Raw genomic sequence first — 56,127 nt, forward strand, 5'->3', positions numbered from 1 at the left:
CTGAAAAGCGCCCGGCACCCCCATCGCCGTCTTAGGGGCGCGGGGAACTGCGCGACCAGCCCCCACCGCCCCGCACCCGACAACGAAAGCCGTCAAACGAAAGCCGCTAGTCGAAAGCCGCTACCCCAGCAACCCCCCCACCAGCCCCGGCTGACCCGAGGAAGTCGACGAGCCCCCCTCCTCAGCCCCACCCCCCGCACCGCCGGAGGCATCCGCGCCGCCGGAAGTCGGCCCCGCACTGGTGCTGGGCGCCTGCTCCACCGGCGCGGGCTGCGGCGGCGGAGCCTGCCCCGCACTGCCCTGGGTCTGGCTCGGCGCACCCGCCGTGGCGCCGCCGGTGCCCGTGTCCCGGGCGGCCGGCGCGCTGTCCGTGCCGGCCGTCGGCGCGGCCTCGGCGGTCGGCGTGCTCTCGGTCGGCGCGGTGGACGCGGCGGGCTCGCTGGACGACGCCCGGTGCGTGCCGGACTCCTCCGGGAGCGGGGAGCCGGGCAACTGGTTGCGCGGCGCCTCGCCGGGACCGGGCACGACCACCCGGTCGGCACTGCGGACGGCACCGCCGAGGAGGGAGCCGACGAGCAGCGTCAGGCCCACGGCGATCGCGGTGACCAGGGCGCCGCGGCGCAGTACGTACCGGCGCAGCTCCCACAGGTCGGCGCGGGGGCCGAGGCGCCGCCAGGCACCGGCGGCGAGCCGGCCGTCGATGGAGTAGACGGGGGCGCCGGCGATGATCAGCGGCGACCAGGCGGCGAGGTAGATGATGTCGGGGGTGTCGTAGACCGGGACGGTCTTCCAGCTGACGGTGACGATGAGCGCCGCCGACAGCAGCGCGCCCACGACGGCCGCGACCCGCTGCCAGCACCCCAGGACCGTGAGGACGCCCACGACGACCTGGAGGAAGGCGATGACGAGCCCGGAGCCGACGGGGTGCTGCAGGGCCAACTGCCGCAGTGGTTCGGCGACTTCCCAGGGGTGCAGGGTGTTGAGCCACTTCACCATGGAGCCGCGCTTGCCGCCGTCGAAGTAGACGGGGTCGCACAGCTTGCCCATGCCGGCGTAGACCGAGATGAAGCCGAGGAAGACGCGGAGCGGGAGGAGGACCACGCCCAGGTTCATCCGGCGGCCGGGGAAGTAGGCGTGCCGTGCGGGGTCGTAGGCCTGCCGCCGGTGGCTGCGCGGCTCGCCGTCCGCCTCCGCGATCGGATCCCCGAAGTCCTCGAACTCGGCGTCGTCGTAGGCGGGTTGGTCGTAGGCGGGTTCGTCGTAGGCGCTGCCCACGGTGCGCATGTTCGGCAGCAGGCGGTTCTCGCCGGCGACCGGGGCGCGCTGGGCGCCGACGACCGGGGTCTCGAGGGTCTGCGCGGCGAGGCCGCCGTCGTAACCGTCCCCGGCGTACCCCCCACCGCCGCCGTAGCCGTCTCCGACGCGGGGGATGACCTGGGTGGCGCCGGCGTCGGCCGGGACCGGTTCGCCGTGGCCCACACTGCCCGCCCGCACCGCCTGGAGCAGACGGTGGGCGCCGGTGTCGTCCGGGGCGGTCTGGCCGCTCCAGACGACCGGCCGGCGGCGGGCACCGGAAGCGGCGCCCGCTCTGCCCGCCGTCCCGACGACGGGGATGCGCGCCGTGTCCTCGGCGGCGCTCGGGTGCCGGGAGATCCGCGGAGACTGGCTGCGCCGCGCCGACGAGCCGAGCCGCACGCGGAAGCTCACGTGATTGACGATGATCTGCGCCGGATCGCTCGGCACCTTCACCATGCTCAGCGCGGGAGCGTCGTCGAATCCGGAATCGAATCCGGAACCGAATCCGGAGTTGAATCCCGACGAGCGGTCCCCCGTGGGTGTGCGGGGTGTTCTGGTGTCCACACTCATCTAACCGAGTGACGTGTGTTTAGGACACTGCTTTGACCCGCCGGATCTGTCCGGGCTCCGTCAAGGTTGCACCACCTGCCACGACCCGCCGCGGTTAACCCGTCGGAGTGACCGTCCGGAAGCCCGTTCAGGCCCGGCGCCGAGCCGCCTCGTACAGCACGATCCCCGCCGCCACACCGGCGTTGAGCGATTCCGCGCCACCCGGCATCGGGATCCGCACGCGGTGGTCGCAGGTCTCGCCGACCAGCCTCGACAGGCCCTTGCCCTCGCTGCCGACGACGATGACGACCGGGCCGTCCAGGGCGTCCAGTTCGCCGATCTCGGCCTCGCCGTCGGCGGCCAGGCCGACCACCGCGATGCCGGCCTTCTTGTAGGCCTCCAGCGCGCGGGTGAGGTTGGTGGCGCGGGCGACGGGCGTACGGGCGGCCGTACCGGCGGACGTCTTCCAGGCACCGGCGGTCATCCCGGCCGCGCGCCGCTCGGGGACGACGACACCGTGGCCGCCGAACGCGGTGACCGAGCGGACGACGGCACCCAGGTTGCGCGGGTCCGTCACCCCGTCGAGGGCGACGATCAGCGGGTCCTCGCCGTGGTCGTGGGCGGCGCCGACCAGGTCCTCGGGGTGCGCGTACTCGTACGGCGGGACCTGGAGGACGAGCCCCTGGTGGTTGAGGCCGTTGGTCATCCGGTCCAGCTCGGGGCGCGGCGCCTCCATGAGGTTGATGCCGCCGCGCTCGGCCGCGAGCTGCAGCGCCTCGCGCACCCGCTCGTCGTTGTCGATGAACTGCTGGACGTAGAGGGTGGAGGCGGGCACACCCTCGCGCAGCGCCTCGACGACCGGGTTGCGGCCCACGACCATCTCGGACGTGCCCTTGCCGCCCCGGCCGCGGACCACCGGACGGCGCTGGACCTGCTTGGCCTTGGCGCCGGCGATGCGGTTCTTCTTGTGCCCCTTGCGCATCTCGGCGGGCGGGGTCGGCCCCTTGCCTTCCAGGCCCCGGCGCCGCTGGCCGCCACTGCCGACCTGCGCGCCCTTCTTGCCGGACATGCGGCGGTTGTTGGCTGCCATGACCTACCTGTTCTCTACGGAGTTTCTACGGAGTCGTTCGTACGTCTATGCAGTGTGCCGCCCGGAAGGCCGGGCGGCACAATCGATCAAGGACCATCCACCGGCGGCTAGCGCGGAGCGAGCGTCCAGCGTGGCCCCTGCGGGCCGTCCTCGATGGTCAGTCCGGACTGGTTGAGCTGGTCACGGATGGCGTCCGCGGTCGCCCAGTCCTTCCGCGCGCGCGCCGCCTCCCGCTGGTCGAGAACCAGACGTACGAGGCTGTCGACGACGCCGTGCAGATCCTCGCCCTTCTCGCCCTCGCCGGCCCAGTGCGGGTCGAGCGGGTCGAGTCCGAGGACGCCGAGCATCGCGCGCACCTCGGCGAGGCGGGCCACCGCGGCTTCCTTGTCGTCGGCGGCGAGCGCGGAGTTGCCCTGCCGTACCGTCGTGTGCACGACGGCGAGCGCCTGCGGGACACCCAGGTCGTCGTCCATCGCCTCGGCGAACGCCGGCGGCACCTCGGCGGCGGGTTCGACAGCACCCCCCGCGAGCTCGACCACACGCTGTGCGAAGCCCTCGATCCGCGCGAACGCCGACTCGGCCTCGCGCAGCGCCTCCTCGCTGTACTCGATCATCGAGCGGTAGTGCGGGGTGCCGAGGTAGTAGCGCAGCACGATCGGCCGCCACTGCTTGACCATCTCGGACACGAGCACCGAGTTCCCGAGCGACTTCGACATCTTCTCGCCGCTCATGGTGACCCAGGCGTTGTGCACCCAGTACGAGGCGAAGTCGTCGCCGTAGGCCTTGGCCTGGGCGATCTCGTTCTCGTGGTGCGGGAAGATCAGGTCGAGGCCGCCGCCGTGGATGTCGAAGGCGGAGCCCAGGTACTTGTGGGCCATCGCCGAGCACTCCAGGTGCCAGCCGGGCCGGCCGCGTCCCCAGGGCGTCTCCCAGTCGGGCTCGCCCGGCTTGGTCGCCTTCCACATGGCGAAGTCGCGGGAGTCGCGCTTGCCGGTGATGCCCTCCTCGGTGGGCTGGCGCAGATCGTCGATGTCCTGGTTGGACAGCGCCAGGTAACCGGGGTAGGAGCGCACGTCGAAGTAGACGCTGCCGTCCGCCTCGTAGGCGTGACCGCGCTCGATGAGACCGCGCATCATCTCGATCATCTCGGGCACGTGCCCGGTGGCACGCGGCTCGTACGTCGGCGGGAGGCAGCCCAGGGCCTGGTAACCGTCGTTGAACGCGCGCTCGTTGTCGTACCCGATGGACCACCAGGGGCGGCCCTGGTCGTACGACTTGACGATGATCTTGTCGTCGATGTCGGTGACGTTGCGGATGAACGTGACGTCGTAGCCGCGGTACTCGAACCAGCGGCGCATGATGTCGAAGTTCAGACCCGAGCGGATGTGTCCGATGTGCGGGGCCGCCTGCACGGTGGCGCCACAGAGGTAGATCGAGACACAACCCGGCGTGAGCGGGATGAAGTCACGGATCTGCCGGGCGCTGGTGTCGTACAGGCGAATAGTCACGACTCCAGGGTAGTGGGCGGTGGGGGTTGTACTCACCCCTGTCTGACCACCAACGCCGTGGCCACCGCCATCAGCCCCTCGCCCCGGCCCGGGAAGCCGAGTCCGTCCGTGGTCGCGCCCGACACGGACACCGGCGCTCCGGCCGCCTCCGACAGCAGCTTCTGCGCCTCGTCCCGCCGCTTCCCGATCTTCGGCCTCGGGCCGACGACCTGTACGGCGATGTTCCCGATGACGAAGCCCGCCTCGCCCACGATCCGCGCCGCCTCCGTCAGCAGCGTCACCCCGGAGGCGCCGGACCACTCGGGACGGCCCGTGCCGAAGTGCTGCCCGAGGTCCCCCAGGCCCGCCGCCGAGAAGAGCGCGTTGCAGGCGGCGTGCGCGACGACGTCCGCGTCGCTGTGGCCGGCCAGGCCCGGGCCCTCGCCCTCCCACCTCAGCCCCGCGCACCACAGCTCACGGCCCTCCTCGAAGGCGTGGATGTCGGTGCCGATGCCGACCTGGGGAAGCACGTAGGGCCCACCCGGCGGCAGCCGGACATCAGACGCTTCAGAAGCCATCGTTGAGCCTCCTGCGGGCCAGGACCGCCTCCGCGAGGACCAGGTCGAGCGGGCGGGTCACCTTGAAGGCCTCCTCGTGGCCGGGGACGACCACCACCGTCAGGCCGAGCTGCTCGACCATGCTCGCGTCGTCGGTGACGTCCTCGGTGACCGTCTCGTGGGCGCGGATCAGGGTCGCGCGGTCGAAGCCCTGCGGGGTCTGTACGGCCCGCAGCCGGGCCCGTACCGGGGTGGCGACGACCGGTTCGGGGTCGCCCGGGGTCGCGGCCGGTTCGACCTCCTTGACCGTGTCGGCGAGCGGCAGCGCCGGGACGACGGCCGGGGCGCCCGCGCGGACGGCCTCGATGACGGCGTCCACCGTGTCCACCGGGACGAGCGGACGGGCGGCGTCGTGCACGAGCACGATGTCGTGGCCGGGCGGCAGCGCGTCCAGGCCCAGCTTCACGGACTCCTGGCGGGTCTCGCTGCCGGGGACGACGACGAAGTCGGTGCGGTCGGGCAGCGCGTACGCGTCGAGCAGCGACTTGACCTCGGCGGCGCCGTCCGGCGGGGCCACGACGACGACCAGGGACACCGCGCGGGAGGCGGCCATCGCGCGCACGGCGTGGATCAGCATGGGGGTCCCGCTCAGCGCGCGGAGCGCCTTGGGGGCGCCCGGACCGAGGCGTACGCCCTTTCCGGCGGCCGGAATCACCGCGGCCGTACGGGAGGGCGCGGTCGGGGGACGCGAATCGTCAGACATCGGTTCCTGTCAGGTTTGTGTGCTCGGCCTACGTGGGTACGGAGACAGCGTGCCGGGCGCGACGCCTTGACCGGACCCTTCCGTGACGCGCCGGTCGAGCCGCTTCCGGGCCCGGCACGCAAAGTATCGGGGTTTCCCCGAAGTGGACGCCCGCTGGGACGTACGTACTCGCTACGTACCCCTACGCGAAGTGGGCGTCGCCACGTGTCACGCAGGGCGCTCGGCATCCGGACGCGAACATGCCGCAGCGCCCGGCGACGAGAAATACGTCATCGGGCACCGCGGCATTTCGGTGTTCTTCTCCGTACGCGCTGCTGAGGTCGGCTCCCGCCGAGGTCAGGACGCCGGCGTCAGGACGCGAGAACCTCGTCGAGCAGAGCCTCGGCCTTGTCCTCGTTGGTGTTCTCCGCGAGGGCGAGTTCGCTCACCAGGATCTGGCGGGCCTTGGCGAGCATGCGCTTCTCACCGGCGGACAGTCCGCGCTCGCGCTCGCGACGCCACAGGTCACGTACGACTTCCGCGACCTTGATGACATCGCCGGAGGCGAGCTTCTCCAGATTTGCCTTGTAACGACGCGACCAGTTCGTGGGCTCCTCGGCGTACGGCGCACGCAGCACCTCGAAGACCCGGTCCAGCCCGTCCTGACCGACCACATCACGCACGCCGACGAACTCCGCATTGTCCGCTGGCACACGTACCGTCAGGTCACCCTGGGCGACCTTCAGCACCAAGTAGGTCTTGTCCACGCCTTTGATCTGGCGAGTTTCGATGGCCTCGATCAGCGCGGCCCCGTGATGGGGATAGACCACGGTGTCGCCAACCTTGAACGTCATGTGACAGGTACCCCTTCCGTGGCTATCCAGAGTAACACGGAAACGGCGGTTCCTGAATGGCGTTTTCGCAGGTCAGGGCATATCTCGGGGCTTGACAACAGCGACAGGAACGTGCTTCGGACGGCTCACGGAAGCAGGTATCCGCAGGTCGGAGCGGCTCTCCAAGGGGAGGGAAACCCGTACGTTACACGCATCCGGAGACCCGCCCAGTCGGCCGAACGTCCACATATGTCCGCTTCCAAGTGTGCGACTTCCGCTACTCCGTTCGGCGTCCCTGGCCGGATACGAGCGGTTTCCGGAATTGATCACGACCGCGCCCGAACCGCCGGTGATCAATTTCAGCACGGCCTCGCATTCCTTCACGGAAAATCCGCGAGCGGAGTCGGGAGGCGGTTTTACGGAATGACGGACGACCGGGAAGACCGATGAGTAGACCGGAAGCGAAGCCAATGTGACTGGTGGGTCACTGGTGAGTGCCGTGAAGGGTGGGAGAGGGGTGGGAGAAGGGTGGCGGTGGCGCCTCTGGAGCCCCCTGGAACGCGCTAGAGGCGGGTCGGGTGCGGCGGCCCGGGAACGGCTCGGTAACCTAAGGCCGCTGACAGACCCTTAGGGCGGCTTTATTCACCAGGCGAGCCGCCCGTGTGCGTTCAAGGAGATGCCGCCGCCGTGAGCAGCAGCCTTCGACGCGGCGCCCTCGCCGCATCCGCCCTAGCGTTCTCGATCGCCACGCTCGCCGCCTGCGGCGCAGGCAACAACAGCCAGACGCTGGAGATCAAGCCGGACAACGCCGCCACCAGCGTCGGCGACATCAAGATCCAGAACGCGATCGTCATCACGCAGCCCGATCCGGCGGGCAGCGGCCCGGTCGCCGTCTCCGCGACCATCTTCAACACCGGTCGTACCGACCAGACGCTGGACTCGATCGACGTCGAGGGCCTCGGCTCCGCGAAGCTCTCGCCCGCCGAGGGCAAGGGCAAGCTGACCGTCCCGGCCGGCGGTTCCGTCGTCATCGGCGGCGACGGCAACGCCTCCGCCGTCCTGGAGCACTCCGGCGAGGACTCCCTCGACGGCAACGCCCAGAAGACCACCTTCACGCTCAGCGACACCGGCGCGGTGACCCTGCGGGCCTTCGTCGTCCCGGCCGACAGCTACTTCTCCAGCTGGGGCCCCACCGACGTCCCGAGCGCTCCGGAGGAGTCCGCCTCCGGCTCCCCCTCGGCCTCGGAGTCCCCCACCGGGGAAGGCTCCGAGTCTGGCAGCCCGACGGACACGGGCTCCCCGTCGGCGACGTCGTCGGACACGGCGACGACCGGCTGAGCGCCGTACACACAGCGCGGAGGAGGGCGGCACCCCACGCGGGGGTACCGCCCTCCTCGCACTCGCACCCAGGAACCCCCGGAAGCCGGCTCACGGCTACGGCTTACGGCTCGAACTTGTAGCCGAGACCGCGCACCGTCACCAGGTAACGCGGCGCCCCCGGATCCGGCTCGATCTTGGCGCGCAGGCGCTTGACGTGAACGTCGAGGGTCTTGGTGTCACCGACGTAGTCGGCGCCCCAGACCCGGTCGATGAGCTGCATACGGGTCAGCACACGGCCGGCGTTGCGCAGCAGCATCTCCAGCAGGTCGAACTCCTTGAGGGGAAGGTCGACCTTGGAGCCGGAGACCGTCACGACGTGGCGGTCGACGTCCATACGGACCGGACCCGCCTCCAGGGCGGCCGGGGTCACCTCCTCCGGCTCACCGCGGCGGCGCAGGACGGCCCGGATACGGGCGACCAGCTCCCGCGAGGAGAACGGCTTGGTGACGTAGTCGTCGGCTCCTATTTCCAGCCCGACGACCTTGTCGATCTCACTGTCCTTGGCGGTCACCATGATCACGGGAACGTTGGAGCGGCCGCGCAGCTGCCGGCACACCTCCGTGCCGGGCAGCCCCGGCAGCATCAGGTCGAGGAGGACGAGGTCGGCGCCGTTGCGCTCGAACTCGTCGAGTCCGTCGGGGCCGGTGGTCGCGACGGCGACCTCGAAGCCCTCCTTGCGGAGCATGTACGACAGGGCGTCGGAGAAGGACTCCTCGTCCTCGACGACGAGCACTCGGGTCACGGAAGGACCTCCGGGGCGGAAAGCGTCTGATACGCGGTCGAATCGGGGGATGAGGCGTGGGATGTGGCGTGGCGGCGGGCGCCGTCGTCCTGCACGTCCTCGTCGTTGAGGTCGCTGAGGTCGTGGGGGTCGTGAGGGTCGTGAGGGTCGTACGTGTTCTCGATGCCGTCGAGGTCCGGATGCTGCTGCGCCCGGTCGCGGTCGCGGGCGGCGCCCGCCTCGGGCAGCCGCAGCGTGAACGTGGAGCCCTGTCCCTCGGCGCTCCACACCGTGACCTCCCCGCCGTGCGAGGCGGCCACGTGCTTGACGATCGCGAGCCCGAGGCCCGTACCGCCGGTGGCCCGGGAGCGGGCCGGGTCGACGCGGTAGAAGCGCTCGAAGATGCGCTCCTTGTCCTTGTCGGAGATGCCGATGCCCTGGTCGGTCACGGCGATCTCGATCAGGTCGCCGCCGGACGCGATCACGCGCTGGGCGGCTATGCCGACGCGGGTGCGGGCGGGCGAGTAGTTGACGGCGTTCTCGACCAGGTTGCCGAGGGCGGCGGCCAGCTGGCCGCGGTTGCCCCAGACACGCAGGTCGGCTGTGCCGCCGGCGGCCATGGTGATCTGCTTGGTGCCGGCCTGGTGCCGGCAGCGGTCGACGGCTTCGGCGACCAGTTCGTCGACGCCGACGGGCTCGGCGTCCTCCAGCGGGTCGTCGTTCTGCACCCGCGAAAGATCGATCAGTTCCTGCACCAGATTCGTCAGCCGGGTGGCCTCGATCTGCATCCGCCCGGCGAACCGCTCCACCGCCTCGGGGTCCTCGGAAGCGTCCATGACGGCCTCGGAGAGGAGGGAGAGCGCGCCGACCGGGGTCTTCAGCTCATGGCTGACGTTCGCCACGAAGTCCCGTCGTACCGCCTCGATACGACGGGCCTCGGTGAGGTCCTCGACGAGGAGGAGGACGAGCCGGGAGCCGAGCGGGGCCACCCGCGCGGAGACCGCGAGGGCTTCCCCGCGTCCGGTCCCGCGCCGGGGCAGATCCAGCTCGACCTGGCGTATCTCGCCGTCGCGGCGGGTGTCCCGGGCCATTTTCAGCATCGGCTCGATGGCCAGTTTTCCGCCACGGACCAGCCCGAGGGCGTACGCCGCCGAGCTGGCCTTGACGACGGCGTCGGCCTCGTCGAGGACGACGGCCGAGGAGCGCAGCACCGAGAGGACCGTGTCCACGCCCGGCGGAAGCATCGGGTCGGTGTGCAGGGAGGTGCGGGTGGGGCGGGCCTGGTCGCGTTCACTCCAGCGGAACGCCAGCATGGCGATGACACCGGTGAGTACCCCGGCGATCGCTGCCGCTGCGGCGACCGCCGCGTTCACGTCCATGCGTCCAGGTTAGGCACGGGATCCGGTCCGGCCACAGCCATCGAGGTGCGACCTCGGACACTCGTCGCTCAGAGTTCACCTTGGAGCCAGGGGTGGTTCATTTGAGGTGGCGGAATCCGACGCGTACGGGGCGGACCGTCTGAGCATGGGGTTCAGGAGAACCCCGAAGAGCTCCTGCAGACGCTCCGATGGCTCGAACGAGCCCTCATGGGCTCCAATAGCTTCAGAACAAAGTACAGAAGTTCGAGACGCACGTGACGGACGAGACGCGACGTGACGACGCACGAAGCGTACGAGACGTACAAGTACGAGAGGGAACCCTGATGCGGGACGCGTACCACGAGGAACTGGACTCGATCGGCGACAGCCTGGTGGAGATGGCCCGGCTGGTTGGGTCGGCGATCGGGCGCGCCACGACCAGCATGCTCGACGCCGATCTGAAGCTTGCCGAGAGCGTCATCGAGAACGACCAGAGGGTCGACGAACTACAGCACGACCTCGAGGCCAAGGCGATAGCCCTGCTGGCCCGGCAGCAGCCGGTCGCCACCGACCTGCGGATCGTCGTCACCTCGCTGCGGATGTCGGCCGACCTGGAGCGCTCCGGCGACCTCGCCCAGCACGTGGCGAAGCTCGCCCGGCTGCGCTTCCCCGGCCGCGCCGTGCCGCATGACCTGCACGCCACGATCCTGGAGATGGGCCAGCTCGCGCAGCGCCTGATGGCGAAGGCGGCGGAGTGCATCATCACCAAGGACGTCGACCTCGCCCTCCAGATGGAGCAGGACGACGACGAGATGGACCTCCTGCACCGCACCCTGTTCCAGCACCTGATCGACGACCGCTGGAAGCACGGCATAGAGACGGCGGTCGACGTCACCCTGCTGGGCCGCTACTACGAGCGCTTCGCCGACCACGCGGTGGCGGTCGCCAAGCGCGTCGTCTTCCTGGTCACCGGCGAACACGCGGACGAACTCCAGCCGGACATCCAGCCCGACATCAAGCCGACAACGGGGCCGGAGGGGGCGTAGGGACCGGGGCGGGGCGGGTCGGGTCGGGTCGGGTCTTGACCGGCAAGCCGGGGTTTGACCGGCGGGTCGCGGCTTGATGGGCGGGTCGCGGGCTTGATGGGCGGATCCGGGCTTGCCCGGCGAGTCCCGGCTCGACGGGCGAGTCCCGGCTTACGGCTTACCGCCTACCGCTTAATCGAGCCTGGGCCCCCACGGCTGACTCGTGGCCACCGGCTCACTCGGGACGACCCCGGCTTGCTCGGAGCTACACCGGTTCACTCGGGACGACCCCGGCTTGCTCGGAGCCGCCACGGCTTGCCCGGAGTCGCCCCGGGTTCTGTCTGAGCCGCCCGGGCTTGTTCGGGGCTGTTCGGGGCGGGCGCAAGCGCCTGTGCGCCGTTGATGCGCCCGACGCAGCGGGCGTGCAATGGGCACAGGCCGTACGGCCCCAAGCCTCCGGGAGGAACCCATGGCCGAGTCCCCGAGCACTCCCCAGCCCGACCCCACCCAGGAACGCCCGACCGAGCAGCGCGCCGAGATCAGAAACCTGACGCTGATCGGCGCCTGCGGCTGCGGCTCGGGCTGCGGCTGCGGCTGCCAGTCGGGCAGCCCGTGTCAGTGCGGCTGAGGACGGCCGTAGCAGGGATACGAGCAGAGACGCGGGACCCCGGCGAAGGCACCGGGATCCCGCCCTCCGCTCACAGCAGTCAGGCTCTCCACCCTTACGGCCGTAGCAGCGCCCGGGACGCAGCCCGAGGGCGGGGCGGCACTGACGCGGGGCCGCCCGCCGTGCTCCACGCCGCATTGTGCAACACGCGGAAACCGCCATCATGGACGTGGATTCCACACGGGTTGGGCACGGGGAGGAACGGACCATGGACAGACCGACGGGCACGGTGGTGACGAGTCCCGAACGGATGATCACGGAGGCACGCAAGGCGTTCTTCGTGATGTTCGGTTTCCTGGCGGTCGTCTGGCTGGTCCAACTGGTCAACTACACCGACGACTACACACCGGCCCGCGAGTACGGCGTGGTCTCCGGCGATCTCGGCTCCCTCCCGCACATCCTCACCGCCCCCTTCCTGCACTGGAGTTGGGCGCACATCGAGAGCAACTCCGGCCCGCTCTTCATCTTCGGCTTCCTGGCCGCGTACCGGGGAGTGGTCCGTTTCCTCGGCCTGAGCCTGCTGGTGGCGGTGACCAGCGGTCTCGCCGTGTGGTTCTTCGAGGGCGCCCACACGGACACGGTCGGCGCGAGCGGTCTGATCTTCGGCTACTTCGGCTACGTCGTCGTCCGCGGCCTCTTCGACCGCCACCTCATAGACACCCTCATCGGCATCGTCATGGCGGCGTCCTTCGCCTACATGCTGACGGTGGCCGTCCCCGGCACCCCGGGCGTCAGCTGGCTGGCCCACCTGGGCGGCCTGGCCGGCGGCCTGCTGGGGGCATGGCTGTTCCGCGAGCGCCGGCGAAAGTCACCCACGGACGACAAGACCCCCACCTCACCCTCCGCCCTCCCCACGAACACCTCCCGGGCGGACCTCCACAAGGAACTGGGCGACCTGGGCCTCCTGTAACCGAAACGGGAAATACGCCTGGCGAACAACCGGAACCGGACCCCACGGGGTGCAGCCACCTACACCATCGACCCGGTAGGGCACCCCATGGTTCCGGCAGCCGGTCGACGGCATCGTTGAACCAACGGATCCCAGAGGTTCGCAGTCGCCGTCCGGAAGGAAAGTCCCATGAAGTCGCCGCTGTCCTCGAAGACGACCACCACCGCCGACGACCGGAGCGAGACCTCGGCCGAGAGCACCCTCGCCCCGCTGCTCGCCGCCTGGGACCTGGCACACCCCACCGTCACCGACCCCGAGTGGCGCCACCTCCTGGACGAGCTCGCCCACCCCCGCACCACCCAGGCCTTCCAGCGCCTCGCCCTGGCCACAGCCTGAGCCCGCCGGCACCGGAGCGGGGCGGACCTCCTCGTGCAGCAAGTCCTCGCCGCCTCGACCTGGACCTGACCGCCCGGACCATGCCGGGCCCGCGCACGCCCGCCGATGACACGGCCGCGGTCTCGGGGTGATGCCCCGTCGCACTGGTGCGGTTGGGGCGTCAGGGGGTGGAGATGTGCTGGGTGAGGAAGAGGGCGGCGCGGTCGAGTGCCTGGTCGGCTTCGTCGAGGGTGCCGCCGGCGAAGGCCTGGAAGACGTGGGGGGCGTCGGCGGTGATGTCGAGGATGACGTCGACTCCGGCGTCGCGTGCGCAGGCGGCGAGGCGGGTGGAATCGTCGAGGAGGATCTCGTTGGTGCCCACCTGGATGAGGAGCGGGGGGAACCCGGTCAGGTCGGCGAAGAGGGCCGGACTGAGCAGGGGCTGCTCGGGGTCCTGGCCGGCGAGGTACATGGCCCCGGTGTGCATCACGGCCTCGCGGGTGAAGATCGGATCGATGCCGTCCTTGGTCGTCATGCTTTCCCCGGTCCGGGTGGCGTCCAGGCCCGGGGAGAAGGTCACGATCACGGCGGGCAGCGGAAGCCCCGCGTCGCGGGCGGCCAGGGCGGTGGTGACCGAGTAGCCGCCGCCGGCGGAGTCCCCGGCGAACGCGATGGCGGACGGGTCCAGGCCGCTGTCGAGGAGGGCGCGGTAAGCGCTCAGGTTGTCTTCCAGACCAGCCGGGAACGGGTGCTCGGGGGCCAGCCGGTAGTCCACCGAGTACGAGTCGAACCCGGTCTTCGAGACGAGCTGCGCGGTCAGCGACAGCGCGGTCTCGGGGGAGCCGAAGACGAAGCCGCCACCGTGGAAGTACAGGATCGTGCCCGGGCGCGCGCCGTTGTCCGGTGTGACGTGCAGGGCGGGTCGGCCGCCGAGCGTGGTCTGAGTGGTACGGACGTCGTCCGGCACGATCATCGTGTCCATGAGTGCCCTGAACCCGGCGCGCAGCTCCTCGACGGAGCGCTGGCCCTCGGGCCGGGGCTGGCGGAGCATCGCTTCGACCTTGGCGAGTTGTTCCTTGCTCATCTGCTTCCTCCTGTGGAATGGCTTCCTCTACACTATATGCCGTGGCATATAAATCGGATGGCATCGCCGACCTCCAGGGATTCTTCGCGGATCTTGTCCGCTGCGAGACGCGCCTGTACAACGCGCTGAACGACCGCCTGCGCGAGCGGCACGGGATCGTGACGTCGCAGTTCGAGTTCCTGCGGTTCCTGCGCGAGCACCCGGGGTCCCGGGTGGCCGACCTCGCCGCGGAATTCGCCATCGGCGCCGGCGCGACCAGCAAGGGCGCCGACCGCCTGGAGAAGCAGGGATGGATCGTCCGCCAGACCAACCCGGCGGACCGCAGATCCTCACTCCTGGCGCTGACCGACGACGGCTCACAGCTCCTCGATGCCGCCGAGACCACTTTCGCCGCGGGCCTGAGCGAGCTGGTCGAAGGCGCCCTCGACCAGTCCACGACGGCAGCCGCCGCCCGGGCCCTCCGCCAGCTGCGCTCCGCACTCGAACGCGACCAGGTCGGCACCCCCACCGGCTGAAAGCGCCAGCCCGGCCAACGACTCGACGCCGAACCGCCGAACCGCCGAACCGCCGACAGAGCCGGTGGCCGGCCGCACCGCCCTGCGACCAGGAACTGCCCAGGAGCTGCCCAGGAACTGCCCACGAACTCCCCGAACAGGAATCCGTGGGTTTCGGAGCCTTGCCGAACTCCGAGCGGCACCCCGACGCTGTCACTGAACGCTTGAGCTCGCCATCGTTTGCCGACAGGTGGGCGGGTGCGGCGCCAAACCCGGCGTCACGCGACGGTCAGAGGCCGGCTCTGCCGTGGCTGAAGTAGCCGCGGAAGGAGATGTCGGACTTGGGAATCTGGCGTTCGCCGACGAGATGCCGCCGGATGCCGGTGGCCAGCGAGGACTCACCCGCGGTCCAGGCGCAGAAGCGGCCGTCGGGAAGCTGGGCCTGCCTCACCGCTTGCGGGGCGAGGACGCCGGGTTTCGCACAGGGGTCGCGGCGGGGCAGCCAGTGGATCGTGGTGCCCGGGGGCACGGTGAAAGGCGTCGTCGTCATCGGGATCGGCGAAGAAGAGGCGGCCGGACTGGTCGTACCCGGACTGCTCCAGGTGCCGGACGTCGTCCCCGCCCAGCGTGATGGACATGAAGTGCGGGCTGATCTGTTCGCTGGCCTGGACGTTCAGCGACAGCATCCGTCGGCTGCGCGGGCGCTGGATTCGGGGCGCCATCGTCAGCGGCTCTCTCGGCTGCGGGCCTGGTTGTCCATACTCATGAGGCAACTGTGGGCTCCACCGGAGCAGCCGAGCCACCGGTAAACTGACGTCTGATGCCGAAAGGCCGCCACGTTTCGACGACGCCCTCGGAGCCAGAAGAAGCGCCGCTTCAAGGTGCTGCCTGGCTGCCGCACGGCTACCACCTCGACCCGCACTCGCACGCCCAAGGCCAGATTGTGTACGCAGCTGCCGGCGCGCTCGCCACCGCGACGGAGCGTGGAACATGGGTCGCCCCGGCCAACCGTGTCACATGGACGCCGCCGCGGTTCGCTCACTCCCACCGCTTCTACGGCGAGACCGACGTCCGCCTCCTCGCCGTCCCGCTCGACCTGTGCGGGGAGCTCGTGGACCACCCCAGCGTCTTCGCGGTGAGCCCACTCCTGCGCGAAGCGCTCCTGGCGCTCACCGACAAGCCGGAGAGACGGCCCGGCGCGCACAAGCGACTGCTCACCGTGATCGTCGATGAACTCGCGGATGCCGCCGAGCAGTCCCTGCATCTGCCCGAAGCCAGTGATGACCGGCTGCGCGCCGCCACCGCTCTCCTACATGAAGATCCTGCCCGGCTCGCCACCCTGGCGGAGCTGGGGCGATCGGTGGGGGCGAGTGAGCGCACCTTGAGCCGCCTGTTCCACGCCCAACTGGGTATGAGCTTCCACCGCTGGCGCACTACCCTGCGCATCCATCACGCCCTGGCGCACCTCACCGACGGCATGTCCGTCACCGAGACCGCGGTGGTGTGCGGCTGGTCCAACCCCTCCAGCTTCATCGACGCCTTCACTGAAATCGTCGGCCAGACCCCCGGCCGATATCAGGCGGGCCTGCACAACGACAGAACGTAGCCGCGCCTTGCCTCAGCGCTCGGTTGCGCTCTCACAGCCGGGCACTCCAAGAGGTTGGCGGCTTTCCGGCATCTGCTGTCCAATCACCGGTGGTCTGCGCATCGGAGGGGTTCCAGAGTGGTGACCGTACGCCGCACCACCCGGGCGGCGCCGTCGTTCGCGCCACCGGCGTGATCGGCCACCGCTTTGAGCATGGAGGCTCGCACACACATGGCTGAGACACGCGAAAACACGGCGGTCGTCATCGTCGGGGCCGGCGTCGCCGGCCTGACACTCGGCAACTTCCTGCTGCGCGACGGCATCGACTGCATCGTGCTGGAAAAGCACCCCCGTGCCTATGTCGAGCAGCGTCAGCGCGCCGGGACCATCGACACCTTCGGGGTGCGCATGTTCCGCGAATGGGGCCTCGAAGAAGTGCTGGCCGGTGACCCCATCCCGCACAGCGAGGGCGGCTTCTACATCGACGGAGAAGCAATGCCGATCGACGTGGACGACGACAACAACGAGAGTCTCTACTGCCCGCAGCAGGTCCTGGTCCGCAACCTCACGGACGTTTTCCTGCGCGACGGCGGAGACCTCCGTTACGAGGCCACCGACGTGTCCCTGGACGACATCACCCGCGATCGCCCCCTTGTCCGCTACCGAGACACCGACGGCACGGCCGAGGCCATCGACTGCGACTTCATCGCCGGCTGCGACGGCTTCCACGGCGTGAGCCGACGCAGCATCCCCGCCTCCGCGCTGACCGAGTACTCCCACGAGTACGGGTACAACTGGCTCAGCGTCCTGGCCGCGGTCCCGACGAACCCGTCCGGCATGGCGATCCATTCGCTCGGTCTCGCCGGCATGATCCCCCGCGGCCCGCACGCCAGCCGCATCTACCTGCAGTGCTCGGTTGACGACACCCCCGAGCAGTGGCCGGACGAGCGCATCTGGAGCGAACTGGAAGCCCGGTTCGGAACTCCCGTGTCGACCGGCGCGATCATCGACAAGCGGATCGTGCCGCTGCGCAGCGTGGTGTTCGACCCGATGAGTTACGGCAAGCTGTACCTCCTCGGAGACGCGGCTCACATCGTCCCGCCGATGAGTGCCAAGGGCATCCATCTCGCCCTCCACGACACCGAGGTCTTCGCCCGCGCTGTCATCCGCCGGGTCAAGGAAGGCGATCCCGGCCTCCTCGACAGCTACTCGGAGACCTGCCTGCCCCACATCTGGAACTACCAGGCGTTCGCGACATGGATCACCGACACCATGCACAACGCCGGCTTCACCGGCTACGAGGGGGAGTTCCGCAAGCAGGTCGCCCGAGCCGAACTGCAGCGCCAGTTCACCTCGGACGCTGCGAACAAGCTCTTCAGTGAACTCACCGCCGGCACCAACTAGCACTGGCGCAGCGTCCCACTATCTCCCCTGGGCGAAGATGCCGTCATCGTCCACGTCCGGTTCTGGCGCGTCCGGGTCGCGCAGCGGGCGCAGACTGCCGCCGCGCGGTCGGCATGGGTGTGGCCGGCCCCAACGCCGAGGCGGCCGCCAACAGTGCACAGCCTGCTCGGCACCGAGATCGGCAACAACGGGTGGATCGCGACCGCCTGGTGCGTCACCCTGACCGTGCTCGGCTACCGCTGGTCGACGGCGCAGTTCAACCGCGACCGAAATGAGCGCCTGGGCTGCTTCCTGCAGCCCGTCCCGCTCCAGGGCGGCGTACTCCGACACCGCGTCGGCGTACGCCGCCCGGTCGGCCTCCTCGACCGGACGGAGGTTGGCAAGATCGTGGCATGCGGTTCGACGATCCTGGCAGCCTGAACGACGTGTGCACACAGCGGCTCGGTGAGAGGGCCGGTCGGCAGTTCGCTGCCATGGCCCGCCGTGGCTTTCAGCTGATCCGCCCAACCGGAAGGGCCGAGGCGACCGGTCTGTGTCGGCTTGGTGGTCCTGCCCTTCTTGAACCGGGGACGCTCTGGCCTGAACAGAACGGTGTTCCGCTGTCCTTGCACGCCGTACTGGACACGGATGCTCTCGCTACCTGGCTGGGTACAGAACTGCCCGTACGGTCCGGCCTGCTCAACTTCTTCTATCCGGATCCAGACCTGCCGTACGAGGATTACCGCAGACTGGACCTGTCCGACTCTCAGGTATGCCGCGTTATTCCCGCTCACCCGGCACAGGCGGTCGTGGTGACAGCCCCCCGACCAGCGAGAAGTTACCCGGCTGTGCCGGTCTACGCGGCCGAGGTAACCATGCTCCCGGATTGCTGGGACGTCGAGGACGACGACGTGGAGTTCGACAAGGACCAGCACTGGGGAGCGGCATCGCTGATTCTCAGCGAGATGGAAGATCTGGACGGAAACACCGCCGGGAGTCACTGTGCCTTCGGTTGGCCGGACACCTCGTACACGCTGAAGGTGTCGTCCCGCGACGCCGACGGCCCGGCCGTCCATCTGCTCCAACTTGCCGAGGACACCGAACTCGGATGGGGCTGGGGTGACGCCGGAACGTTGTACTTCACGATCCCGGCCGAGGCACTCGCGGCCGGCGACTACCGCCAGGTCGTGGCGCAGGCCCTCTGCTGTTGATCCGCTGCTGTTGATCCGCACAGCAGGAGATCGTTGCCGGAGGGCCCATCGCCATCGTCCCTTCTTCGGAACCGTGAATGGTGCGTTCGATGTCGTGTCATGTCGTGCACACAGCCGAGCCGAGATCCACCTCCTGTCTCCCCTGGGCGGGCTCCGCATTGTTCGGAGCTGCTATGGGCTGCGTCGCCTGGTCGCTGACCGTCTGGGCACGCGCATACTGCGACGCGGGTTACGACGCCGGCGGACGCTTCGAACTCAACTTCCTGCTCCCTCTTGTCGTGGGAGCCGAAGCACTGGTCGGGCTCGTGGCCCAGGCCATCGGCCGACGCCTGGTGCTTCGCGCGCCAACAGCGGTCCGCGCCTCACTGCCGACGCTGCTGGTGGTTGTTGCGACGGTGTGGTTGGCATGGTGGTTCTTCGCGACCCGAGGGACGCTGGACGGCTATCCCGGCGACTCTGGCCTCTGCCCCGTGAGTAACGTCCCGCCACCGTGGCCTGACTGGATCCCCGCCTGATCAGCCACACCTGATCACCGCTAGCCGGGACGTGCGGCCGCCCAATCGATCAACTATCGGACGGGGGTGGCTGCTGCGGTTGCGGTGGGCTGGCGGCGCCACCTACGTTGTTCCGTCTGAGCTGAGGCCGCTTGCTCCTGCTGACTTCATTGTGACGCGCTGGCGAGGGATCGCAGTCTCGTCAGGATGTGCTGTGGATGTTGAACTTACTGCTATGCAGGCTGTCCTTATTGCACTGATCGCTGTCGTCGGGACTCTGGGCGGATCCATCGTCACCGGAGTCCTCCAACGCCGCCACACTGACCGCGCCGCTGAACTGGCACGCCAAGAGCGGCAGAGACAGGAGCAGCGAACAGTTCTCTGCGATCTTGCGGAGGCATTGGTCGAGCTTCGCCGCCGGCAGATCTGGCGCTGGTCCACCAGACGTGACTACGGCACAGGCAATGACACATACCGCGAGGCCAAAGACGCTTGCTTTGAGGCACGCACGTTGAGCAGGTCGCGTCTGCTCCGGCTTAGGCTCACCGGCGCTCCAGACGTCGTCGTGGGTCTGGCCACGGTTGCTTTCGATGTATCCATAACCATCGAAGAGGCCGCGAACGTTGAAGAGTTGGACCGAAGATCAGAGGCATCCAGAGCAGCGATGGACTCATTCGTAGCTGCCGCAGCGCGGCATTGCGCCGACATGTAGTCGGGCATGCGAACACGGCTCCGGAGGCCCTTTGAGTCTCAGACAATGCGGCTGGTCAGAGCCGTGCAGGTGCTCGTTCGGCTGGGGCCCGGCCACAGATGGTCCACGAGGACATGCCCATCGCCTTAGAGGACATCTCATTTGGCGCGTTCGATAGCCTGCGGTCGTGGACATCGTGGAGCGTCTGGTGCCGGATGAGTTGTGGGAGTTGTTCGCGCGGGTGGTGCCACCGGCCCCGACACGGCCTCTGTTCGTGGCCACGTCAGGGTGCAGGGCGCCAGCCTCCACGACAGCCAGGCCCCGCAGCCCCTGGTCCGCGGGATCCCGCCGATCCGCTCCCGCCGCAGCCCACGCCGACGCAAGCCCGCCAAGCCGCACGCCGACAAGGGCTACGACTACGACCACCTGCGTCGATGGCTGCGCAAGCGCGGCATCACCCACCGCATCGCACGCAAGGGCATCGAATCTTCCACGCGACCGGGCCGCCACCGCTGGACGATCGAGCGCACCATGGCCTGACTCGCCGGCTGCCGTCGGCTCCACCGCCGCTACGAGCGCAAGGCTGAACACTTCCTGGCCTTCACCGCTATCGCCTGCACCCTCATTTGCTACCGCCGACTCGCCAAATGAGACGACATCTAAGGTCCTCATCACTCCCGGAGGGGTCGCAACAGTGCACGGGGCGCCAGATGCCGGACATCTCCGCAGCTCGTCCTCATCGCCCCTGAAGGGGTCGCAACCCGAGCGTGTTCATGGTGGGCGGCCTGGTGGTCATTGTCCTCATCAACTCCTGGTGGTCCAGCAGGTGCGACTCGTCGGTCACGACCGCGGTGCGTCCGCGTTCGTCGACCTCCGCGGCGGACGCCTGAACTGACGGGCATTCACCTCGCGCGGTTCCTACTAAACCCGTGCGAGGTACCGGTGGAGGTCAGGGAGTACCTGGCGGGTCGGCTGGAGATCGCCGACGCCGGAGCATCACCTGCTGGAACTGGAGCTGGCGGCCGCCGTCGAAGTCCGGCAGACGGCCGCGCAGCCGCTGACTGGGGAACGGCTCACTGGATCAGCTCGATGTGCGGATGGTCCGGGGATACCGGGCAGACGTGCAGCTGCAGATCGTAGCCTCGGGCGAGGTCGAGCATGGTCGGGTTGTGCGGTTCGGGATGGGTGCTGGATGACAGAGAGCGGGCTCGGTCCTCGTCGGGAATCCAGTCGGGATAGTTGGAGTTCCATTCGCCCGAGGCGATGGTCAGCAGCGGATCCATCTCGGTGCCGCATGAGGGGCAAAGCCGGGGTAGGGGATCGGTGAGGCCCCAACGGGTCCATCCACCGACCTTCCAGCCGGGAGCGACGGACATCCTGCCCGTGTAGAGCTCGTTGTAGAAATCCTTCGAGTAGGGCGTGTCAGAGCTGTCCAGCGGGTACGGCGTGTTGTCAAAGCTGTCCAGAGCGGCGCCGGCCGCCTGCCACCTGCGCCAGTCCTCCAGCTGCCGCTGGAGCTCCTTGCCCAGTTCCATGATGTTGGGGTATTCGGTGATCTGCTCCGGCGCGAGCAGGCACGGCTCCGGCAGGTAGCCGGGGAACTGGATCGCGGGCGGCTCGGGGGGTGTGTCGAGGATGTCGGTGACTGTGGCGGCGGACCGCCAGAACAGCGCGGTCTCGGGCTGCGCGGGGTGGTCGAAGGGGCACCACAGCACTTGGAGCAGATCTGCCTCGGCCTGCTTGGGCGGGCGCAGCAAGGGGACGTCGCGTACGTACAACTGGGCCACGGGCAGCATGGCGATCGGGCACTCGGGCCACGGGCGGCCGGCCTTGATCCGCTCCTCGATCGCCAGCTCCTCGGACGTGTACCGGATCCCCGGGGGATCGCCGCCCGGCCGGTTCGCCACCGCTGCCCGCATGCGTCGCCGCTGCCGCACGTCCTCGGGCGAGAGGATCTCGTTCCACCCGTCCCACTCGTGCGGTCCCTCGCAGTGCGGCCACGGCTCGTCGGCGGGCCACAGCAGCGGCCCGCCGACGGAGCTGTCGTACGGCGTGGGCGACCCGGGGCGGGGATGCAGCCGGGTCGCCGTGCGTGCCAGCGGGGACAGTTGCGGGGCGACCGCGGTGACGTCGACCAGCCGCGGCGGGGTGGTACGGATACGGAGTGCGTCGGCAATGCTCATTGCCCGCTCGGCGCACACCGACCGGATCTCGTCCAGCAGCTCGGGGTAGTGCTCGCCGTACGTGTTCAGCGCATGCCACACCGCGTCCAGTGCTGCTATGAGCGGGGCGGGCTTGGCGGCGGCGAGCACGGCGGGAAGAGCGAAGTGCGGCTGTGAGATCCGTCCCGGGGTGCGCGGCGTAACGGCAAGGGGCACCACGACGACCTTGCGCCCTGTGTCCGCGAACGGCGGCGGGACGTACGGCGGCCACTCCGGAGGTATCGCTTCGAGCACCGTCGTGTCCGGTACACGAGGGTCGGAGCGCAGGGCCTCCCGCATCCGGGCCGGGTCGTCGAACGGCGGCGGCAGAGGGCGTCCCTCTGCCGCCGCCGAGAGCGCCTGGGCGACCCACGGCACATCGGTCAGGCCCGCAGCCTCACAGGCCCGCCGCGCGGCCAGCAATGCCACTGCACGTTGGACCTCGGGACCCGCGACATCGAGGGCGTGTACCAGGTCGCTGTCGAAGCGGAGCAGACCGAGGACGTTGCTCTCGCGGGCACCGCGCAGCCTCTCGCTCGGCAGCCGCCCGCCCCACTCCCACTCCTCGTGGTGCAGGCGTCGCCCCTCGGCGGCTTGTTCGGCCCGCTCCTCGGCGGCCCGTTGGAACACCTGGCGAGTCAGGCGTTCGGCCTCGGCGAGCTGCTCGGGCGTACGCGCCGTCGCGCGCGCGTAGCCGTGCAGCTGCCCGGCCATGCGCGAGGTGTGGCGGATCACCTCGTCCGGGCGGGGTGGGGCAGGCCAGAACTGCAGGAGGTAGCTGTCCGCCCGGGATTCCCCGGCCACTCTGGTGGAGAGTTCCCGTCCCTCGTCCATCCCCCGGGCGCAGTAGCGGACCCGGTAGTCGGTTCGGGCGAGATCCAGGTCCCACGCGGCCTCGCCGTCCCCCTGCACCAAACTTGTGCGTTCCGACTCGGGGCGGAAGGACACCTCCATCACGTCATCCCAGACCGGGTCCAGCACAGGGGCTGCGTCGTGGACTTCCACGACAAAGCCGACGTCGCCCGCGTACAGCCCGGTGGACAGGACGATCACACCTGGGACCGCAGCCCCGCACAACCCCCCGATCTGGTACGCGAACGCCTTGGCGAGGTCAGGTCTGGCGCTGTCCGGATCGCTCTCGACGTAGATCTGACGATCGTGAACACGCACCTCGCCTGCGACCGGCCTACGCACAGCACTCCCCTCGTCGAGGACGTCCTCAAAGCCCCTGTCGGGCAGGCCGTCACGTGCCCCGCATCATGCCGCAGGCCACTGACAACACGGCCGACGACGCCGCGAGGCCGACGGTGACATCGATGATGCGGCCACTGACGCAAGAGGGTGTCGGTCACGATGTGCCGTTCGCGGCCCGGCACCTTCTTGCCGCCGTCGTAACCGCGTGAGGCTGCCGACACCGTCGCGGCGGCCCGCACCGACTGCGCGTCGATGCCCCCGCCGTGGGCCCTGCCTCGCGGCCCTCCCGTTCACGGACTTCCCGCGCAGCCGGTCGTGGAAGTCTGTGATCAGCCCGCGCTCGCGCCAGCGGCGGAAGAAGGCGCGGACCCGACCCCAGCCGGAGAAGTCCGCGGGCATCGCCCGCCCCGAGATCCCGCCCGTGACCAGGTGACGGATCACGTCCAGCAGCTGCCGGTGACAGTGACCCTCGGGCGATCCGCCCCTCCCCCAAAGCCAGGCCGGCACCGGCGGCAGAGGCCGGACGGCCGCCCATTCCGCGTCCGACATGTCGGAAGGGATACCGGCGTTCCCGGTCCCGGTGGCCGACCGCGTTGCCGTACGCGTGCGCGAGGTGATCACACGATCGTGCAGCCGCGTTGGACGGGAGGCGTTCGGAGGCGCACAACCCATCTGACCCGAGCGTCAGCCTGACTCTGCTGAGTCCGACGAACCCACCCAAGCACGCCTGGCGGCCATCGCCCTTGCTTGGGCAGACGGTAACTTACCGCGCATCAGTGACCATAATGGATGAAAATGGTCGAAATATATGCCGAAACCGCGGAGGCGTGGCGATGCGCGGCAACGCCGAGAACGACGAGGGCTCCGTCGAGGACTACGACGACGAACACGGTGACGAACTCGACGCCGAGCACAGTGACGAGTACGCCAATCCCGAGGCTTACGACGAGGAGTCGGCATCGCTCGAAGAGGAGCCGGCGTCCTACGACGAGGAGGACGCAGCCGGTGCGAGCCCTGACGTCTTCCTCGACGTTCCGATCCTGAAGGTCGACGAGATCGACCTGGACGTCGAGGATCTGCGGGCGCATGTCTCGCTGCAGGCCGAGGTGCTGGATCTGCTCAAACTGAATGTGGGCGCCGACGTCTCTCTCGGCCGCGTGCACCTGGGCATCTCGGGCGTCGAGGCACAGGCCCAGCTCAAGGTGCGTCTCCACCACGTCGCACAGATCATCGACCGAGTGCTCACCACGCTCGACCGCAACCCGGAGATCCTTCACGAGCTGGCGCGTGGAGTCGGGTCCGCCGTGCAGGATGTCGGCGTCGGAGCACGTCACGCCGTGGGGGAGCTGGGTACGGGCGCCGGAAGGGCCGTCCAGGAGGTCGGCCAGGGTGCGGGGACCGCCGTCCAGGACGTGGGCCGGGGCGCCGGGGCTGCCGTGCAGGACGTGGGCCGGGGCGCCGGGGCTGCCGTGCAGGACGTGGGGCAGGGCGCCGGGGCTGCCGTGCAGGACGTGGGGCAGGGCGCCGGGGCTGCCGTGCAGGACGTGGGGCAGGGCGCCGGCTCCGTGGCGCGGGATGTCGGTCAGGGCGCCGGCTCCGTGGCGCGGGATGTCGGTCAGGGAGCCGGGAGAGCCGTTCAGGACGTGGGCGGTGGTGCCGGGCACGCGGTGGAGGATGTCGGCCGCGAGGCGAGCCGGACTGTCGGCAGTGCCGGCGAGGCGGTGGGCGGCGTCGCCGCGAGCGTGGCCGAACCGGTTGCGGGTGTGACGGAAGCGGCAGGTGACGCGGTACGGGCCGGCGGCGACTCCGTCGCGCACGCTGCGGAGACCGCCGACGCCACTGCGGATCGGACCGAGCCGGACGAGCCGCGTGCGGCGCGCAAGGGCGCGAAGGGAGAGCGGGGCCGGGCCGGCCGGAGTCAAGGCGGCACCCGCACGCGCCGGGTGCGCGGAGAGGACGGGAAGCTGCCGCCAAGATCCAGTCGCCCCCGTACCGCCAGGGAGCCGGAGGAGCCGCCCTGAACGCGAGGGGCGGGAGCCGGGAGCCCGGCGGAGGACATCTTGTTCCGGTCTACGGTCCACGCCGAACGGCTCCGCTTCACGCAGGAACCCCAGACAGTCGTTCGCTTCCCCGGCACCGGGACGCGAGAGTCGACGAGCCACAGCGACCGGACCCACCTACCGGCCCCGGTCATCCCCGGTCAGGAATACCAGGACGTCACCGTCGCCTACCACCTTGCGACCCGGCTCACCAGGGAACCGGAGGCCGGGCGGAGCGGTGACGACGACACGGACGGGTGATTCGCAGTGCCAACGGTGTCAGGTGCTGGTGTCAACCGATCGATGCGCCCTGGTCAGGAGTGTGCCCTTCGTCGAGTGGACGAACCGAGCCCCCAGCCTTCGAAGTGAGCCCAAGGAGGGTGCCGCCTCCGTGGTGGAAGTGATTCTGGCCATGTGTCTGATCTGGGCTGGGAGGGCCTTCGACGAGATGATCAGCGGGAAGCCGCGCAAGCAGTTCCTGCGCTTGGTGTCCAGGGAACTCGGGCTCGCCCCCGTACTGCCTCCCATCAGCTGGCCGAGTGCTGCGGATGTGGTGCGCGCCCCGCCCGCTGGTCCAGACAGCAAACAACCCCCGGGTCCATGAACTGGGGGTTCGTGTGGGAGCGGGTGACGAGAATCGAACTCGCGCTCTCAGCTTGGGAAGCTGCGGGCATTTGGGGGCGGTTCGGGGGTTGACCTGGGCGAACGGCCGCGATGTGGTCTCGTTGGGCCCGGCTGGTGGAGGACCGATACGACCTGATCAAGGCCCGGCAGGGCATCGCCCCCGATCTCCCCGAAGAAGAGATAACCTCCGACATCTGGGGCCTGCCCGAGAGCGAACGGCCCGTGCCCATCGTCCTGTTCGTCGACGAGGTGGCCGAACTCTTCCTGACCGCCACCCGCAAGGACGAGGAACGCCGCGACGAGATGGTCACCCAGCTCATCCGCCTAGCCCAGCTCGGCCGCGCGGCCGGCATCTACCTCGAGGTCTGCGGGCAGCGCTTCGGCGCCGAACTCGGCAAGGTCGCCACCATGCTGCGGGCCCAATTGACCAGCCGCGTCTGCCACCGCGTCAACGACGAAGCCTCCGCCAAAATGGCCTTGGGCGACATAGCCCCGGAAGCGGTCGTCGCAGCCTGCGAAGCGGGCGGTGGCCTCGTCCGGCGTGATCCCCGAGCGGAAGTCTGGCGAGTCGTACGCCGAGTCTCGCGAGAACGGCATGCATGCCCTCCGCTACTTCTACGCCTCGGTGCTCTTGGACGCCGGGAGAACATCAAGGCCCTCGCGGAGTACCTCGGCAACTCGGACCCGGGCCTGACGTTGCGCGTGTATGCACATCTCATACCGTCCAGCCAGAAGCGCACCCGTCAGCCCGTGGCTGCCCTCTATTCGTCCGACCGAGGCTGAGTTGACCTCGAACGCACGTGCACTATTTCCTCTCGTGGCTTAGGCCTGGACGCCCGCCAACCATCTTGCGCAATGCCTCGAAGTCACAGCGCACCGCGTCGTATTTCGCGGCATCGGTCATCGAGTCGGCGAACGCCCGGAGACTTCCGCCTCCGACGGCACGATCACCGATTGCTATTGAAGGCAGGGGGCATGGCAAGCTCCTCAGCGCAGGTGATGGTCAGCTCGCCGAAGATCACAAGCAGTTTCCCCCGTTCCTGGCGCTGGGCCACGTAGCCAGCAAGGAACAGGGAAGCGGCAGCGCCGCCCAGGGCCCCAGTGCCCACCTTCGCGGCGAGATCTATGACGTCCACGCCCGCATTGTGGCGAACGTTCGAGCCGTTCACGGCCCGCAGACGGCCCAGCCCCACCAAAAAGCCCCCGCCCCGCGAGAAACTCGCAGTCGGGGGCTTACTGGCGTCGGCTTACTTCTTCTTGCCCTGGTTTTTGACTGCCTCGATTGCTGCTGCCGCTGCGTCGGGGTCGAGGTAGGTGCCGCCGGGGGTCACGGGGGTGAAGTCGGGGTTGAGTTCGTAGGCGAGGGGGATGCCCGTGGGGATGTTCAGGCCCGCGATGTCGGCGTCGGAGATGCCGTCGAGGTGCTTGACGAGGGCGCGGAGGCTGTTGCCGTGGGCCGCGACGAGGACCGTGCGGCCGGCGAGGAGGTCCGGGACGATGCCGTCGTACCAGTAGGGGAGCATGCGGACGACGACGTCCTTGAGGCACTCCGTGCGGGGGCGGAGCTCCGGGGGGATGGAGGCGTAGCGGGGGTCCGAGGACTGGGAGAACTCGGAGTCGTCCGAGAGGGGCGGGGGCGGGGTGTCGTAGGAGCGGCGCCAGAGCATGAACTGCTCCTCGCCGAACTCGGCCAGGGTCTGGGCCTTGTCCTTGCCCTGGAGGGCGCCGTAGTGGCGCTCGTTCAGGCGCCAGGAGCGGTGGACCGGGATCCAGTGGCGGTCGGCGGATTCGAGGGCCAGTTGGGCCGTGCGGATCGCGCGCTTCTGGAGGGACGTGTGGACCACGTCGGGGAGGAGATCGGCGTCCTTCAGGAGCTCGCCACCGCGGACTGCCTCCTTCTCGCCCTTCTCGTTGAGGTTGACGTCCACCCAGCCGGTGAACAGGTTCTTCGCGTTCCACTCGCTCTCGCCGTGGCGGAGGAGGATCAGCTTGTACGGTGCGTCGGCCATGCGTCCGAGCGTAATCCACCGGCCTCGACCCGATGGGGTATGCCCCCATGCGTTCGGTTCGGTGGGTTCGGTCGGCGCGTTCGCCTCTGTGCGGACGCGCTCCGTCGCCGTCCCCGACGGTTGACTCGTTCTGTTAATTGAGTGGTCTCCTCGGCGTCCGCCCTCGTAAGTTGCCTTCACCGCCTGCGCCACTTACGCCATCGACACACGGGGGCTCCGTCATGCCGTCCATCGCCTCGCTCAGACGTGCCGGCCGCGAGACGCTCTCCGGGCTGCCCCGTGAGTTCTGGTGGCTGTGGACCAGCACTCTCGTCAACCGGCTCGGCGCGTTCGTCGCCACCTTCATGGCGCTGTATCTGACGCTGGATCGCGGGTATTCGGCGTCGTACGCCGGACTGGTCGTGTCCCTGCACGGGCTGGGCGGGGTCGTGTCGTCGCTCGTAGGCGGGGTCATGGCCGACCGGATCGGGCGGCGGCCCACGCTGCTGCTCGCGCAGAGCTCGACCGCCCTCTCCGTCGCGCTGCTCGGCTTCGTGACCGATCCGGTCGCGATCGCCGGGGTCGCCTTCCTCGTCGGCGCGGCCTCCAACGCCTCCCGGCCGGCTGTGCAGGCGATGATGGCGGACATCGTGCGGCCCGAGGACCGGGTGCGGGCCTTCTCGCTCAACTACTGGGCCATCAACCTCGGTTTCGCCGTCTCCGCCACGGGCGCCGGGTTCATCGCCGAGGTCAGCTACCGCGCCGGGTTCCTGATCGAGGCCGGGATGACCTTGGTGTGTGCCGTGGTCGTCTTCCTCAAGCTGCCCGAGTCGCGGCCCGGGCGGGCGGACAAGGCTGTGGCGGAGGAGTCGGTCGGGCTCGGGACCGTCCTGCGTGACTCGCGGTTCATGGGGGTCGTCGGGCTGTCCTTCCTCGTCGCGTTCATCTTCCAGCAGGGGTCGATCGGGCTGCCGGTGGCGATGGGCGCCGCCGGGTTCTCCCCCGCCGACTACGGCATGGCCATCGCTGTCAACGGTGTGCTGATCGTCGTCCTGCAGATTCCGGTCACCCGGTTCATCGAGCACCGCGATCCGCGGCGGCTGCTCGTCGTGTCGTCCGTCCTCGCGGGGTACGGGTTCGGGCTCACCGCCTTCGCCGGGTCGGTCGGCGTCTTCGCGCTCACCGTCTGCGTGTGGACACTCGCCGAGATCGTCAACGCGCCCACCCAGACCGGGCTCGTCGTCGCTCTCTCCCCCACCCATGGACGGGGGCGCTACCAGGGCATGTACACCCTGTCCTGGGCGGTCGCGTCCCTCGTCGCGCCCATGACGTCGGGCTTCGTCATCGACCGGTTCGGGGCGGAGTGGCTGTGGGGGATGTGCGCGGTCGTGGGGACGGCGGCGGGTGCCGGGTACGCCGTGCTGATGCGGCGGCTGCCGCAGACACCGGCAGAGGCCGCGACAGAGACCGCGGCCGAGACCGCGGCCGACGACCGTGCGGTCGGGCGGGAACAGGAGTCACGGGTGCATCCGTGAGCCCTTCAACACCTTGTCCACCGCGTTCCGCGGGCCGTGCACCGCCAGGCCCACCAGGTCCAGCTCCGACGTCCCTACGGCCCGTACCGCCGCGCGGTTGTCGCGGTCGTTGCCCGTGGCGAAGAGGTCACTGGTGAAGAGGGCGCGCGGGAGGTTGCGGGACAGCACGCGCGCGTGGGCGGCCGTCAGCATCTCCTTCGTGCCCTCGAAGACCAGCACCGGCTGGCGGAACATCGGCAGGTACGGCACGCCGTCCGCGTCCTCGTACGGTTCCCCGATCAGTTCGGGGAACCAGCTGCCCAGTCCGCTGACCAGGAACGCCGTGACGTTCAGCCGCTGCCAGGACTCCAGGTCCGTGCGCAGCAGTACGGCGATCTTCGTGTCGAAGCGGACGGTGTCCTCGGGGATGTCAGTGGTCTGCGTGCTCATGGAGTGAGACTGACGTTCCGCGTGCCGTCCCGTCTTGTACGTTTTTTGCGTGGGCATCTCACCGTCACACGAAGTCTCCGCGTGGCGTCCGGCCGTCCCGGGCGTCGTCGAGGTCTTCCACGCCCGCTTCACGTCGTACGCCTACCCGATGCACGTCCATGACGCCTGGACGCTGCTCATCGTGGACGACGGCGCCGTACGGTACGACCTCGACCGGCACCGGCACGGCACTCCGGACGACACCGTGACCCTGCTGCCGCCGCACGTCCCGCACAACGGCTCCGCGGCCACGCCGGGCGGGTTCCGCAAGCGGGTCCTGTACCTCGACACGACCCGGCTCGGCGACGAGCTCATCGGGGCCGCCGTCGACGGCCCCGACCTGCGGGATCCCGTACTGCGGCGGCGGGTCGGACAGGTGCACGGCGCCCTCGTGCGGCCCGGGGAGGAACTGGAGGCGGAGAGCAGGCTGACGTTGATCGGGGAGCGGCTGACGGAGTACCTGCGGGGGGCCGCCGTACGGCCGCCGCGGCCCGATCCCGTCCTCGCGCGGCGACTGCGCGAGCTCCTCGACGAGTACGTCGTCCAGGGCATCGGACTCGCGGAGGCGGCGGGGGTCGTGGGGGCCCATCCCGCGCACCTGGTCCGGGCGTTCAGCGGCGCGTACGGCATCGCACCGCACCAGTACCTGACCGCTCGCCGTGTCGACCGAGCCCGCCGGCTACTGCTCGACGGCCTGCCGGCGGGCGAGGTCGCCGCGGCGGCCGGGTTCTACGACCAGGCCCATCTCACGCGCCACTTCAGGAAGTTGGTGGGGAGCACACCGGGGCGGTACGCGCGGGGACCGTATGCCCGGAAGTCCTCCGTCCGGTGACCGGCCACGGCCGGCGTCACTGGCATGGCCATCAAGGAGACAGGCTGAGGGACTCCCGGGGGGCTTCTGACGGCCTCAGTCGGCCGGGCGTCGCGTCAGGTGGGCGAAGGCGTCCAGGTTGCGGGTCGGCTCGCCCCGGGAGACCCGCCACGCGTACTCCTTGCGGATCGCGGACGCGAAACCCAGCTCCAGGAGGGTGTTGAAGGCGCCGTCGGCCGCTTCGAGGATCTGGCCGAGCAGCCGGTCCGTCTCCTCGGGGGTGATCGCGGCGAGCGGGAGGCGGCCGGTGACGTAGACGTCGCCGAGCTGGTCGACGGCGTAACTCACGCCGTACAGCTTGAGGTTGCGCTCCAGGAGCCAGCGGTGGACGCCGGACTCGTTCTCGTCGGGATGGCGGATGACGAACGCGTTCAGGGAGAGCGAGTGGCGGCCGACCAGGAAGGAGACGGTCGTCTTCAGCTTGCGGGTGCCCGGCAGCTGGACGACGTAGGAGCCGGGGCGGGGGCTCTCCCACTCCAGCTCCGCGTCCGCCAGGTAGGTCTCGATGGCTTGCGCCGCCGTGGTCTCCGCGTCACCCATGCTGGGAGCGTACGTGACGGCGGTGGGCCTGGGCCGCGGCCGTGTAGACGTCGGCCGTGGCGGCGGCGGCCCGGTCCCAGCCGAAGCTCTGGGCGTGGGCGGCCGCTGCCGCGCCCATCCGGGCGGGAAGCTCCGGGTGGTCCGCGAAGTTCTCCAGTACGCGCGCGTACGCCGCCGGATCGTGGCCCTGCACCAGGAAGCCGGTTCCGCCGTCCCGTACGGCCACCGGGAGGCCGCCGACCGCCGCCGCGAGCACCGGGGTGCCCGCCGCCTGCGCCTCTATGGCGACCAGTCCGAAGGACTCGCTGTAGGAGGGGACGACCAGGACGGACGCCGCCCGGAACCAGTCCGCCAGCTGCTCCTGGCCGACGGGCGGACGGAACCGTACGACGTCCGCGATGCCGAGCCGGGCGGCCAGCTTCTGCAGGCCCTCCGGTTTGGCGAGGCCGCTGCCGCTGGGGCCGCCGACGATCGGTACGACGATCCGCGAGCGGAGTTCGGGGCGCTCGTCGAGGAGGACGGCCACCGCGCGCAGCAGGACGTCCGGGGCCTTCAAGGGCTGGATGCGGCCCGCGAAGAGGGGGACCAGGGCGTCCTGGGGGAGGTCCAGGCGGGCGCGGGCGGCGGCGCGGCCGTCGGCCGGGGAGAAGCGGTCGAGGTTGACGCCCGGGTGGACGACGGCGACCTTGCCGGGATCGGCGCTGTAGTGCCGTACGAGTTCGTCGGCCTCCTCCGCCGTGTTGGCGATGAGCCGGTCGGCTGCCTCGACGATCTGGGTCTCGCCGATGACGCGGGCGGCGGGCTCGGGGGAGTCGCCGTCGGCCAGGCTGGCGTTCTTGACCTTGGCCATGGTGTGCATGGCGTGCACCAGGGGGGCGCCCCAGCGCTGAGCGGCGAGCCAGCCGACGTGGCCGGAGAGCCAGTAGTGGGAGTGGACCAGGTCGTAGTGGCCGGGGCGGTGACCGGCCCAGGCCTGCATCACACCGTGCGTGAAGGCGCACAGCTGGGCGGGGAGGTCCTCCTTGTTGAGGCCCTCGTAGGGGCCCGCGTCGACGTGCCGGACCAGGACGCCGGGGGCCAGGTCGACCGTCGGCGGGAGGGCGGCCGTCGTCGCGCGCGTGAAGATCTCGACCTCTATGTTGAGCGCGGCGAGGCGCTGCGCGAGTTCCACGATGTAGACGTTCATGCCCCCGGCGTCCCCGGTGCCGGGCTGGTGGAGCGGTGAGGTGTGTACGGAGAGCATCGCGACGCGGCGGGGGCGGCGGTGGAGCCTGAGCCGCGAGGGCGCCACCGCCGAGCGACGCCCGAGCCTGCTGACGTACTGGCTCACGAGGCGTTCCTCCTTGCTGCGGGCATGCCGGATGGAAGGGGTGGGGCCCTCCAAGGGAAGGCAACGCCGGAGGGAGTGGTTCCCATTCCGGGCGGCTTGTGAAGAGAATCGATTTTGCCGATCCATTACCCGGTATCGCTCAACCGTTCGAGGCAGCGGGGCGTCCCCACGACCGCATGCCCGGGTACACCTACCCTCATACGCATGGCCTCCCGCGCGCCCCTCCCCCACTCTCGGCTTCGCTCGAGCGGGGGGACCCCCATCGTGGGCACTGTCACGCGCGGGACCACCAACCCCAACCGGCTGCGCCGGATGGACCGCTGGATCGCCGCGACACACGGCGCCGAACTGCGCCGGGCGGCCGATCCGGTGGCCGTCGACCTCGGGTACGGGGCGGCGCCCTGGACGGCCGTCGAACTGCTGGGCCGGCTGCGTTCCGTGGCGCCACGCGCGCGCGTGGTGGGCGTCGAGATCGAGCCCGCGCGGGTCGCGGCGGCCAGGCCGTACGAGCGCGAGGGGCTGGTCTTCCGGCACGGTGGCTTCGAGATCCCGGTACCGCAGCGGCCCCACCTCGTCCGCGCGGCCAACGTGCTGCGGCAGTACGACGAGGAAGAGGCCGCCGCGGTCTGGGAGCGGCTGTGCGGACGGCTCGCGCCGGCGAGCGGGGCGTCCGGCGGCGGACTGCTGGTGGAAGGGACGTGCGACGAGATCGGGCGACGGCATGTGTGGATCGCGCTCGGGCCGGAAGGGCCGCGTACGGTCACGTTCGCGACCCGGCTGGGGTCGCTGGAGCGGCCGTCGGATCTCGCGGAACGGCTGCCGAAGGCGCTGATCCACCGCAATGTGCCGGGCGAGCCGGTACACGCCTTCCTGCGTGACTTCGACCGCGCGTGGGCTGCCGCGGCGCCCTACGCGTCGTACGGCGCCCGGCAGCGGTGGATCCGGGCGGTGCGGGACCTGACGGCCGACTGGCCGGTGACGGACGGGCCGGGGCGGTGGCGGCAGGGGGAAGTGACGGTGCGGTGGCGGGCGTTGGCGCCACGGGGCTCAGCGGGCGGCTGAGCGCGGGGCTGCGTGCAGGGCTGAGCGCGGAGTTGCGTGCACGGCTGCGTGCACGGCTGCGTGCACGGCTGCGTGCACGGCTCGGCGCGCGCCCAAGTGCACGGCTCGGCGCGCGGCTGAACGCGTGACTGGACGCGTGACTGAACGCGCGGCTGGGCGCGTCGCCGAGCGCGGGGCGGGCTTTGTGGCCGACCGTTCATCCGTAGGTGGCGCCCGGGAACGATCTCCGTGCGTCGTTCGTCACATTGGCGGGGAGATCATCATGCCCGGAAGCACGTGGGGGAAGGGCAGTTCATGGGTCACTTTCGGCTCTGTCGTTTTCGACCGTGACGTGGCACGATCCCCCGGGCACCGAATGTTACTGACGGGAAAACAGTTGGGGGGACGGGGTATGGGACCGGGCAAGCGCGGCCTGATCACGGTGGCGGTGACCGTCGTCTGCGCGGTCACGCTGCTGGGGGCACCCGGCACGGCGTTCGCGGCTCCCGAACCGGGCCCGAGTGCGTCCGCCACCACCAACCCCGACCTGACGCCCGCGCCGGACACCACGCCCGACCCGCAGCTCGAAGCGGTCCGCCAGAAGCTGGAGAAGCTCTACCACGACGCCGCGGTCGCCACCGACGCCTACAACGCGGCGGAGGAGGCGGCGAAGGAGCAGTCCGCCCAACTCGTCACGCTGGCCCAGAAGATCGTCGAGGGCCAGCAGCAGCTGGCGGAGCTGAAGGACCGGGCCGGTGCCGCGGCCCGCTCCCAGTACCGCACCGGCGGACTGCCCGACGAGGCCCAGCTGATGCTCAGCGACGACCCGGCCCAGTTCCTCGCCGGGGCCGGCCGGGTGCTCCAGGGCCAGCGGGCGACGAAGGGCATGCTCGCCGAACTGACCCGGGCCCAGCAGGACTTGGAGCAGTACGGGCAGGACGCCTCCGCGCAGTGGGTGAAGCTGGAGACCAACCGCCAGGCGAAGGCGACCGCCCAGAAGAAGATCGAGAAGCAGATCGCGGCGGCGAAGAAGCTCGAGTCGCAGCTGAAGAAGGCCGAGCGGGAGCGCCTCGCCCAGCTCCAGGAACAGGCCGACCAGCAGGCCCAGACCGCCTGGCTGGACACCGGGATACTCGACGAGATCGGCGGCAACGCGACCGCGCAGGGCAGGAAGGCCATCGCGTACGCCACCGCGCAGCTCGGGAAGCCGTACGAGTGGGGCGCGGAGGGCCCGAACACCTACGACTGCTCCGGACTGACCTCCGAGGCCTGGAAGAGCGCCGGCGTACCGATACCGCGCACCTCGCAGGAGCAGTGGAGGCAGCTGCCGCATGTCGCCGTGGAGGACATGCGGCCCGGCGACCTGATCATCTACTTCGACGACGCCAGCCATGTCGCGCTGTACGTGGGCAACGGAAAGATCATCCACGCGCCGCGGCCCGGCCGTACGGTCACCCTCGCGGGCGCGGGCACGATGCCGATCCTCGCGGTGGTCCGCCCGGGCGGGTGAGGGTGCGGTCCTCGCCTACCGCCGCCACGTGACCCACGGCACGTCCACCCGCCCCTCAAACCCCGGGCGGACGTGACGTTCGTCATCCCGTCCGACGGGCCGCGCTGCCCAACTGCGGTACGAAACACGGCATATGACAGCGGTCTGAGATCAAGCTGGGTGTCGCACACCATTCCGTTGCGGCGCCTTCTGCCGCTATGGTCCCCGTCGGTGGGTCGAGGTCCCTCGCCCCACCATGCCCTCGGGGGGAGGGAAGGAACCCAGACGATGCCCGTACCCGTACCGCGGCAGAGAGCGATCCCGGCCGTGGAGTGCGGTCAGGCGCAGGCCGCACCCGCAGCAGGCGGCCCCTCCGACGAAGAAGCGGACACGCGCACGCGGGAAGCCGCCCGCAAGGACGAAGCCGTACGCAAGGACGCGACGGCCGAGACCGACGCCGCCCGCGCCGCCGCCGCCGAGCCCGCGCACGCATCCGCGTCCGCGCAAGGGCCCGCGCCCGCACCCGCGCACGACGTCGCGCAGGACCCGGCCCACACCCCGCTCACCCTGCTGCTCATCGAGGACGACCCCACGGCCGCGCCGATCGTCCCCGACCTGCTCGACTCGGACGGCAAGCGGATCCGCGTCCGCACCGCCCGCAACCTCACCGAGGCAGAGCGGCTGCTCACCCACGACGTGCACTGCATCCTGCTCGACCTGGCGCTGCCCGCGCCGGGCAGGCCGGGCGAGTCCGACGACGAACTCACCGTGCTCCAGCATGTGCTGCGGCTCGCGCCCCGGCACGCCGTGCTCGCGCTCACCGCCTCCGGCGACGCCGAGCGCGGCGCGGAGGCGGTACGGGTCGGCGCCCAGGACTATCTCTTCCGCGATGAGCTGGACGGACGGCTGCTGAGCCGCGCGATCCGCTACGCCGTTGAGCGGAAACGTTCCGACACGGCCGAGCGCCGACTGGCCGAGGGCAGGCTGCGCGCACAGGAGAACGCCCGGCTGGAGCGCGGCCTGCTGCCCACGCCCCTCCTGGAGGGCTCCCCGCTGCGCTTCGCGGCCCGCTACCGCCCCGGCCGCTCCCGCGCGCTGCTCGGCGGCGACTTCTACGACACCGTCCGCACCCCGGACGGCACGGTCCACGCGATGATCGGCGACGTCTGCGGCCACGGCCCGGACGAGGCCGCCCTCGGCGTGGAACTGCGCATCGCCTGGCGCGCGCTGACCCTGGCGGGCCTGTGCGGCGACGAACTGCTCGGCACCCTCCAGCAGGTCCTGGAGCACGAGCGCGACGACGACGAGATCTTCGCGACGCTCTGCACGGTGGACATCGCACCCGACGGCCGCCGCGCGGGCCTGTGCCTGGCCGGCCACCCCGCGCCGCTGATCGCCACCCCGGGCCGCCCGGCGAAGCTGCTGCCCTACGAGAACAACGGCCCCGCGCTCGGCCTGCTGCCCGGCGCCCGCTGGCCGCGTATGCAGGTCGAACTGGGCGCGGAGTGGAGCCTCATGCTCTACACCGACGGCCTCATCGAGGGGCACATCGGGCGCGGCCGGGAGCGGCTGGGCCAGGACGGCCTGGTGAAGATGATCCGCCGCCAGATCTCCGAGGGGTTGAGCGGGGAGGCGTTGCTGCGGGCGGCGGTGAACGAGGTGCGGGAGCTCAACGGGGGTGAGTTGACGGACGACGTGGCCGTCGTGCTGTTGGATCGGGTGACATAGCGGGGAATCGCCGTTCAGGGGCTGTCGTGTGCCGCCTGCGGGTGCCGCTGTGGCTGGCGCGCCCCTGAAGGGGCTTCCTACCGTCCGCCGTTGTACGGGCCGTAGGGGCCGTCACTGCTGGAGCCGCCGCCTCGGCGGGTGCGGCCGCCGCCGGGGAGGGAGCGGAGGGCGGGGCGGACGTCGACCATGTACACGATCGTCGCGACCGCGCCGATGATCGGCAGGAACGACAGGATCGGGAAGATCAGGTTCACCACGAAGGCGATCCCGAGGATGATCAGCCAGAACGGCTTGGTCTGCTTGCTGGTGGCTCGGTAGCCATCCTCGCGGCGGATGGCCGCGTCGATCAGCGCGAAGGCGCTGAACAGGATCAGGGCGAGACTGAGCAGCGCCATGAAATTGTTGAAGCCCGTCATCAGCACTACGTCCACCACCCGCTCGGTACGACCTGGCTCGTCCTTACGCGGTCACCGTACCCGCAACCGCGCTCCTGCTACCCGTACAACGGGCCGGGCACCGAATGAGTGCCCGGCCCGTAACCGTATGTCCGCGTTGGCGTCGCCGCCTGCCGGCCGTCTCACTTGGCGGGGGGCGTCGTCTTCTTCGCGGTGGTCGCGGTGGTCTTGCGGGCCGCCGGAGCCTTCTTGGCGGCGGGCTTCTTCGCGGGCGCGGCCTCGGCGGGGGTGGGGGTGGGCGTGGCGGAGGAAGCGGGCTTGGCCTCTTCCTTGACCGCGACGGGCTCGGCCTTCGGCGCCGGCTCGGGCTCGACCGCGACGGCGAGCTCCTCGATCCCGTCGGCGGCCTCGCCGCGCCAGGTCTTCACGGCCTGCTCGCCGTGCTCGGCGACCTTCTCGTAGGTCTCACGGGCCTTGACGGCGTACTCGGCGGCGACGCCGACTCCGCGCAGCGCGAAGTCCTGGGCGGACTCGCCGAGCTTCTTGATGTCGGCGTCGAGGGTGGAGCCGAGCTTCTTGATGTCGCCGTCGACGTTGGTGATGAAGTCGGTGACCTTGGCCTGGAAGGTCTCCTGTGCCTCCTTGGCCTTGGCACTGGCCTCCTTGGCACGGGCGGCGGCCTTCTCCTGCACGGCCTTGGGGTCGGTGTTGCGCACGGCCTCGATCCGCGCCGGGGCCTCGGTGCGCAGCTGCTCCACCAGCGCCGGCACCTTCTTCGCCTGCTGGAGGGCCAGGTCGGCGGTGCCGGCGGCGAAGTAGAAGGGGGTCGGGTCGCTGAAGGTCTTGCGCAGGTCGTCGGTGATGGCCATGGTTGGAGATCCTCCCGGATGCGCGTTCGTCATGTTCGCTGTGTTCGCCGTGCTCGGCGAGGGTCTTGCAGGTCCGCAGCTGGGCGGCCGGTCCCCTGGTCCGGTCAACCGGCCGTCTGCTGCGGATCGATGTCATCCATCTCACGGTCGTCGCTCGCCCGCTCCGTGTGCGCGTCCTGCCCGGTCTCGAATCCGTTCTCTTTCCGAAAGGACTCGTAGATCTGCAGCAGGGCCTGCTTCTGCGTCTCGGTGAGGGTGGGGTCCGCGAGAATCACCGCCCGCGTCTCCACCTCGTCCCGGTCCCGCTCCGCGTCGAGGATGCCGGCCCGCACGTACAGCGTCTCGGCGGAGATCCGCAGGGCCTTGGCGACCTGCTGCAGCACCTCCGCGCTCGGCTTGCGCAGCCCGCGCTCGATCTGGCTCAGATACGGATTGGACACCCCGGCGGCGTCGGCGAGCTGCCGCAGCGAGAGCTTGGCGTTACGCCGCTGCTCGCGCAGGTACTCACCGAGATTGCCGACGTTGAGCGATGCCATGCCTCCACTGTGCACCACCCCCGCTAACTATTGCAAGCACCCGCTTGCAAAAGTGTGCCGCGCCACGCCGCCCGCCCGCCCGCCGCCCTGTGACTCGTTGTCCGTTCCGGTGCCGGTGCTCTCGCGCTTGGCAGTCAGGATGGCTGGACTTGGTCGAAGAGGGCGAGGGCTTCGGCGGGGTCCGGGCTCACAAGGCGTTCCAGACCGGCCGTCGTGATCTTCGCCCATCTGCCGGCCCGTGCCCACATCCGCTCCTCGAAGGCGCGGACGGCCTCGTCCAGATCTCCAGAACCGGGGGCGGCGCCGATGGACTCGGCGAGTTCGGCGCCTTCCAGCATCGCGAGGTTCGCGCCCACCCCCAGTGGGGGCATCAGATGGGCGGCGTCGCCCAGCAGCGTCACCCCGAGGACGTGGGCCCAGGTATGGGACACGGGCAGGACGTAGAAGGGGCGGTGGACGAAAGCGGTGCCGTGGCGGAGGAGGTCGAGGACGGGAGCGGCCCAGCCGTCGAACAGAGCCAGCAGGCTCGATCGCACGGCCTCGACGTCGGCCAGGTCCAGGTTCGTGTGCCAGTCCAGCGGCGCGCGGAATTTGGTGTACACCTTCACGTGGCCGCCGCTGTTGCGCTGGGCGACGAGGCTTCGGTTCACTCCGTACACCGCCAGGGAACCGTCGCCGATCAGCCGGGCGAGGTCGGGGTGGCGGGTGTCGACGTCGTCGAGGGAGGTCTCGATCGAGGTGACGCCGGTGTAGTGCGGCACCACCGACGAGACTGCCGGGCGGACCCGGGACCAGGCGCCGTCCGCGCCGACCACGAGGTCGAACGTCTCCTGTCGCCCGTCCGTGAAATGGACCAGTACGCCATCCCGGGTCCCCGGCACCACACGCGTCACGCCCCGGCCCCACTGGACGTCGAGAGGGCCGAGCAGCAGGTCACGGAGTTGCCCGCGGTCGATCTCGGGATTGGCCCGGTCATCCGGACGGGGTCGCCAGTCCCGCAGGACGGTCCCGTCCGTGTCCAGAATGCGCATGGCCTGCCCCTCGGGACGCGACAGCGCCTGGAACTCCGCCAGCAGCCCCGCCTTGTCCAGCGCGAGCTGGCCCAGCCCTTCATGCAGGTCCAGCGTGCCGCCCGGGGGGCGGGCGTCGGGGGCGGGGTCGCGTTCGAGGACGGTGACGGGGTGGTCATGGCGGTGCAGGACGCGGGCGAAGGCAAGGCCGGCAGGACCGCTCCCGACCACTGCGATGCGATGTCTCATGTCGATACACTGTATTGCTCGTATACGGTGCATCGCAACGGTACAGCGCATCGCAACGGTACGGTGTGAGCATGACTGTGTGGGACCGCCCGGAGCCGCCGACTCGCCCCGTGCCGCTCGACCGGGAGCGGATTGTCGCCGCCGCCATCGCACTGGCCGACGAGGGCGGGCTGGAGGCGGTGTCGGTGCGCAAGGTCGCGGCCCGCCTGGACGCCGGCCCTATGCGGCTGTACCGCTACATCTCCACCAAGGAGGAGCTGTTCGACCTCATGGTGGACGAGGTCCAGGCCGAGATTCTCCCCGAGGAACAGCCCGGTGACTGGCGGGAGGCGCTGCGCATCCTCGCCCAGCGCACCAGGCAGGCCGCTCTCCGTCACGAATGGCTGGCCGACCTGCTCGGTGGCCGCCCGGCCCTGGGCCCGAACGGCCTCGCCGTGACCGAGGCCACGCTGTCCGCCTTCGACGGCCTCACCGATGTCGACACCGTCATGCGCGCCGTCGAGACTGTCAGCGCCTACTTCATCGGCGCGATCAGGCGCGAGATCGCGAACCTGCGGGCCGAGCGCGCCACGGGCCTGTCCAAGCACGACTGGCAGCGCGCCCACGGCCCGCATGTGACGAGAATACTGGCCACCGGCCGCTTCCCGGCGCTGGCCAAGGCCGTGTACGACGGCACGGACGTGGACGCCGAGACATCCTTCGCAACCGGCCTGGACTGGGTCCTCGACGCCGTGGCCGCCAAACTCACCCGGCCGCCGGCGTGACGCTCGGCTCCTGCCGAAGGTGAGCGAGGTCGGGGTCGGTGTCCACGGGGCGTGCACTGTTACACCACGGCGTTCAGGGCGGGGCCGAGGGCGCCGAGTTGGTCCTCCATTCGGCCGGCGGACGGACGCCCCGCCTTCCCCGAGTTGCCGGGAGTTCGTCGGTCGGCAGGTGCGTATCGCGGACGGTGTCCTCAGTTTGTCGGCGAGACGAGTTCCCGCCTCGCCGCCGCGATGAAAGCGTCCACGAGTTCGTTGTTGCTGTCGGCGCGGGTGACGACGGCTACTTTGCAAGGTTCGATGCCGACCACCGGAACAGTGACCAGGTCTTTTCGTAACGTTGTCCGTCTGTCGCCCAGGGGGAAGATCGCTATCGCGTGGCCCTCAGCAATCAGTTCCAGCTTGTCCTCGAACGTATCCACCCGCGCGGCCACGGGAGCGTTGCTGCCGTCCGGGCGCGGCTCCGCGCGCCAGAAGGTCGTCCATGCGTCGGCGGAGGTGGCGGCGCACTTCACGAACGCATCGTTGGCGAAGTCGTCCAACGTCACCGACGTTCGACCTGCCAGCGAGTGCGATTCCGGAATCACCAGGACACGCGGTTCTTCGTACAGCACCGTCGTGTGCAGCAGGCTTGTCGGGCAGGCGAGCGGAAGTCTCGCCACGAGGGCGTTCACGGCCCCGTTCACGACCACATCCGCGTCTTTCCAAGCGACGTGACGCGCGATGACGCGCGCGTCCGGATGTGACTCCCGCACCGCTCGCACTGCCGGAGTCACGATGAGGTCGTCGACGTAGCCGATAGTCAGGGTGCGTGGCTCACTTGCTGCACGGGTCGTGGCCACAGCCGCGCGGGCGGTCTCGAGGAGACGGTGCGCCTGCGGGAGGAAAGCCGCGCCTGCTGGGGAAAGCGAACTCCCCTGAGGTGTCCTGTCGAAGAGCCTGGCGCCGAGCTGGCGTTCCAGACGTTGGATCTGCCTGCTCAACGAGGGTTGCGCCACGTGCAGCTCTGCGGCCGCGCGACCGAAATTCCCGTGCTCGGCCACGACGGTGAAGTACCTGACCAAGCGCAGATTCAGGTCGGCATCTCCGTGCGACGGAGACGTCAACGGCAAGACGGACACTGCGTGATCGTACCGCGCGTCGTCAGGCCCCCGCGCTCGATGACTCGCCTCCCGGGATCCCTGAGCGCAGGGCGAGGCGAGTCATGCACCTGTTGCATGACGACGTGCAGAACAGGTCTTGGACCGGGCGCCGCCCGTGACCGTTTAGTGGGTGGCACCTGTCGAATCGAAGGAGCGATACGTCCACATGGGCCAGTACACCGGGAAGAACGTTGTCATCACTGGCGGGAGCAGTGGGTTTGGCCTGGAGACGGCCAAGCTGCTGTGCGAGCTGGGCGCACGTGTCCTGATCACGGGAAGAACCCAGTCGACGTTGGACGCCGCGCTCAAGGAGCTTGGTCCGGACAGCATCGCCGTTCGCAGCGACTCGAGCTCGCTCGCTGGCATCGACGACCTCGTCGAGCGCGTCCGGTCTGCCTTCGGCGCGGTCGACGCCCTCTTCGTGAACGCCGGCATCACACGGTTCGTGCCGTTCGAGGCCACCCCCGAAGAGATCTACGACGAGATCTTCGAGATCAACGCGAAGGGAACGTACTTCACGGTGCAGAGGTTCGTCCCGCTGCTGCGTCCCGGTAGCGGCGTCGTACTGACCACCTCCGTCACGAACTCCCTGGGCATCCCGATGATCAGCGCGTACGCGGCGTCCAAGGCTGCGATCCGGTCGATGGCCCGCAGCTTCGCACGCGAACTCCTGCCGAAGCAGATTCGCGTCAACGCCGTCAGCCCGGGTCCCGTCGACACCGGAATCCTTGATCGTTCGATGCCGTCCGAAGCGGTGGCGCAGGCCAAGGAGGAGCTGATCCAACAGATACCGATGCTTCGGCTCGGTGAGTCGTCGGAGATCGCGAAGGCCGTGGTCTACCTGGCATTCGAAGCGACCTACAGCACCGGGTTCGAACTCGTCGTTGATGGCGGAGGTTCACAAATGTGACAGCGACAACGATGGTGGGGACATCACGCCGGGGCTGCCGGCGACGGACAACTTCCGGCACTGGCCGCCATGGCGGCCGCTCGTCGTCGAGACCGCCCGCCGCGTACTCGACTACACCGGCGGCACCCTGGTGATCCCCATGACCGTCGCTGAGGTCCGCCGGCGGTGCTACGGGCGTCGGGCGACGAAGACGAGTTCCCTGCCCGGGCGGTCGGGGGCGTCGCGTACGGCCTCGACGGTGTAGCCCTGGGCGGTCAGTTCCGCCTCGACCTCCCGGCGTTCGCGGAAGCGCAGGGTGGAGTCCGAGGTCAGTACCCGGGTGTCCGCGGAGAAGACGTACGTCTGGCGGAAGCTGACCAACGGTTCGCTCACCTCGGTCAGTTGGACCCAGTACTCGACCGCGCCGACGCCGGGGAGGTCCGTCACCCGGTACGACGTCTCACGGTTCCACTCCTCCCAGCCGCGCCTGGCCGGGTCGCGGGTCTCGAACACCAGGTGGCCGCCGGGGCGCAGGGCCTCGTAGGCGCCCCGCAGGGTCTGGCGCCAGGTCCGCGGATCCACGATGGCCTGGGCGACGTTCGCCGTCATGGTCGCCAGGTCCACCCGCAGCGGCGGAAGTGCCGTCGCGTCGCCGCAGATCCAGCGCACCCGCTCGGCGCCCGGCTTGCCCCGGGCCACGTCGAGGGAGGCCCGGGCGGGATCGACGCCGACGACCTCGATGCCGCGGTCGGCCAGCAGCAGCGCGAGGACACCGGTCCCGCAGCCGATGTCCAGAACGCGGCGAGCCCCGAACCCCTCCGCCATCCGGAGGTAGGGGTCGAGGTCGCCGCGATCGGGGTCGAGGGCGTCGTAGATCTCGGCGAGGCGTGGATTCCCGAAGCACTCGTCAGGTTCGTCCCGCTCGTCAGCCATGCCGTCGAACCTAGGGGAGGACCTGTGTCAGGAGGTAGGCCTTCAGGATCGTCACCGTGTACGTGTTGCCGGTGGTGTCGGTCAGGGTGGCCTTGAAGGAGACCGACCTCGCCTTCTTCGGGTGGGTCAGGGTGAGGGTCTTCTGGTGGTTCCTGGTGGTGACCGGGGCGTTGGACCAGGTCGTTCCGCCGTTGTAGGAGACCTTCACCGCGAGGGACTTGAGGTGGGTGGCGGCCGGGCCCTCGAGGGAGAGGGGGACCGTGGTGCGGTGGCCGGCGCGGGCTGTGCCGGCCAGGGTCAGCTTCGGGTGGAAGCGGACGGTGGAGAGGGGCATCGTCTTCGAGCCGCTCGGCGGCGTGGGCTGCTTCGAGGTGAAGGTCCAGGCCGCGGTCAGCCGGCTGGTGGTGGCGGCGACCCCGGCCGGGCGGGTCAGGTCCGTGCGGATCGTGTAGCGGGTGGACGCCGCCGGGAGGTTCTCCACCGTCTGGCAGAGGTCGCCGTCGTTGTCGAGCAGGGTACGGCCGCCCGCGGTGACCGTCGTGTGCCGTGCGGCGACGGAGGACGCGGGGTGTCCGGCGCCGTCGACGAGGTCGGGGACACACAGGTCGAGGGTGTCGCCGACCCGCTGCGCGCCCCACTCCTTGCCGACCATCGGGCTGAAGACTCCGACGTTGTACGTCGACTCGTACGTCCGGCCCGCCCGGTAGGACACCCGTGGGTCGTCGTAGAACACGTCGGTCTCTTCACCGGCGGCGTTCAGCTGGCCGACGTTGACCGTCCATTGGTAGCCCTTGGGCGTGGTGACGTACGTCTTCACCGTCGCCGGCAGCGGGAACGGGTCGCTGATCGTGCCCAGCCCCAGCTCGGGGCCGTACCACAGGGCGTTGACGGAACCCTTGCGGTGCGCGACGGAGGAGCCGATGTTCCGCTTCAGCAGGGCCAGTTCGCTCATCCGCGCCGTGTGCCGGTAGCCGGTGGGGAAGCGGTCGGGCAGGTTGTAGAGCAGGTTGTAGGTGGTACTGCCCTTCTGCCACAGGCCGCTGAGCTGGGTGCTGAGCCTCCCCGCGGCGGGCGCCGGGCCCAGGCTCGCGGTGCGCAGGTCGGCGAAGGAGCCCAGGAACAGGAGGGTGGTGTTGTAGAGGGTGCCGCCGGTGTCCATGCGGTAGTTGAGGTAGCCGGCCGACATCTTCGCGCCGCCGGGGGCGGTGATCCGGACCGGCTTGGTCCTACGGGCGTCGAAGGTGACCGTGGTGTCCTTGGTGAGCGAGAGCTTCGGCCGGACGAGCGCCGAGGTGCCCTCGCTGAGGCCGTCGCCGATCAGCGTGTCCAGGACGTAGTCGCCGCGCGGGACGCGCACCTTGTAGACGCCCTTGGCGATCTGCTGGGAGTCCTCCAGGGAATTGGTCTCGTACTCACCCGAGTAGCCGATGATCTCGGTCAGCGGCGAGCTGACGGGCTTGCCGCCGCGGTCGAGGAACTTCAGGGTGAGCTCGTACGCCTCCGCCTCGCGGATCACGCCGAAGGAGGTCCGTACGGACCTGCCGTCGCCGTCGCCCTGCGCGGTGGCGACGACCGTGCCCGAGTACGCGCCGTCCGCCGCCTCGGTGCGGGTGTCCGAGGTGAGGTCCACGCTGGCGGTGCCGCCCGCGGGGACGGTCAGCTGCCGCGCGCTGAGCGTGAACATGCCGTCGGGGGCCGCCTTGCCCCCCGGACCGGTCGCGGTGGCCGTCAGGTCCAGGGTGACGGGGCGGTCGCCGTCGTTGCGGTAGGTGACGCGTTGGGTGGCAGGCCGGTCGTCGGCGTGGGGCCAGAGCTGCTTGCCGAAGGACACCGACATCTGCTCGCTGACCACGCTCTGGCCGAGCGCCCGGGCCACGTCGAGCCGGCCGGTGCCCTGCTGGTAGCCGGTCTGGCCGGCGGTCGGCGTGGTGGACGCGGTGAGTGCCTGCTTGATCCGCGCCCCCGTCCAGTCCGGGTGCCGTTGCGCCAGGATCGCGGCGGCGCCCGCGGCATGCGGTGTCGCCATCGACGTACCGGACATGGAGACATAGCCGTCCGCGGCCGGGTCGCCCAGTACGCCGTTCGCCGCCTTCGCCGAGACGATGTCGACGCCCGGCGCGGTGAGGTCCGGCTTCAGCGCGCTGTCGGCGGTCGGGCCGACGCTGGAGAACTCGGCGATCCGGTCCTCGCCGTCGACCGCTCCCACGGTGAGCGCCGACTCCGCGGCGCCCGGGGAACCGATGGTCCCGGCGTCCGGGCCCTCGTTGCCGGCCGCGGCGACGGTGAGCATGCCGGTGCTCTCGGAGAGGGCGTTCACGGCCGTCTCGACCGGGTCGTTCCCCGGGGTGTCCGTCTGGCCGAGGCTGAGGTTGGCGACCTTCGCGCCCTGGGCGGCGGCCCACTCCAGGCCGGCGATGACACTGGAGTCGGTGCCCTCGCCGTCGTCGTTCAGCACCTTGGCGTTGAGGAGCCGCGCGCCCGGTGCGACGCCCTTGTAGAGACCGCCGGACCTGGCGCCCGAGCCGGCCACCGTCGCCGCGACGTGCGTGCCGTGGCCGACCCTGTCGTCCGTGCTGCCGGTGCCGCTGAAGTCCTTCGACTCCGTCACCACCGAGGCGAGGTCCGGGTGCGTGGTGTCGATGCCGCTGTCCAGGACGGCGACCTTGACGCCCTGGCCGTCGTACCCGGCGTTCCAGGCGGTCGGCGCGCCGATCCGCGTGACGTTGTCGCTGACCTTGTCACTGTCACCCTGGGCCTCGGCTTTGAACCGGCCGTCCAGCCAGACCCGTTCGACGCCCGGTGCGGACGTCAGGGCCTGCCAGGTGTCCTCGGCCTCCTCCTTGCGGACGCTGAGCGCGGCGCCGTCCACGCTGGGCAGTTCACGGCGGACGGTGACGCCCCCGTGTCCGTCCGCGAGCAGCGACTTCTGGGTGTTCTTGCGCTGGGCGGCCTTCCCCTCGTACGACACGATCAGCGGGAGTGTGCCGCGCCGGGTGTCGTCGTAGCCGGCCCGTATCAGGCCGCTGACGTCGAACAGCCGCTTGTCCAGGACGCCTTGGCCGATGAGGGCGGCGGCGTCGGCGGGTAGGACGTACTGGTCGTCGCCGAGGCGGCGTACGGACAACGGGACGTGTTCACGGCCCGGGGCCTGCCGGACGCCGGTCACCCGGCCCCGGGCGTCGAGCTGGACCCGGTCGCCGGTGACGAGGGTGACGTACCGGGCCGGGGAGCCGGTGTCCGGGCCGACGGCAGCCGCCGCCGTCCGTAGGCCGAGGCCGGAGCCGGTGTCCGAGCCGACGGCAGCCGCCGTCCGTACGCCGAGGCCGGAGCCGGTGGCCGAGACCGAGGCGCCCGTCATCACTCCCGCGACCAGCAGGGCGGCCAGCGCCGCCGAGGAGGAACCGAGGCGCACGTCAGCTCGCCTTTCCGGGGACCTGCTTGTTGGCGTCGACGACCGCGCGCTGGGTGATCGCGCTGGTGAACAGGACGGTGCCGGGCTTGAACTCCCCGTCCTCGTCGGCCTTGACCTGGACGGTGCGGTCGCCGAGCAGTTGCAGGGTCTTCTTGTCGAAGATCCACTCGGTGCGCTGGCCGTCGGTGTCGTTCTGCCGCGCGATCGCGACCCCGTGGCGGCCCAAGGCGTCGACCGCGTCGTCCACCGCGACGACCCCCGGGATCTTGGCGGCGGCCTTGTACAGGGCGACGGCCACGTCCGCGGGCGGGTAGCTCTCGTTCAGCAGATCGCCGATGGCGACGAAGGCCGCCTGGTCGCGGGGGACTTCGGGGTCCCGGACGGCGTCCGACTCCTTGTAGATCTGCTTCAGCAGCGCGTCGGGGTCGGTGGGCAGCTTGACCAGGCTGTCGTACGCCCCGGTGAGCGGGGTGTCCCCGGCCAGGGTGATGTCCTCCTCGCCCTTCTCGATCAGCCAGCCGTCCTTCCCGTCGGTGGACACCCAGACCTGACGGGAGTGCAGCTCCTTGCTGACGATCGTGGTCTTGTCGTCGACGGTCCTGGAATGGGTGCTGGCCACCTTCGAGGCGACGTAGATGTACTGGCCGTCGTGCGCCGTCGGTCCGGAGGTGTCGGCGGCGGCGAGCGAGATGCGGTCGAGCAGCTGGGGGGCGCCCTTGGCGTCGGCGGCGCCGATCTGGGTGGTCAGGGCGGGGCCGGTGGCCACGGCGGTCCTGCCGCCGTCTCCGTTGCCGCCGGACAGGGCGAGGCCGGCCACGACCGCGCCGGCCACGGCGAAGGCGGCGGCGGGCACCAGGATCACGCGGCGCAGGAACGGGTTGCGCTGCCGCTGGGGGGCGGGGGTGCGGCTGCCGCGGAGGTCTTCGTGGATCTGGGCCATCATGTGCTCCTTGTGGAACTGGTGGCGGCCCGCCGGCAGATCCCGCTCGACGGAGGGCAGGAGGTCCTGGGTCTCCGTCCACTCAGCCGGGTGCGGCTGGGAGGGGTTGGCGTTCATCGGTTTCCTTCCTGTGCGGACCGGATCACGTATCCGCGATCACCTGTTATCTGCCGGTCTGTGCGGGCGAGTTCCATTTTTTTCCCGCTGAGTTCGCTTTTTTTTCTGAGCAGTTCCGCGTCGGCGAGTTTTCGCAGCTTGCCGCGGGCGCGGGACAGCCGGGAGCGGACGGTGCCGACGGGGATGCCGAGGGCGCGGGCAGCCTCGGCGTACTCCATGCCCTCGCACAGGCACAGGGTCAGGACCTCGCGTTCGGGGCGCTTGAGCGAACTGAGCGCGGTGAGCGTGGCGCTGATGCGGCGCCGGTCGTCCAGCCGTCCTGCGGTCTCCTCGGCGTGGTCCTCGACGTGCTCGTCCGCGGCATTGGCGGCGGCTGCCGCGCTCGCGGCGTTCCGGTAGCGCCGGTTGCTGCGGTACTGGGCGCGGGCCACGTTTGTGGCGATGCCCAGCAGCCAGGGCCGCAGCGAACCCCCTTCGGCCTCGACCGACGCACGGCGCCGCCACGCCTCCATGAACGTCGTCGACATGACGTCCTCGGCCGCGGACCAGTCGGCGGTCAGCCGGAAGGCGTGGTTGTACACGGCGCGGGAATGGTCGTCGAAGAGTTCCGCAAACGCGTTCGGATCTCCGGTTCGCACCCGGGTTCGCATATCTGTGGTCACGTTATGAACTGACTGTCGGAGCAGGCGAGTTCCGGTGACCTACGTCACATCAGCCCCGGGCGTCCCGTACGTCACCAGGGAAGCGCCCGGGCGTGCACCACGTCCAGTCGGGACACCGCGCGGGTCAGGACGACGTACAGCCGGTTCAGGCCGCGCGGCTCGGCCTCCGCGATGGCCGCCGGCTCGACGGCGACGACATGGTCGTACTCCAGGCCCTTGACGAGGGTGGCGGGGATGACGGTGATCCGCGGGGACGGGGTGAGACCGGCCGCGTCGAGGGCCTCGCGCACGTGGGACGCCTCGGCGTCCGCGGCCACGACCCCCACCGACCCCTCGTGCGCGAGCGCCTCGCGTACGGCGGTGACGACGGCGGCGACCGGGTCGGCGGCGCCGTCCGCGCGGCGGATGCGCAGGGCGCCGTCGCGGCGGAGCGAACGGGCGCGCGGCACGTCGGTGCCGAGGCGGTCGAGGAGGCGGTCGGCGAGGGCGAGGACCGCGCCGGGGACACGGAAGCCGACGGTCAGCGGGACGACCGTCGCGTCCGGCTTGCCCAGGTGGGCCAGTTGGACCGGCCAGGAGCGGGCGGCCCAGGGGGTGGTGCCCTGCGCGAGGTCGCCGAGGACCGTGAGCGAGCCGAAGCGGACGCGGCGGGCGATGGCCCGGCACTCCATCGGGGAGAGGTCCTGGGCCTCGTCGACGACGACATGGCCGTACCCCTGCGGGTGTTCGAGGAGGCCGCCGATCTCGTCGAGCAGGACGAGATCGGCGGCCGACCAGCGCGCGGAGCGCGGGGAGCGGGGCGGGCGGGACCAGCCGAGCGCCGCCTGTTCCTCCTCGTCGAGGAGCCCGTCCGCCGCCCGCGCCAACTCCTCCCGGTCGCCGAGCAGTTCGGCCAGCACCTCCTCCGGGCGCAGCTTCGGCCACACCGCGTCCACGCACGCGCTGACCGCCCGCGCGCGTTCGATCCGGCGCAGCCAGGCGGCGGGGAGCGCGCCGGCGCGGCGCTCGGCCCGCTCCTGGATCCGCCGCACGATCCGGCTGCGGACGCGCTCCCGGCCCACCTCGTACGGCGGCTCCTCGGCGAGCACGCCGGCCACGATCCCGGCCACCTCGTGGCCCGCGACCCGCCAGCGGTACGACCCGTCGGGCACCGCGACTTCTTGGGCGGGCCCGGTGGTCACCCTGCCGTACACCGCCCGGCGCAGCACCTCCGCCATGCGCCCGTCGTGCTTGACGGCGGCGGTGGTGTCGGGATCCTCCCCCTTGACCGGGTGGCGGGCGATCTCGTCCCGGAGGGTGGACTGCCGTACGCCTGTCTCGCCGAGCGCGGGCAGCACCTCGGCGATGTAGGAGAGGAACGTGCGGTTGGGGCCGAGGATCAGCAGACCGCCGCGGCGGATGCGCTGCGGGTGGGTGTAGAGGAGGTAGGCGGCGCGGTGCAGGCCGACGGCGGTCTTGCCGGTGCCGGGGGCACCCTGCACACAGACCGAGTCGGCGAGCGCCGCGCGCACGAGGTCGTCCTGCTCGGGCTGAATGGTGGCCGCGATGTCCCGCATGGGCCCGACCCGGGGCCGCTCGAGCTCGCGCGAAAGCAACCCACCGGCCACCACGACCTGCCCACCCGCAGCCCCACCGACCGACCCCTCGGCCCCGGAGGGCGGCACACCCGGCGCCGCCGACTGCCCACCCACAGCCCCACCGCGCGCCGCACCCACCGACCCCGCAGCCAGATACCCCTCACCCGACCCCGGCACCGCGGGCTCCCCGGCCACCGACACCTCCCCCGACCCACCCGAGCCCGCCGGCGACCCCGCCACCGACACCTCCCCCGGACCGCCCGGACCCCCAGGCTCCCCCAGGCCGACCGAGGCCGCCGGCTCCCCCACCGTCAGGTACTCGTCCTCCATCCCCGTCAGGTCGGTCGAGTCGCCGCGGCTGCCCGGGGCCCAGCCGAAGCGGCGGCGGATCGCGACGCCCTGGGGGTCGCGGGTGCTGGCCTGGTAGAAGGCACGGGAGACAGGGGCGCGCCAGTCGACGACGAGGGGCGGGGCGGCGGGGTGCGTGCTGATCCGGAGCCGGCCGATGTGATGCCCGGGGCCCTGCCCCACGAAGTCCAGCCGCCCGAAGAACAACGGCCCCTCGGGCAGCTCGTGCAGCGCCTTGGCGCGGCTGCGCAACCCGTACCCGAGAACCTCGGCGTCCGCCCCGGAAGCGGAGACGTCCTCCCCGACGACCACCTGCTGATCGGCACCCTCGATCATCGCGGCGAGAGCAGCACGGCAGACGTCGTGGTGGGCGCGTTCGCGGTGCAGGGCGGCGGTGAGGTCTTCGCGGGCGGTGAGATCGGCGGACGTCATGCAGCAAGGTTAACCAAAAACGTAACCGAGTTACATCTTTTACCAAGTAACGCTCAGCGGAGTTCCGGCAGCCCCGCCTCCAGCACCGCGAACGCCCGCTCCGCCGCCGCCTCCGCGTCCCGCCGTACGTCCTCCACGGCCTCCCCCGCCACGATCCGCCGCCAGTTCTCCTCCGCGAGGATCCGCCGTACGGCGATGATCTGGCCGGCCGCCAGCCGGGCGTCGAGACCGCCGCCGAGCACCTCCGCCAGGGCCGTCTCCGAGCGCTCCAGGTAGCCGTGGAGACGGGCGACGAGGGAAGGGGTGCCGTAGAGCATGTCGTAGAAGGCGCGGACGGCCGGATGGTCGTTGAGCCCGGTGACCGGATCGGAGGCGGCGAGCCCGGCGAGGAAGTGCCGGCGCAGGGCGGGAAGCGGCCCGACCCCCTCCTCTCGCGCGGCGACGACGACCCGGGCGGACTCCTCCTCGTGGTCGGCGATCTGGTGCAGGACCAGGTCCTCCTTCGACGGGAAGTACCGGAAGAGCGTCGGCTTGGAGATCTCGGCCGCGGCGGCCACCTCGGCGACGGACACCGCGTCGAACCCCCGCTCCAGGAAGAGCCGGACGGCGATCTCCGACACGTCCTGATACATCCGCCGCTTCTTCAGCTCACGCAGCCCGGTGTCGCGCACGTCGCTCATGACGGGGAGCCTACGGCAGCCGTGGCGGGGTTCAGGCGGGAGCGGGACCGCGCCACGGCGGGGGTGCGGCCAGCGTCCAGAGATTGTCGAGGTGCCTGTTCCACGTGGCGATGAGGGCCTTGGAGTCCTCGGACCCTTCGAGGGACCAGACGTTGAGGTCCGTGCGGTAGCCCTTGGGGTCGTAGTACTCGGGAGCCGCCCCGCGCAGCACCGTACGGGCGATCACGTCGTAGAGCCCATGGAGCACCAGCTCACGGTTGAAGATACAGATCTTGTCCCTCGGGATGCCCGGGTAGACGCGGTACTCGCACCGGGCGTTGACCCGTCCCTCGGCGGTCAGTCGCTCGGCGAGCCCCGACAGCGTCTCGTCGTACTCCTGGCACTTGCCTTCCAGGCGCTTGCGGAAATCGGGGTCGTCCACGGGGACACCCCTCTCGCCGACCCTCGACGGGACCGTCATGGCCTGGGCGAAGTCGGGGATGAGCACCCGGATGGTGACGTGCCGGGTCGGGCCGGGGTCCTCGATCAACCCTTCGAGGCGGTGGTAGAGCTCGTTGTAGAGGGTCTCCCCGGTGTAGCCGAGAAACCTGATGTCCACTGCCCGAGCGCGAAAGGCGTCGCTCACGAAGGCGCCCAGCTCCCGCGACTTCACCTGCCCCCGGGTGGGCAGGCGCAGCGAGGAGGACAGGTCCTTCACCGTGTCGTAGAGCACGTAGCCGACCAGGCTGAGGAGGGCGCCGCCGAGATACGCCTTGCCCTCCATGGCGTCGCCGACCGGTTTGACGAACTGGGCGGTCAGCCCGGTGACGAAGATGCCGATGAGCAGGACCCTGGTGACCACCGGCTCCAGACGGTCCTGGTAGCGCCGCAGCGCCTGGCCCACACCCCCGGCGCCCGTCGTTCGGCTCCCCCGCGCGGACATGGCCGTCCCCCTCGCGCCGTACGCCCGATGGGGCGTCATATGTCCTTGGATGGAACGGAGTTCAACCGGAATGTGTCCGGTCCCAGGACATGGTCCACCTACGCCAGGGCGCGGGCAAGATAGGGGTTCGCCGTGGCCGGCATGGGGAGGCCCAGTGAGGCGGTGGCGGCCGCGAGGGTTCCCGCGTAGGAGTCCACCGCGCGCCGGACGTTGGGCGCGTCCAGGCTGGCCCCGGTCACCAGGCGGTCCAGGTCGATGTAGGCGGAGCGGACGATCTCGATCCAGCGGTAGACCAGCCAGTCCTGCCGCCAGTTCCTGGTGTACTCGGGGCTCAGGCTCTGCTCCCAGCGGGCGAACATGCGCTCCCTGATCTCCGGGCGGGTCGGCGTCAGGTGGATGTGCCGGACCAGGTCGTAGAGGGGGTCGCCGACCAGGGCCATCTCCCAGTCGATCAGGGTCAGGGCCAGTGGGTCGTCACGCTGGACGAGGTTCCACGGATTGAGGTCGCCGTGCAGCAGGGCCGGCGCGCGGGGGCTCAGCCGGTGCCGGGAGAGGATCTCCCTCAGCCGCCAGTCGTCGGGGAGCCCGAGCGTGCGGGCGAGTTGCAGCGACTCCTTCGGCAGGTTGCGGACCAGATCGACGAGCTGTTCCTTCAGCCACTCGTAGAAGTCGGTCTCACCGGCCGCCGGGGCGACCACGGTGTGGTCCACGGCGGTCAGCGCGCAGAGCTGGTCGACGAGGGCGTCCGCCTCGTGCGGGAGAAGGCCGTTCACGGGGTGGCGTGGCGGCTCGTCGAGGCCCGTCCCGACGTAGGTGTGGATGGCGAATGAGTCGTTCGGGTAGCTCTGGCCCAGCGCGAGGACCCTCGGCGCCGCGACCCGGGCACCCGATTCCTGGATCGCCCAGAGCACGACGTGCTCGCTCAGGTACTTGGGCTCACGCCGGGAGACGTCGGGCAGCTTGCGGCGGACGACCACGGTCGTGTCCCGGACGCAGACCACCGAGTTGAGGTGCGCGGTTCCCTTGAACACCCGGTCCGCGGGCGCCGCGCCCTCGGCCAGCAGCGCCTCCCGTACGGCGGCGTGCGGGAAGTCGGGATGCTCCCCGAAGCGGGGATCCGGCCGCCAGTAGCCGGCCTTCGCGATCCAGTACCGGCCGCCGACGTCGCCGTCACCGCGGGACGCCAGCCAGCGGAAGAGGGCCCGCTCGATCTCACCCTCCGCCGGGACGTTCCTGAGCCGCAGCGGCTCCTCCGCCGCCCGCAGCGCCCGGTGCACCTCCACCGTCGCCTCATCCAGGCGCTTCTGCGTGAACGACTCCCGCAGCGAGCAGGCGGCCCGCATGACGTCCGGGTAGACGGACTGGGCGCGCTCGAAGTCGAGGTAGTGGCGCAGGTCCTTGGTCAGCCCCTTGACCGCGCTGGAACGGAACCCCCGCATCGCCGCGGCCCACGCGCCGATCACCTCGGACCACTGGTGGTCCGGGTACCGCATGCGCACCAGGTGCGTGGCGAGGTCGTGCAGGGGATCGCCGTAGGTCGCGAGTTCCCAGTCGACGCAGATGAGGGGCGGAGAGCCGTCGTACGAGACGATCAGGTTGTCCCTGTGCAGGTCCGCGTGGAGCAGGCTGTACGGCCGCCGGGTCATTGCGGGCACCCGCTCGGCGAACCGGAGCAGGGCGTCGTCGGCAATGCCCAGCGCCTTGAACAGTCCCCCGAACTCAGCCCAGTTGGGCCTGCGGATCTGTTCGTCGGCGAGGCGGGCCAGGGTCTTCAGAAAAGCCTGGCTGTCGCTGTGGTTGGCCGGCCAGGAGTACGGCAGCTGCGGCAGCGCCGCCCGGCGCACCTGCGTCATCTGGGCCAGCAGCCCGGCCAGCGCCTGGAGCAGCAGGGTGTCGACCGGTTTACCGTTTCCGCAGATGGTGGAGAGCGGCACGCCTTCCACATAGCTGTGGATGGAGTACCCGTCCCTCTTGCCCAGGCATTGGGGCGCGTGCGGCAGGACCCCCCGCAGGGCACCGAGCACGGCGGCCTCGTCCTGCCAGGTCCTGATCACCACGGGCAGGGCGTCGGCGCGCCGGACGCGCACCGTCACCGGTGTGCCCGGCGCGCGGCCCACCAGCCGGGCCGCGCTCTCCGTGAGCGGCAGCACATAGTTGCGGTTGTGGTGTCCGCTGGATGCCTGGGTCGATTCCGCGTCCCGGACGAAGGCCCGGAAGACCCTGTCGGACACGTCCTCGGCGGCTCGTTCCCCGGGATGACGAGGGGGAACAAAGTGGTCGACCACTGGCCGCTCCGGAAGTCGTGCTGGGTGGGTGGGGCAAACGGTCGAGGCCGTTCGAGCCTGGATTGTTCGCCGTCTCGTACCTATACGGATGAGACGGGAGTGGTTGCTCGGACGATTGGGGAATGCTAGCGCACGGGTCCGGGCTATTCGGCGAGAAGATTCCAGACCGAGTCGAACCACGACTGCCAGGTCTCGACGAAGACCGTTCCCGACGAGTTCGCGTCGGTGTCCTTCACATGATGGGTGAGCGTGGCGCCCAGACCCAGGACGTCGAGCGCGGTGATCTCCTCCCCGGAATCCAGTTCGATCTGCCGCTGGATCACCTCGTACGGGCCGTGCAGTGCCTCCGTGCCGTTGAAGAGGTAGAGCTTGAAGGCCGGCGTAAGGGACGCGTGCCGGATCCGGACCTCGACGGACGGCACGAGGTGCTCGGTCTTCAGGTCCTTCAGTACCGCGCGCAGTGAGTTGGTGTGCCGGGTCGTGATGTTGAGCAGGCGGTCGCGCAGCCGGGGGTCCGCCCTGTCCTCCTTGACCCTCGGGTACGGCAGCTCCAGGTCCTCGGCCGGCAGGATCATCCGCAGGCCGATGTGCTGGGGAGTGATGGAGCCGCCACGGATCCGCTCGGCCTGCAGCCGGATGTGCGCGTCCAGGGACTCGGACGTCAGGGTGTAGACGTCCAGGGTCACTTCCGGCTGTTCGAACGCCTCGCTGAGCAGTGGTCCGAGGGTCGCCCCGTGGCGCTGTCTGGTGGCCTTGGACGTCGAGGACTGGATCCGCTGCGTCTTGACCACCCGCGAGCCGCTGCCCTGGCGGGACTCGATCCAGCCCTCGTTGCCCAGTTCCCGCAGGACGCGCTGGACCGTGTCCCGGGAGACCCCGTACTCCTCCGCCAGGTCCCGCTGGGAGGGCAGGAAGGAGCGCAGCGGATACGTCCCGTCGGTCATCCGGGCACGCAGATCGTCGGCGACCCGCTGGAACTCCCTGCCGCCGACGTCGGCGCCCTGCTGTG

The 56,127-nt window shown here is 70.3% G+C and carries 51 protein-coding genes and 4 pseudogenes (1 of these 55 only partly in view); 23 read left to right on the forward strand and 32 right to left on the reverse strand.

The window, feature by feature from the left end; translation table 11 throughout:
- Positions 1 to 120 precede the first annotated feature (120 nt).
- From ACFPIH_RS39620 to ACFPIH_RS39645, 6 genes are all read right to left on the reverse strand, one after another.
- Positions 121 to 1,866 (reverse strand): DoxX family membrane protein, encoded by a 1,746-nt coding sequence (locus ACFPIH_RS39620; protein WP_381183012.1) that lies wholly within the window; start codon positions 1,864 to 1,866, stop codon positions 121 to 123.
- A gap of 127 nt (positions 1,867 to 1,993) precedes the next feature.
- Positions 1,994 to 2,935 carry a 23S rRNA (guanosine(2251)-2'-O)-methyltransferase RlmB gene (rlmB, locus tag ACFPIH_RS39625; RefSeq protein WP_381183010.1) on the reverse strand — a complete coding sequence of 314 codons (942 nt, stop codon included), beginning with the start codon at positions 2,933 to 2,935 and terminating at the stop codon, positions 1,994 to 1,996.
- Between the two features lie 107 nt (positions 2,936 to 3,042).
- On the reverse strand, positions 3,043 to 4,443 hold the full coding sequence (gene cysS, locus ACFPIH_RS39630; protein WP_381183008.1) for a cysteine--tRNA ligase: 1,401 nt from the start codon (positions 4,441 to 4,443) through the stop codon (positions 3,043 to 3,045).
- A 32-nt stretch (positions 4,444 to 4,475) separates the two neighbouring features.
- Entirely contained in the window at positions 4,476 to 5,000 is a 525-nt protein-coding gene (gene ispF, locus ACFPIH_RS39635) for a 2-C-methyl-D-erythritol 2,4-cyclodiphosphate synthase (protein WP_381183006.1), read from the reverse strand.
- Positions 4,990 to 5,742, reverse strand: a complete 753-nt coding sequence (gene ispD / locus ACFPIH_RS39640; RefSeq protein WP_381183004.1) for a 2-C-methyl-D-erythritol 4-phosphate cytidylyltransferase — start codon at positions 5,740 to 5,742, stop codon at positions 4,990 to 4,992. The genes ispF and ispD overlap by 11 nt, the downstream gene beginning before the upstream one ends.
- 350 nt (positions 5,743 to 6,092) lie before the next feature.
- Positions 6,093 to 6,575, reverse strand: a complete 483-nt coding sequence (locus tag ACFPIH_RS39645) for a CarD family transcriptional regulator (protein ID WP_003953493.1) — start codon at positions 6,573 to 6,575, stop codon at positions 6,093 to 6,095.
- A 666-nt stretch (positions 6,576 to 7,241) separates the two neighbouring features.
- On the opposite strand from ACFPIH_RS39645, the gene ACFPIH_RS39650 reads away from it, so the two are divergent.
- Positions 7,242 to 7,892: a copper chaperone PCu(A)C gene (locus ACFPIH_RS39650; RefSeq protein ID WP_381183002.1), complete on the forward strand. Its 651-nt coding sequence runs from the start codon at positions 7,242 to 7,244 to the stop codon at positions 7,890 to 7,892.
- Between the two features lie 103 nt (positions 7,893 to 7,995).
- On the opposite strand, the gene phoP is transcribed toward ACFPIH_RS39650, so the two are convergent.
- Positions 7,996 to 8,667: a two-component system response regulator PhoP gene (phoP, locus tag ACFPIH_RS39655; protein WP_004000192.1), complete on the reverse strand. Its 672-nt coding sequence runs from the start codon at positions 8,665 to 8,667 to the stop codon at positions 7,996 to 7,998.
- 5 nt (positions 8,668 to 8,672) lie between these two features.
- Positions 8,673 to 10,034 (reverse strand): two-component system sensor histidine kinase PhoR, encoded by a 1,362-nt coding sequence (gene phoR / locus ACFPIH_RS39660; RefSeq protein ID WP_381183000.1) that lies wholly within the window; start codon positions 10,032 to 10,034, stop codon positions 8,673 to 8,675.
- Positions 10,035 to 10,357: 323 nt separating this feature from the next.
- On the opposite strand from phoR, the gene phoU reads away from it, so the two are divergent.
- From phoU to ACFPIH_RS39680, 4 genes are all read left to right on the forward strand, one after another.
- Positions 10,358 to 11,059 (forward strand): phosphate signaling complex protein PhoU, encoded by a 702-nt coding sequence (phoU, locus tag ACFPIH_RS39665; RefSeq protein ID WP_381182998.1) that lies wholly within the window; start codon positions 10,358 to 10,360, stop codon positions 11,057 to 11,059.
- A 448-nt stretch (positions 11,060 to 11,507) separates the two neighbouring features.
- Entirely contained in the window at positions 11,508 to 11,666 is a 159-nt protein-coding gene (locus ACFPIH_RS39670; protein WP_381182997.1) for a hypothetical protein, read from the forward strand.
- 247 nt (positions 11,667 to 11,913) lie between these two features.
- The gene (locus ACFPIH_RS39675; RefSeq protein ID WP_381182995.1) at positions 11,914 to 12,615 is read left to right on the forward strand and encodes a rhomboid family intramembrane serine protease; all 702 of its coding nucleotides are present in this window, start codon (positions 11,914 to 11,916) and stop codon (positions 12,613 to 12,615) included.
- Positions 12,616 to 12,783: 168 nt separating this feature from the next.
- A complete protein-coding gene (locus ACFPIH_RS39680) occupies positions 12,784 to 12,990 on the forward strand; it encodes a hypothetical protein (protein ID WP_381182993.1) in 207 nt (68 codons plus the stop codon).
- A 160-nt stretch (positions 12,991 to 13,150) separates the two neighbouring features.
- Here the strand turns inward: ACFPIH_RS39680 and ACFPIH_RS39685 are convergent, their stop codons facing one another.
- On the reverse strand, positions 13,151 to 14,053 hold the full coding sequence (locus ACFPIH_RS39685; RefSeq protein ID WP_381182991.1) for an alpha/beta hydrolase: 903 nt from the start codon (positions 14,051 to 14,053) through the stop codon (positions 13,151 to 13,153).
- A gap of 41 nt (positions 14,054 to 14,094) precedes the next feature.
- On the opposite strand from ACFPIH_RS39685, the gene ACFPIH_RS39690 reads away from it, so the two are divergent.
- Positions 14,095 to 14,568, forward strand: coding sequence for a MarR family winged helix-turn-helix transcriptional regulator (locus ACFPIH_RS39690; protein ID WP_381182989.1), 474 nt, complete (start codon positions 14,095 to 14,097; stop codon positions 14,566 to 14,568).
- 268 nt (positions 14,569 to 14,836) lie between these two features.
- Here the strand turns inward: ACFPIH_RS39690 and ACFPIH_RS39695 are convergent, their stop codons facing one another.
- Entirely contained in the window at positions 14,837 to 15,097 is a 261-nt protein-coding gene (locus ACFPIH_RS39695) for a siderophore-interacting protein (protein ID WP_381182987.1), read from the reverse strand.
- 43 nt (positions 15,098 to 15,140) lie between these two features.
- Positions 15,141 to 15,269, reverse strand: a pseudogene (locus ACFPIH_RS39700) (siderophore-interacting protein); the annotation flags it as partial.
- A 98-nt stretch (positions 15,270 to 15,367) separates the two neighbouring features.
- Here ACFPIH_RS39700 and ACFPIH_RS39705 point away from each other — a divergent pair.
- The 6 genes and pseudogenes from ACFPIH_RS39705 to ACFPIH_RS39730 all read left to right on the forward strand — a co-directional run.
- The gene (locus ACFPIH_RS39705) at positions 15,368 to 16,153 is read left to right on the forward strand and encodes a helix-turn-helix domain-containing protein (RefSeq protein WP_381182985.1); all 786 of its coding nucleotides are present in this window, start codon (positions 15,368 to 15,370) and stop codon (positions 16,151 to 16,153) included.
- A 210-nt stretch (positions 16,154 to 16,363) separates the two neighbouring features.
- Positions 16,364 to 17,536 carry a 4-hydroxybenzoate 3-monooxygenase gene (locus ACFPIH_RS39710; RefSeq protein WP_381182983.1) on the forward strand — a complete coding sequence of 391 codons (1,173 nt, stop codon included), beginning with the start codon at positions 16,364 to 16,366 and terminating at the stop codon, positions 17,534 to 17,536.
- A 162-nt stretch (positions 17,537 to 17,698) separates the two neighbouring features.
- Positions 17,699 to 17,803 (forward strand): annotated as a pseudogene (locus ACFPIH_RS39715) (ABC transporter permease); the annotation flags it as partial.
- A 125-nt stretch (positions 17,804 to 17,928) separates the two neighbouring features.
- Positions 17,929 to 18,726: a DUF1963 domain-containing protein gene (locus tag ACFPIH_RS39720; RefSeq protein WP_381182981.1), complete on the forward strand. Its 798-nt coding sequence runs from the start codon at positions 17,929 to 17,931 to the stop codon at positions 18,724 to 18,726.
- 173 nt (positions 18,727 to 18,899) lie between these two features.
- Complete coding sequence (locus ACFPIH_RS39725) at positions 18,900 to 19,241, forward strand: hypothetical protein (protein WP_381182979.1); 342 nt, start codon at positions 18,900 to 18,902, stop codon at positions 19,239 to 19,241.
- Positions 19,242 to 20,208: 967 nt separating this feature from the next.
- A pseudogene (locus tag ACFPIH_RS39730) lies at positions 20,209 to 20,562 on the forward strand (transposase); the annotation flags it as partial.
- Positions 20,563 to 20,984: 422 nt separating this feature from the next.
- On the opposite strand, the gene ACFPIH_RS39735 reads toward ACFPIH_RS39730, so the two are convergent.
- Positions 20,985 to 22,094, reverse strand: a complete 1,110-nt coding sequence (locus ACFPIH_RS39735) for a hypothetical protein (RefSeq protein ID WP_381183025.1) — start codon at positions 22,092 to 22,094, stop codon at positions 20,985 to 20,987.
- A 1,275-nt stretch (positions 22,095 to 23,369) separates the two neighbouring features.
- A complete protein-coding gene (locus ACFPIH_RS39740; RefSeq protein ID WP_385878586.1) occupies positions 23,370 to 23,978 on the reverse strand; it encodes a transposase in 609 nt (202 codons plus the stop codon).
- A 161-nt stretch (positions 23,979 to 24,139) separates the two neighbouring features.
- Between ACFPIH_RS39740 and ACFPIH_RS39745 the strand changes: the two genes are divergently transcribed.
- The 3 genes from ACFPIH_RS39745 to ACFPIH_RS39755 all read left to right on the forward strand — a co-directional run bounded on the left by ACFPIH_RS39745 (position 24,140) and on the right by ACFPIH_RS39755 (position 26,752).
- The gene (locus ACFPIH_RS39745; protein ID WP_381182975.1) at positions 24,140 to 25,327 is read left to right on the forward strand and encodes a TrbL/VirB6 family protein; all 1,188 of its coding nucleotides are present in this window, start codon (positions 24,140 to 24,142) and stop codon (positions 25,325 to 25,327) included.
- A 39-nt stretch (positions 25,328 to 25,366) separates the two neighbouring features.
- Positions 25,367 to 25,606 carry a hypothetical protein gene (locus tag ACFPIH_RS39750; RefSeq protein ID WP_381182973.1) on the forward strand — a complete coding sequence of 80 codons (240 nt, stop codon included), beginning with the start codon at positions 25,367 to 25,369 and terminating at the stop codon, positions 25,604 to 25,606.
- Positions 25,607 to 26,059: 453 nt separating this feature from the next.
- A complete protein-coding gene (locus ACFPIH_RS39755; protein ID WP_381182971.1) occupies positions 26,060 to 26,752 on the forward strand; it encodes an FtsK/SpoIIIE domain-containing protein in 693 nt (230 codons plus the stop codon).
- Between the two features lie 164 nt (positions 26,753 to 26,916).
- Here the strand turns inward: ACFPIH_RS39755 and ACFPIH_RS39760 are convergent, their stop codons facing one another.
- The gene (locus ACFPIH_RS39760) at positions 26,917 to 27,105 is read right to left on the reverse strand and encodes a hypothetical protein (RefSeq protein WP_381182969.1); all 189 of its coding nucleotides are present in this window, start codon (positions 27,103 to 27,105) and stop codon (positions 26,917 to 26,919) included.
- 111 nt (positions 27,106 to 27,216) lie between these two features.
- Positions 27,217 to 27,978: a phosphoglyceromutase gene (locus tag ACFPIH_RS39765; protein WP_381182967.1), complete on the reverse strand. Its 762-nt coding sequence runs from the start codon at positions 27,976 to 27,978 to the stop codon at positions 27,217 to 27,219.
- 221 nt (positions 27,979 to 28,199) lie between these two features.
- Between ACFPIH_RS39765 and ACFPIH_RS39770 the strand changes: the two genes are divergently transcribed.
- Entirely contained in the window at positions 28,200 to 29,492 is a 1,293-nt protein-coding gene (locus tag ACFPIH_RS39770) for an MDR family MFS transporter (RefSeq protein WP_381182965.1), read from the forward strand.
- Here ACFPIH_RS39770 and ACFPIH_RS39775 read toward each other — a convergent pair.
- The gene (locus tag ACFPIH_RS39775) at positions 29,475 to 29,921 is read right to left on the reverse strand and encodes a DUF2000 family protein (RefSeq protein ID WP_381182963.1); all 447 of its coding nucleotides are present in this window, start codon (positions 29,919 to 29,921) and stop codon (positions 29,475 to 29,477) included. The two genes, ACFPIH_RS39770 and ACFPIH_RS39775, sit on opposite strands and share 18 nt — an antisense overlap.
- Positions 29,922 to 29,970: 49 nt before the next feature.
- On the opposite strand from ACFPIH_RS39775, the gene ACFPIH_RS39780 reads away from it, so the two are divergent.
- A complete protein-coding gene (locus tag ACFPIH_RS39780) occupies positions 29,971 to 30,792 on the forward strand; it encodes a helix-turn-helix domain-containing protein (protein ID WP_381182961.1) in 822 nt (273 codons plus the stop codon).
- Between the two features lie 75 nt (positions 30,793 to 30,867).
- Here ACFPIH_RS39780 and ACFPIH_RS39785 read toward each other — a convergent pair whose 3' ends face one another.
- Together ACFPIH_RS39785 and mshA are read right to left on the reverse strand one after the other, a co-directional pair.
- Complete coding sequence (locus ACFPIH_RS39785) at positions 30,868 to 31,371, reverse strand: type III secretion system chaperone family protein (protein WP_381182959.1); 504 nt, start codon at positions 31,369 to 31,371, stop codon at positions 30,868 to 30,870.
- Positions 31,364 to 32,701, reverse strand: coding sequence for a D-inositol-3-phosphate glycosyltransferase (gene mshA / locus ACFPIH_RS39790; protein ID WP_381182957.1), 1,338 nt, complete (start codon positions 32,699 to 32,701; stop codon positions 31,364 to 31,366). Before mshA ends, ACFPIH_RS39785 begins: the two co-directional genes overlap by 8 nt.
- Positions 32,702 to 32,905: 204 nt before the next feature.
- Here mshA and ACFPIH_RS39795 point away from each other — a divergent pair, with 204 nt between their 5' ends.
- The 3 genes from ACFPIH_RS39795 (at position 32,906) to ACFPIH_RS39805 (ending at position 36,959) form a co-directional block, all read left to right on the forward strand.
- Positions 32,906 to 33,763, forward strand: coding sequence for a class I SAM-dependent methyltransferase (locus ACFPIH_RS39795; RefSeq protein ID WP_381182955.1), 858 nt, complete (start codon positions 32,906 to 32,908; stop codon positions 33,761 to 33,763).
- A gap of 391 nt (positions 33,764 to 34,154) precedes the next feature.
- Positions 34,155 to 35,252: a C40 family peptidase gene (locus tag ACFPIH_RS39800; protein ID WP_381182953.1), complete on the forward strand. Its 1,098-nt coding sequence runs from the start codon at positions 34,155 to 34,157 to the stop codon at positions 35,250 to 35,252.
- Between the two features lie 267 nt (positions 35,253 to 35,519).
- Positions 35,520 to 36,959, forward strand: coding sequence for a PP2C family protein-serine/threonine phosphatase (locus tag ACFPIH_RS39805; protein ID WP_381182951.1), 1,440 nt, complete (start codon positions 35,520 to 35,522; stop codon positions 36,957 to 36,959).
- Positions 36,960 to 37,036: 77 nt separating this feature from the next.
- Here ACFPIH_RS39805 and ACFPIH_RS39810 read toward each other — a convergent pair whose 3' ends face one another.
- From ACFPIH_RS39810 to ACFPIH_RS39825, 4 genes are all read right to left on the reverse strand, one after another.
- On the reverse strand, positions 37,037 to 37,375 hold the full coding sequence (locus tag ACFPIH_RS39810; protein WP_381183023.1) for a DUF2516 family protein: 339 nt from the start codon (positions 37,373 to 37,375) through the stop codon (positions 37,037 to 37,039).
- A 161-nt stretch (positions 37,376 to 37,536) separates the two neighbouring features.
- Positions 37,537 to 38,223: a hypothetical protein gene (locus ACFPIH_RS39815; RefSeq protein WP_381182949.1), complete on the reverse strand. Its 687-nt coding sequence runs from the start codon at positions 38,221 to 38,223 to the stop codon at positions 37,537 to 37,539.
- A gap of 104 nt (positions 38,224 to 38,327) precedes the next feature.
- The gene (locus tag ACFPIH_RS39820; protein ID WP_381182947.1) at positions 38,328 to 38,759 is read right to left on the reverse strand and encodes a helix-turn-helix domain-containing protein; all 432 of its coding nucleotides are present in this window, start codon (positions 38,757 to 38,759) and stop codon (positions 38,328 to 38,330) included.
- Positions 38,760 to 38,893: 134 nt separating this feature from the next.
- Positions 38,894 to 40,018: an FAD-dependent oxidoreductase gene (locus tag ACFPIH_RS39825; protein ID WP_381182945.1), complete on the reverse strand. Its 1,125-nt coding sequence runs from the start codon at positions 40,016 to 40,018 to the stop codon at positions 38,894 to 38,896.
- 71 nt (positions 40,019 to 40,089) lie between these two features.
- Between ACFPIH_RS39825 and ACFPIH_RS39830 the strand changes: the two genes are divergently transcribed.
- Complete coding sequence (locus ACFPIH_RS39830) at positions 40,090 to 40,782, forward strand: TetR/AcrR family transcriptional regulator (RefSeq protein ID WP_381182943.1); 693 nt, start codon at positions 40,090 to 40,092, stop codon at positions 40,780 to 40,782.
- A 191-nt stretch (positions 40,783 to 40,973) separates the two neighbouring features.
- Here ACFPIH_RS39830 and ACFPIH_RS39835 read toward each other — a convergent pair whose 3' ends face one another.
- Complete coding sequence (locus ACFPIH_RS39835) at positions 40,974 to 41,900, reverse strand: LysR family transcriptional regulator (RefSeq protein WP_381182941.1); 927 nt, start codon at positions 41,898 to 41,900, stop codon at positions 40,974 to 40,976.
- A gap of 187 nt (positions 41,901 to 42,087) precedes the next feature.
- Between ACFPIH_RS39835 and ACFPIH_RS39840 the strand changes: the two genes are divergently transcribed.
- Positions 42,088 to 42,831: an SDR family oxidoreductase gene (locus tag ACFPIH_RS39840; RefSeq protein WP_381182939.1), complete on the forward strand. Its 744-nt coding sequence runs from the start codon at positions 42,088 to 42,090 to the stop codon at positions 42,829 to 42,831.
- 19 nt (positions 42,832 to 42,850) lie between these two features.
- Positions 42,851 to 42,979 (forward strand): annotated as a pseudogene (locus ACFPIH_RS39845) (ATP-binding protein); the annotation flags it as partial.
- Between the two features lie 20 nt (positions 42,980 to 42,999).
- Here the strand turns inward: ACFPIH_RS39845 and ACFPIH_RS39850 are convergent.
- The 9 genes from ACFPIH_RS39850 to ACFPIH_RS39890 form a co-directional block, all read right to left on the reverse strand.
- On the reverse strand, positions 43,000 to 43,743 hold the full coding sequence (locus ACFPIH_RS39850) for a class I SAM-dependent methyltransferase (RefSeq protein ID WP_381182937.1): 744 nt from the start codon (positions 43,741 to 43,743) through the stop codon (positions 43,000 to 43,002).
- Between the two features lie 10 nt (positions 43,744 to 43,753).
- Positions 43,754 to 47,155, reverse strand: coding sequence for a S8 family peptidase (locus tag ACFPIH_RS39855; protein WP_381182935.1), 3,402 nt, complete (start codon positions 47,153 to 47,155; stop codon positions 43,754 to 43,756).
- 1 nt (position 47,156) lies between these two features.
- A complete protein-coding gene (locus ACFPIH_RS39860) occupies positions 47,157 to 48,212 on the reverse strand; it encodes a CU044_5270 family protein (RefSeq protein ID WP_381182933.1) in 1,056 nt (351 codons plus the stop codon).
- Positions 48,209 to 48,874, reverse strand: a complete 666-nt coding sequence (locus tag ACFPIH_RS39865; protein ID WP_381182931.1) for an RNA polymerase sigma factor — start codon at positions 48,872 to 48,874, stop codon at positions 48,209 to 48,211. Before ACFPIH_RS39865 ends, ACFPIH_RS39860 begins: the two co-directional genes overlap by 4 nt.
- 71 nt (positions 48,875 to 48,945) lie before the next feature.
- A complete protein-coding gene (locus ACFPIH_RS39870) occupies positions 48,946 to 51,231 on the reverse strand; it encodes a HelD family protein (RefSeq protein WP_381182929.1) in 2,286 nt (761 codons plus the stop codon).
- A 53-nt stretch (positions 51,232 to 51,284) separates the two neighbouring features.
- Positions 51,285 to 51,902, reverse strand: a complete 618-nt coding sequence (locus tag ACFPIH_RS39875; protein ID WP_381183021.1) for a TetR/AcrR family transcriptional regulator — start codon at positions 51,900 to 51,902, stop codon at positions 51,285 to 51,287.
- A 40-nt stretch (positions 51,903 to 51,942) separates the two neighbouring features.
- On the reverse strand, positions 51,943 to 52,833 hold the full coding sequence (locus ACFPIH_RS39880; RefSeq protein ID WP_381182927.1) for a hypothetical protein: 891 nt from the start codon (positions 52,831 to 52,833) through the stop codon (positions 51,943 to 51,945).
- A gap of 98 nt (positions 52,834 to 52,931) precedes the next feature.
- Positions 52,932 to 55,064: a phosphotransferase gene (locus tag ACFPIH_RS39885; protein ID WP_381182925.1), complete on the reverse strand. Its 2,133-nt coding sequence runs from the start codon at positions 55,062 to 55,064 to the stop codon at positions 52,932 to 52,934.
- Between the two features lie 197 nt (positions 55,065 to 55,261).
- Positions 55,262 to 56,127 carry the 3' portion of a winged helix-turn-helix domain-containing protein gene (locus ACFPIH_RS39890; RefSeq protein ID WP_381182923.1) on the reverse strand. It continues 7 nt past the right edge of the window, so 866 of the gene's 873 nt are visible here — the last part of the coding sequence; its start codon lies off the right edge, out of view — the gene reads right to left on this strand; it ends in the stop codon at positions 55,262 to 55,264.

This window comes from Streptomyces vulcanius, assembly GCF_042653945.1.
Classification (GTDB): Bacteria; Actinomycetota; Actinomycetes; order Streptomycetales; family Streptomycetaceae; genus Streptomyces; species Streptomyces mangrovi.

Bases quoted from the DNA above. Each gene is read 5' to 3' on its own strand.
- ACFPIH_RS39620 (WP_381183012.1), bottom strand. From the start codon at position 1,866: ATGAGTGTGGACACCAGAACACCCCGCACACCCACGGGGGACCGCTCG.
- rlmB (WP_381183010.1), bottom strand. From the start codon at position 2,935: ATGGCAGCCAACAACCGCCGCATGTCCGGCAAGAAGGGCGCGCAGGTC.
- ispF (WP_381183006.1), bottom strand. From the start codon at position 5,000: ATGGCTTCTGAAGCGTCTGATGTCCGGCTGCCGCCGGGTGGGCCCTAC.
- ispD (WP_381183004.1), bottom strand. From the start codon at position 5,742: ATGTCTGACGATTCGCGTCCCCCGACCGCGCCCTCCCGTACGGCCGCG.
- ACFPIH_RS39645 (WP_003953493.1), bottom strand. From the start codon at position 6,575: ATGACGTTCAAGGTTGGCGACACCGTGGTCTATCCCCATCACGGGGCC.
- phoR (WP_381183000.1), bottom strand. From the start codon at position 10,034: ATGGACGTGAACGCGGCGGTCGCCGCAGCGGCAGCGATCGCCGGGGTA.
- phoU (WP_381182998.1), top strand. From the start codon at position 10,358: ATGCGGGACGCGTACCACGAGGAACTGGACTCGATCGGCGACAGCCTG.
- ACFPIH_RS39670 (WP_381182997.1), top strand. From the start codon at position 11,508: ATGGCCGAGTCCCCGAGCACTCCCCAGCCCGACCCCACCCAGGAACGC.
- ACFPIH_RS39675 (WP_381182995.1), top strand. From the start codon at position 11,914: ATGGACAGACCGACGGGCACGGTGGTGACGAGTCCCGAACGGATGATC.
- ACFPIH_RS39680 (WP_381182993.1), top strand. From the start codon at position 12,784: ATGAAGTCGCCGCTGTCCTCGAAGACGACCACCACCGCCGACGACCGG.
- ACFPIH_RS39685 (WP_381182991.1), bottom strand. From the start codon at position 14,053: ATGAGCAAGGAACAACTCGCCAAGGTCGAAGCGATGCTCCGCCAGCCC.
- ACFPIH_RS39695 (WP_381182987.1), bottom strand. From the start codon at position 15,097: ATGACGACGACGCCTTTCACCGTGCCCCCGGGCACCACGATCCACTGG.
- ACFPIH_RS39705 (WP_381182985.1), top strand. From the start codon at position 15,368: ATGCCGAAAGGCCGCCACGTTTCGACGACGCCCTCGGAGCCAGAAGAA.
- ACFPIH_RS39710 (WP_381182983.1), top strand. From the start codon at position 16,364: ATGGCTGAGACACGCGAAAACACGGCGGTCGTCATCGTCGGGGCCGGC.
- ACFPIH_RS39720 (WP_381182981.1), top strand. From the start codon at position 17,929: ATGCGGTTCGACGATCCTGGCAGCCTGAACGACGTGTGCACACAGCGG.
- ACFPIH_RS39725 (WP_381182979.1), top strand. From the start codon at position 18,900: ATGGGCTGCGTCGCCTGGTCGCTGACCGTCTGGGCACGCGCATACTGC.
- ACFPIH_RS39735 (WP_381183025.1), bottom strand. From the start codon at position 22,094: ATGAGCATTGCCGACGCACTCCGTATCCGTACCACCCCGCCGCGGCTG.
- ACFPIH_RS39740 (WP_385878586.1), bottom strand. From the start codon at position 23,978: ATGGGTTGTGCGCCTCCGAACGCCTCCCGTCCAACGCGGCTGCACGAT.
- ACFPIH_RS39745 (WP_381182975.1), top strand. From the start codon at position 24,140: ATGCGCGGCAACGCCGAGAACGACGAGGGCTCCGTCGAGGACTACGAC.
- ACFPIH_RS39755 (WP_381182971.1), top strand. From the start codon at position 26,060: ATGTGGTCTCGTTGGGCCCGGCTGGTGGAGGACCGATACGACCTGATC.
- ACFPIH_RS39765 (WP_381182967.1), bottom strand. From the start codon at position 27,978: ATGGCCGACGCACCGTACAAGCTGATCCTCCTCCGCCACGGCGAGAGC.
- ACFPIH_RS39770 (WP_381182965.1), top strand. From the start codon at position 28,200: ATGCCGTCCATCGCCTCGCTCAGACGTGCCGGCCGCGAGACGCTCTCC.
- ACFPIH_RS39775 (WP_381182963.1), bottom strand. From the start codon at position 29,921: ATGAGCACGCAGACCACTGACATCCCCGAGGACACCGTCCGCTTCGAC.
- ACFPIH_RS39785 (WP_381182959.1), bottom strand. From the start codon at position 31,371: ATGGGTGACGCGGAGACCACGGCGGCGCAAGCCATCGAGACCTACCTG.
- ACFPIH_RS39795 (WP_381182955.1), top strand. From the start codon at position 32,906: ATGGCCTCCCGCGCGCCCCTCCCCCACTCTCGGCTTCGCTCGAGCGGG.
- ACFPIH_RS39800 (WP_381182953.1), top strand. From the start codon at position 34,155: ATGGGACCGGGCAAGCGCGGCCTGATCACGGTGGCGGTGACCGTCGTC.
- ACFPIH_RS39805 (WP_381182951.1), top strand. From the start codon at position 35,520: ATGCCCGTACCCGTACCGCGGCAGAGAGCGATCCCGGCCGTGGAGTGC.
- ACFPIH_RS39810 (WP_381183023.1), bottom strand. From the start codon at position 37,375: ATGACGGGCTTCAACAATTTCATGGCGCTGCTCAGTCTCGCCCTGATC.
- ACFPIH_RS39815 (WP_381182949.1), bottom strand. From the start codon at position 38,223: ATGGCCATCACCGACGACCTGCGCAAGACCTTCAGCGACCCGACCCCC.
- ACFPIH_RS39820 (WP_381182947.1), bottom strand. From the start codon at position 38,759: ATGGCATCGCTCAACGTCGGCAATCTCGGTGAGTACCTGCGCGAGCAG.
- ACFPIH_RS39825 (WP_381182945.1), bottom strand. From the start codon at position 40,018: ATGAGACATCGCATCGCAGTGGTCGGGAGCGGTCCTGCCGGCCTTGCC.
- ACFPIH_RS39830 (WP_381182943.1), top strand. From the start codon at position 40,090: ATGACTGTGTGGGACCGCCCGGAGCCGCCGACTCGCCCCGTGCCGCTC.
- ACFPIH_RS39840 (WP_381182939.1), top strand. From the start codon at position 42,088: ATGGGCCAGTACACCGGGAAGAACGTTGTCATCACTGGCGGGAGCAGT.
- ACFPIH_RS39850 (WP_381182937.1), bottom strand. From the start codon at position 43,743: ATGGCTGACGAGCGGGACGAACCTGACGAGTGCTTCGGGAATCCACGC.
- ACFPIH_RS39860 (WP_381182933.1), bottom strand. From the start codon at position 48,212: ATGAACGCCAACCCCTCCCAGCCGCACCCGGCTGAGTGGACGGAGACC.
- ACFPIH_RS39870 (WP_381182929.1), bottom strand. From the start codon at position 51,231: ATGACGTCCGCCGATCTCACCGCCCGCGAAGACCTCACCGCCGCCCTG.
- ACFPIH_RS39880 (WP_381182927.1), bottom strand. From the start codon at position 52,833: ATGTCCGCGCGGGGGAGCCGAACGACGGGCGCCGGGGGTGTGGGCCAG.